49 protein-coding genes (2 of these 49 only partly in view) are annotated in these 57,671 nt (G+C 64.4%); 16 read left to right on the top strand and 33 right to left on the bottom strand.

The genetic code is table 11. The features are described 5' to 3' along the window. Positions 1–217: the 5' end (the start) of a delta-9 fatty acid desaturase DesA gene (gene desA / locus C7A17_RS12300; protein ID WP_106738299.1), read on the bottom strand. 974 nt of this gene lie to the left of the window's left edge; 217 of the gene's 1,191 nt are visible here — the first part of the coding sequence; it begins with the start codon at positions 215–217; its stop codon lies off the left edge, out of view. A gap of 168 nt (positions 218–385) precedes the next feature. On the opposite strand from desA, the gene dibA reads away from it, so the two are divergent. The 5 genes from dibA to C7A17_RS12280 all read left to right on the top strand — a co-directional run bounded on the left by dibA (position 386) and on the right by C7A17_RS12280 (position 9,111). Next, positions 386–2,683: a phosphodiesterase DibA gene (gene dibA, locus C7A17_RS12295; RefSeq protein WP_106738298.1), complete on the top strand. Its 2,298-nt coding sequence runs from the start codon at positions 386–388 to the stop codon at positions 2,681–2,683. 2 nt (positions 2,684–2,685) lie between these two features. After that, positions 2,686–2,838 carry a hypothetical protein gene (locus C7A17_RS26760; protein ID WP_158704660.1) on the top strand — a complete coding sequence of 51 codons (153 nt, stop codon included), beginning with the start codon at positions 2,686–2,688 and terminating at the stop codon, positions 2,836–2,838. Next, positions 2,835–6,986 (top strand): PAS domain S-box protein, encoded by a 4,152-nt coding sequence (locus C7A17_RS12290; RefSeq protein WP_106738297.1) that lies wholly within the window; start codon positions 2,835–2,837, stop codon positions 6,984–6,986. Before C7A17_RS26760 ends, C7A17_RS12290 begins: the two co-directional genes overlap by 4 nt. A gap of 78 nt (positions 6,987–7,064) precedes the next feature. Beyond that, positions 7,065–7,451 carry a response regulator gene (locus tag C7A17_RS12285; protein WP_106738296.1) on the top strand — a complete coding sequence of 129 codons (387 nt, stop codon included), beginning with the start codon at positions 7,065–7,067 and terminating at the stop codon, positions 7,449–7,451. Beyond that, positions 7,444–9,111 carry a diguanylate cyclase domain-containing protein gene (locus tag C7A17_RS12280; RefSeq protein WP_106738295.1) on the top strand — a complete coding sequence of 556 codons (1,668 nt, stop codon included), beginning with the start codon at positions 7,444–7,446 and terminating at the stop codon, positions 9,109–9,111. Before C7A17_RS12285 ends, C7A17_RS12280 begins: the two co-directional genes overlap by 8 nt. 96 nt (positions 9,112–9,207) lie before the next feature. On the opposite strand, the gene cysW is transcribed toward C7A17_RS12280, so the two are convergent. The 10 genes from cysW to C7A17_RS12230 all read right to left on the bottom strand — a co-directional run bounded on the left by cysW (position 9,208) and on the right by C7A17_RS12230 (position 18,075). Then, a complete protein-coding gene (gene cysW, locus C7A17_RS12275; RefSeq protein ID WP_106738294.1) occupies positions 9,208–10,035 on the bottom strand; it encodes a sulfate ABC transporter permease subunit CysW in 828 nt (275 codons plus the stop codon). Further along, positions 10,032–10,871 carry a sulfate ABC transporter permease subunit CysT gene (gene cysT, locus C7A17_RS12270; protein WP_106738293.1) on the bottom strand — a complete coding sequence of 280 codons (840 nt, stop codon included), beginning with the start codon at positions 10,869–10,871 and terminating at the stop codon, positions 10,032–10,034. Before cysT ends, cysW begins: the two co-directional genes overlap by 4 nt. Before the next feature lie 254 nt (positions 10,872–11,125). After that, positions 11,126–12,142: a thiosulfate ABC transporter substrate-binding protein CysP gene (gene cysP, locus C7A17_RS12265; protein ID WP_106738292.1), complete on the bottom strand. Its 1,017-nt coding sequence runs from the start codon at positions 12,140–12,142 to the stop codon at positions 11,126–11,128. A gap of 281 nt (positions 12,143–12,423) precedes the next feature. Further along, positions 12,424–12,639: a TOBE domain-containing protein gene (locus C7A17_RS12260; protein ID WP_003464423.1), complete on the bottom strand. Its 216-nt coding sequence runs from the start codon at positions 12,637–12,639 to the stop codon at positions 12,424–12,426. Between the two features lie 88 nt (positions 12,640–12,727). Beyond that, a complete protein-coding gene (gene ssuB / locus C7A17_RS12255) occupies positions 12,728–13,528 on the bottom strand; it encodes an aliphatic sulfonates ABC transporter ATP-binding protein (protein ID WP_106738291.1) in 801 nt (266 codons plus the stop codon). Then, positions 13,525–14,319, bottom strand: coding sequence for an aliphatic sulfonate ABC transporter permease SsuC (ssuC, locus tag C7A17_RS12250; RefSeq protein ID WP_013717673.1), 795 nt, complete (start codon positions 14,317–14,319; stop codon positions 13,525–13,527). Before ssuC ends, ssuB begins: the two co-directional genes overlap by 4 nt. Before the next feature lie 258 nt (positions 14,320–14,577). Then, positions 14,578–15,726, bottom strand: coding sequence for an FMNH2-dependent alkanesulfonate monooxygenase (gene ssuD, locus C7A17_RS12245; RefSeq protein ID WP_106738290.1), 1,149 nt, complete (start codon positions 15,724–15,726; stop codon positions 14,578–14,580). 58 nt (positions 15,727–15,784) lie between these two features. After that, complete coding sequence (locus C7A17_RS12240; protein ID WP_106738289.1) at positions 15,785–16,750, bottom strand: sulfonate ABC transporter substrate-binding protein; 966 nt, start codon at positions 16,748–16,750, stop codon at positions 15,785–15,787. Between the two features lie 83 nt (positions 16,751–16,833). Then, entirely contained in the window at positions 16,834–17,427 is a 594-nt protein-coding gene (gene ssuE / locus C7A17_RS12235; RefSeq protein WP_106738288.1) for an NADPH-dependent FMN reductase, read from the bottom strand. Between the two features lie 9 nt (positions 17,428–17,436). After that, positions 17,437–18,075, bottom strand: a complete 639-nt coding sequence (locus C7A17_RS12230) for a peroxiredoxin (protein ID WP_106738287.1) — start codon at positions 18,073–18,075, stop codon at positions 17,437–17,439. A gap of 117 nt (positions 18,076–18,192) precedes the next feature. Here C7A17_RS12230 and C7A17_RS12225 point away from each other — a divergent pair, with 117 nt between their 5' ends. Next, positions 18,193–18,648: a GNAT family N-acetyltransferase gene (locus C7A17_RS12225; RefSeq protein WP_106738286.1), complete on the top strand. Its 456-nt coding sequence runs from the start codon at positions 18,193–18,195 to the stop codon at positions 18,646–18,648. 183 nt (positions 18,649–18,831) lie between these two features. Here C7A17_RS12225 and C7A17_RS12220 read toward each other — a convergent pair whose 3' ends face one another. From C7A17_RS12220 to chrA, 7 genes are all read right to left on the bottom strand, one after another. Then, positions 18,832–19,524, bottom strand: a complete 693-nt coding sequence (locus C7A17_RS12220; protein WP_106738285.1) for a response regulator — start codon at positions 19,522–19,524, stop codon at positions 18,832–18,834. Further along, positions 19,524–22,175 carry a sensor histidine kinase gene (locus C7A17_RS12215; protein WP_106738284.1) on the bottom strand — a complete coding sequence of 884 codons (2,652 nt, stop codon included), beginning with the start codon at positions 22,173–22,175 and terminating at the stop codon, positions 19,524–19,526. The genes C7A17_RS12220 and C7A17_RS12215 overlap by 1 nt, the downstream gene beginning before the upstream one ends. A 10-nt stretch (positions 22,176–22,185) precedes the next feature. Next, positions 22,186–22,743, bottom strand: coding sequence for a potassium-transporting ATPase subunit KdpC (kdpC, locus tag C7A17_RS12210; protein ID WP_106738283.1), 558 nt, complete (start codon positions 22,741–22,743; stop codon positions 22,186–22,188). Between the two features lie 242 nt (positions 22,744–22,985). Further along, positions 22,986–25,043 carry a potassium-transporting ATPase subunit KdpB gene (gene kdpB / locus C7A17_RS12200; RefSeq protein ID WP_106738281.1) on the bottom strand — a complete coding sequence of 686 codons (2,058 nt, stop codon included), beginning with the start codon at positions 25,041–25,043 and terminating at the stop codon, positions 22,986–22,988. Between the two features lie 13 nt (positions 25,044–25,056). Continuing rightward, a complete protein-coding gene (gene kdpA, locus C7A17_RS12195; RefSeq protein WP_106738280.1) occupies positions 25,057–26,745 on the bottom strand; it encodes a potassium-transporting ATPase subunit KdpA in 1,689 nt (562 codons plus the stop codon). Positions 26,746–26,755: 10 nt separating this feature from the next. Continuing rightward, positions 26,756–26,845: a K(+)-transporting ATPase subunit F gene (kdpF, locus tag C7A17_RS12190; protein ID WP_017676012.1), complete on the bottom strand. Its 90-nt coding sequence runs from the start codon at positions 26,843–26,845 to the stop codon at positions 26,756–26,758. Between the two features lie 297 nt (positions 26,846–27,142). Then, positions 27,143–28,477 carry a chromate efflux transporter gene (gene chrA / locus C7A17_RS12185; RefSeq protein WP_106738279.1) on the bottom strand — a complete coding sequence of 445 codons (1,335 nt, stop codon included), beginning with the start codon at positions 28,475–28,477 and terminating at the stop codon, positions 27,143–27,145. Between the two features lie 687 nt (positions 28,478–29,164). Between chrA and C7A17_RS26755 the strand changes: the two genes are divergently transcribed. Continuing rightward, positions 29,165–30,979: a hypothetical protein gene (locus tag C7A17_RS26755; protein ID WP_158704659.1), complete on the top strand. Its 1,815-nt coding sequence runs from the start codon at positions 29,165–29,167 to the stop codon at positions 30,977–30,979. Between the two features lie 492 nt (positions 30,980–31,471). Here the strand turns inward: C7A17_RS26755 and C7A17_RS12175 are convergent, their stop codons facing one another. From C7A17_RS12175 to C7A17_RS12160, 4 genes are all read right to left on the bottom strand, one after another. Next, the gene (locus C7A17_RS12175) at positions 31,472–32,203 is read right to left on the bottom strand and encodes an ABC transporter ATP-binding protein (RefSeq protein ID WP_106738277.1); all 732 of its coding nucleotides are present in this window, start codon (positions 32,201–32,203) and stop codon (positions 31,472–31,474) included. Beyond that, positions 32,200–33,030, bottom strand: a complete 831-nt coding sequence (locus C7A17_RS12170) for an ABC transporter permease (RefSeq protein ID WP_106738276.1) — start codon at positions 33,028–33,030, stop codon at positions 32,200–32,202. Before C7A17_RS12170 ends, C7A17_RS12175 begins: the two co-directional genes overlap by 4 nt. Before the next feature lie 3 nt (positions 33,031–33,033). Then, positions 33,034–34,026, bottom strand: coding sequence for an aliphatic sulfonate ABC transporter substrate-binding protein (locus tag C7A17_RS12165; RefSeq protein ID WP_106738275.1), 993 nt, complete (start codon positions 34,024–34,026; stop codon positions 33,034–33,036). A gap of 237 nt (positions 34,027–34,263) precedes the next feature. Next, complete coding sequence (locus C7A17_RS12160; protein ID WP_106738274.1) at positions 34,264–35,583, bottom strand: OprD family porin; 1,320 nt, start codon at positions 35,581–35,583, stop codon at positions 34,264–34,266. A 611-nt stretch (positions 35,584–36,194) separates the two neighbouring features. Between C7A17_RS12160 and C7A17_RS12155 the strand changes: the two genes are divergently transcribed. The 4 genes from C7A17_RS12155 (at position 36,195) to C7A17_RS12140 (ending at position 40,847) form a co-directional block, all read left to right on the top strand. Then, a complete protein-coding gene (locus C7A17_RS12155) occupies positions 36,195–37,154 on the top strand; it encodes an aliphatic sulfonate ABC transporter substrate-binding protein (RefSeq protein WP_106738273.1) in 960 nt (319 codons plus the stop codon). Continuing rightward, positions 37,151–38,380, top strand: a complete 1,230-nt coding sequence (locus C7A17_RS12150; protein WP_106738272.1) for an acyl-CoA dehydrogenase family protein — start codon at positions 37,151–37,153, stop codon at positions 38,378–38,380. Before C7A17_RS12155 ends, C7A17_RS12150 begins: the two co-directional genes overlap by 4 nt. A gap of 103 nt (positions 38,381–38,483) precedes the next feature. Continuing rightward, entirely contained in the window at positions 38,484–39,410 is a 927-nt protein-coding gene (locus C7A17_RS12145; RefSeq protein WP_106738271.1) for a sulfurtransferase, read from the top strand. Between the two features lie 252 nt (positions 39,411–39,662). Then, positions 39,663–40,847 carry a YeeE/YedE thiosulfate transporter family protein gene (locus tag C7A17_RS12140; RefSeq protein WP_106738270.1) on the top strand — a complete coding sequence of 395 codons (1,185 nt, stop codon included), beginning with the start codon at positions 39,663–39,665 and terminating at the stop codon, positions 40,845–40,847. 134 nt (positions 40,848–40,981) lie between these two features. Here the strand turns inward: C7A17_RS12140 and C7A17_RS12135 are convergent, their stop codons facing one another. Together C7A17_RS12135 and C7A17_RS12130 are read right to left on the bottom strand one after the other, a co-directional pair. Further along, positions 40,982–42,217, bottom strand: a complete 1,236-nt coding sequence (locus C7A17_RS12135) for an MFS transporter (RefSeq protein WP_106738269.1) — start codon at positions 42,215–42,217, stop codon at positions 40,982–40,984. A gap of 219 nt (positions 42,218–42,436) precedes the next feature. Next, the gene (locus C7A17_RS12130; protein ID WP_106738268.1) at positions 42,437–42,721 is read right to left on the bottom strand and encodes a hypothetical protein; all 285 of its coding nucleotides are present in this window, start codon (positions 42,719–42,721) and stop codon (positions 42,437–42,439) included. A gap of 174 nt (positions 42,722–42,895) precedes the next feature. Here C7A17_RS12130 and C7A17_RS12125 point away from each other — a divergent pair, with 174 nt between their 5' ends. Beyond that, positions 42,896–43,525: a class I SAM-dependent methyltransferase gene (locus C7A17_RS12125; RefSeq protein WP_106738267.1), complete on the top strand. Its 630-nt coding sequence runs from the start codon at positions 42,896–42,898 to the stop codon at positions 43,523–43,525. Here C7A17_RS12125 and C7A17_RS12120 read toward each other — a convergent pair. Beyond that, complete coding sequence (locus C7A17_RS12120) at positions 43,522–44,739, bottom strand: MFS transporter (RefSeq protein ID WP_106738266.1); 1,218 nt, start codon at positions 44,737–44,739, stop codon at positions 43,522–43,524. The two genes, C7A17_RS12125 and C7A17_RS12120, sit on opposite strands and share 4 nt — an antisense overlap. A gap of 147 nt (positions 44,740–44,886) precedes the next feature. Between C7A17_RS12120 and C7A17_RS12115 the strand changes: the two genes are divergently transcribed. Beyond that, positions 44,887–45,126 carry a hypothetical protein gene (locus tag C7A17_RS12115; RefSeq protein WP_106738265.1) on the top strand — a complete coding sequence of 80 codons (240 nt, stop codon included), beginning with the start codon at positions 44,887–44,889 and terminating at the stop codon, positions 45,124–45,126. Positions 45,127–45,156: 30 nt separating this feature from the next. Beyond that, positions 45,157–45,930 (top strand): AraC family transcriptional regulator, encoded by a 774-nt coding sequence (locus C7A17_RS12110; protein WP_106738264.1) that lies wholly within the window; start codon positions 45,157–45,159, stop codon positions 45,928–45,930. Between the two features lie 352 nt (positions 45,931–46,282). Here C7A17_RS12110 and C7A17_RS12105 read toward each other — a convergent pair whose 3' ends face one another. Further along, positions 46,283–47,194 (bottom strand): LysR family transcriptional regulator, encoded by a 912-nt coding sequence (locus tag C7A17_RS12105; protein WP_106738263.1) that lies wholly within the window; start codon positions 47,192–47,194, stop codon positions 46,283–46,285. A 103-nt stretch (positions 47,195–47,297) separates the two neighbouring features. Here C7A17_RS12105 and C7A17_RS12100 point away from each other — a divergent pair, with 103 nt between their 5' ends. Further along, positions 47,298–48,227 (top strand): DMT family transporter, encoded by a 930-nt coding sequence (locus tag C7A17_RS12100; protein ID WP_106738262.1) that lies wholly within the window; start codon positions 47,298–47,300, stop codon positions 48,225–48,227. Between the two features lie 7 nt (positions 48,228–48,234). Here C7A17_RS12100 and C7A17_RS12095 read toward each other — a convergent pair whose 3' ends face one another. The 6 genes from C7A17_RS12095 to C7A17_RS12070 form a co-directional block, all read right to left on the bottom strand. Continuing rightward, complete coding sequence (locus C7A17_RS12095; protein WP_106738261.1) at positions 48,235–49,821, bottom strand: GMC family oxidoreductase; 1,587 nt, start codon at positions 49,819–49,821, stop codon at positions 48,235–48,237. A 1-nt stretch (position 49,822) separates the two neighbouring features. Further along, entirely contained in the window at positions 49,823–50,656 is an 834-nt protein-coding gene (locus C7A17_RS12090; RefSeq protein WP_106738260.1) for an ABC transporter ATP-binding protein, read from the bottom strand. Beyond that, positions 50,644–51,447 carry an ABC transporter permease gene (locus C7A17_RS12085; protein ID WP_036998886.1) on the bottom strand — a complete coding sequence of 268 codons (804 nt, stop codon included), beginning with the start codon at positions 51,445–51,447 and terminating at the stop codon, positions 50,644–50,646. Before C7A17_RS12085 ends, C7A17_RS12090 begins: the two co-directional genes overlap by 13 nt. 142 nt (positions 51,448–51,589) lie before the next feature. Further along, complete coding sequence (locus C7A17_RS12080; RefSeq protein WP_106738259.1) at positions 51,590–52,576, bottom strand: ABC transporter substrate-binding protein; 987 nt, start codon at positions 52,574–52,576, stop codon at positions 51,590–51,592. A 203-nt stretch (positions 52,577–52,779) separates the two neighbouring features. Next, positions 52,780–54,153 carry an aspartate aminotransferase family protein gene (locus tag C7A17_RS12075; protein ID WP_106738258.1) on the bottom strand — a complete coding sequence of 458 codons (1,374 nt, stop codon included), beginning with the start codon at positions 54,151–54,153 and terminating at the stop codon, positions 52,780–52,782. Between the two features lie 124 nt (positions 54,154–54,277). After that, positions 54,278–55,771: an aldehyde dehydrogenase gene (locus C7A17_RS12070; RefSeq protein WP_106738257.1), complete on the bottom strand. Its 1,494-nt coding sequence runs from the start codon at positions 55,769–55,771 to the stop codon at positions 54,278–54,280. Positions 55,772–56,234: 463 nt separating this feature from the next. On the opposite strand from C7A17_RS12070, the gene C7A17_RS12065 reads away from it, so the two are divergent. Continuing rightward, positions 56,235–57,158, top strand: a complete 924-nt coding sequence (locus C7A17_RS12065; protein WP_106738256.1) for a LysR family transcriptional regulator — start codon at positions 56,235–56,237, stop codon at positions 57,156–57,158. A gap of 10 nt (positions 57,159–57,168) precedes the next feature. Here C7A17_RS12065 and C7A17_RS12060 read toward each other — a convergent pair whose 3' ends face one another. Continuing rightward, positions 57,169–57,671 carry the end of a methyl-accepting chemotaxis protein gene (locus tag C7A17_RS12060; RefSeq protein ID WP_106738255.1) on the bottom strand. It continues 1,105 nt past the right edge of the window, so 503 of the gene's 1,608 nt are visible here — the last part of the coding sequence; its start codon lies off the right edge, out of view; the stop codon is at positions 57,169–57,171.

Here is a 57,671-nt window from a genome sequence, read left to right as displayed (position 1 = left end):
TACGGTGAATCGCGGTCCACTCGCGTGTGTTCTGGCCTGTGCTCAACCACAGCCAGAAACGGAAGAAATGCTTGAGCGCGGGGTGCAGTTCCAGTGCACGGTGCGCGGAGTAGCGGTGCAGATAGACGGTGACACTTACAATGGTCACGTGCGTCATCAGCAAAGTCGCAGCCACCAGCTGCCAGACCGAAAGGTCGAGTAAACCGTTGTACCACATGGACGCTGTTGCCTCTTGAAAGGAAAACGCGGCTTGTCCTACAAGGACGAACCTTGAATCATTATCCCTGACCCATAGCAGAAAACCAGTTGGTCTTTTAGATAAGAATGTTTCAGCCATGACCCATCTATACTGCCCAGCAATAACAGTGAGCGTAATTGCCTGCCCATGCGTATCGACACCGCCGCCTTGCGTCTGACCCTGGGCTACCTACTGCTTGCCGGGCTGTGGATTCTGCTCAGCGACCACCTGCTGGCGGCCCTCGGTCTGTCCGTGGCTGAGCAGGAACGCCTGCAATCACTCAAAGGGTTGGTCTTCGTCACCCTCACGGCCGCCCTGCTGTATCTGGTGCTGCGTCGGCATGCCCAGCAGTACCGTCGAGCCCGCCTGCAACTGGCCGGCAACGAGGAGCGCCTGCGCCTGGCGCTGGACGCCACCCATGACGGCCTGTGGGACTGGGATGTATCGCAACGTCGGGTGTTCTTCTCCGAAGGCTACGCCGCGCTGCTCGGCCTCACGCCTCAGGCGCTGGGCAATACCCGTGAAGACTGGGCCGAGCGCCTGCATCCGGATGATCGTGAGCGCGCCTTGCAGGCACTCGGCGCCGAAGCGGACGCCGATCACTACGAGAACATCTACCGCCTGCGCCACGCCGATGGCAGCTATCGCTGGATTCACTCGCGCGGCCGCCTGCTGCGCGACGAGATGAACCAGCCGCAGCGCTTCCTCGGCATCGCCAGCGACATCACCCAACAACGCGCCAACGATGACAGCCTGCGCCAGGCTGCGGCGGTTTTCGATGCGACCCAGGAAGGCGTGCTGGTTACCGATCCGCAGCAGCGCATCGTCCACGTCAACCCGGCGTTCAGCCGTATCACCGGCTACAGCACCGATGAAATCCTTGGCCAGCACCCCAACCTGCTCAAGTCCGGCCGTCACGATACGGCCTTCTATCAAAGTCTGTGGCACGCCCTGCAGAACCGCGGAGCCTGGAGCGGCGAGGTATGGAACCGACGCAAGAGCGGGGAGATCTACCCGCAGTGGCAGTGCATCCGCGTCATCCACGACGAACAAGGACGCGTCAGTCATTACGTCGCGGTGTTTTCCGATATCACTGCCCTCAAGCGCTCGCAACGCGAGCTGGACTACCTGGCTCACCACGACCCGCTGAGCAACCTGCCCAACCGCCTGCTGTTCACCGAGCGGATCGCGCATGCCCTGGAGCGCAGCTCGGGCGAACAGCTGCGCGGCGCGGTGCTGCTGATCGACCTCGACCACTTCAAGCACATCAACGAGAGCCTCGGCCATAACGTCGGCGATCTTCTGCTCAAGGGGGTGGGCGAGCGCCTGCAGCAGGATCTGCCCAGCGGCAGCACCCTCGCGCGCCTGGGTGGTGACGAATTCGGCCTGCTGTGCGAGAACTGCGCCGAAGCCCCGCAAGCGGCCGAACTGGCGCAGCGTCTGCTGCGCTGCCTGGAGTCACCCTTTCGCCTGGATGGGCACGAGCTGTATATCGGTGCCAGTATCGGCATCAGCCTGTTCCCCGGGGACGCCGATAGCGTAGAGCAGGTACTGCGCAATGCCGACTCGGCACTGTTCAAGGCCAAGAGCAGCGGCCGTGAAGGTTATGCCTTCTACGTCCAGGAGCTGACCGACTACGCCAGGCAACGTGTGGAACTGGCCAGCAGTCTGCGCCATGCCCTCGACAACGACGAACTGCGGGTTTACTACCAGCCACTGCACGATCTGCAAGATGGCAGTCAGGTGGGAATGGAGGCATTGGTACGCTGGCAGCATCCGCAGCGCGGCCTGGTGCCTCCGGCCGAGTTCATCCCCATCGCCGAAGACAACGGCATGATCGGCGCCATCGACAGCTGGGTGCTGGAGCAGGCGTGCCGCCAGATGGTGCGCTGGAATGCCCAGGGCGGTTCACCGCGATTCGTCGCGGTGAACATTTCCAGCCGCCTGTTCAGCCGCGGCGAACTCGATCTGAAAGTGGCCCAGGTGCTGGCCGACACGGGTCTGAACCCCTCCCAACTGGAGCTGGAGGTCACCGAAAGCGCTGTGATGGAAGATCCGGCCGCCGCCCAGTTGCTGCTGACCCGTCTGCGTGCCCTGGGCGTACGCCTGGCCATCGATGACTTCGGCACCGGCTACAGCTCGCTGGCCCGCTTGAAACGCCTGCCGGTGGATAAGCTGAAACTCGATCAGAGCTTCGTCCGTGGCCTGCCCAATGATCCCGAAGACGCCGCCATCGCCCGCGCCGTGATCGCGCTGGGCCACAGCCTGGATCTGAAGATACTCGCCGAGGGCATCGAACAACTCGAGCAGGCTGATTTCCTCCGCGAACTAGGCTGCGACTACGGCCAGGGCTACCACTTCGGCCGCCCGCAGCCGGTATCTGGCGCTGCATCGGCCAGCAGCGCGGGCAAGGCACAGGACAGCCAGGACAGCACGAGGGGCTGAACATGCACGCGCCAACCTCGCTACGCGACCCCATCGGCGCCTGCTCCGCCCTGTCATCCGGTATTACCCGCCATGAGCCGTTGGCCAGAGCCGAGGCTCAAGAGTCGGAGCGCCTGCGTCGTATCGCCAAAATGGCCGGAGCGCGGTCGCAGTGAACAGCTCGCCCCGGCCGATCCCAATCCGCTGGATCGTGATCGGCGGCAGTCTGTGTCTGGCGATCTTCTTCGCCCTGCTCGGCCGCCAAGCACTGCATGAACGTGAAGCGCTCTGGCAGCTTCAAATGAACAGACAGGCGGAGGCCCAGCGCCTGGCCTTGCAAAGCTTCCAGCATGGCCTGCGCGAGCGTGCTCAACTGCTCGCGGAAGCTATCGCCGCCGATGCCTGGGTAGCAGAGTTGGTGCGCCAGGCCCATGCTCTGCCGGCAGGTGACACAAGCGCTCTGGCCAGCATCCGCAATCAGCTCTATACGCGCCTGGCCCCACGCTGGCGCAACCTGCAGGCGCATCGCCCCTTTCGTCTTTACGTGCATCTGGCGGGCGATGCACGGGTGTTGTTGCGTGTCCACCAGCCCCAGCATTTCGCCGATACGCCAAGCGCCATGAGTACCCTGGTCATGGAAACCCTGCGTAGCAACCGCAGCCGAGCAGGGTTGACCCAGGATCACGACGGCGTCGACATGCACGCCATCGCCCCCTTGCAGGTCGACGGCCAATCCGGCCTGTGGTCGGTCGGCGCCATCGGCGTGACCATGAACGTGCTCGATGACCTGCCACAGCTCGACCAGGATCTCGGCAGCGGTATCGCCGTGCTGGTGAACACGCCTCAGGACGGCAAAGATACCGCCTCGGATCACAGCTGGCGCCTGATAAGTCAGTCCCGCCCGCAAGCGCAACGCTGGCTGGCCGCTGGCGAACTGCCCCAGCCTGAGCAGGGCAGCACCCCGAGCCTGCTGGAAGATGACGGCCGCCATTACCTGTTGAGCCAGTTGGTACTGGCACATACCGACTCGCGCCCTGCGGCAACGGCACTGACCTGGCGCGACGTCAGCGAGCTGTATGCCGTGCATGTGCACGACAAACGCTGGCTGGTGGGCAAATGGCTGCTGGCCTGGTGCGGTGCCGAAACCCTGCTGCTGATTCTGTTACGCGCCACCCGACGCAGCACCCAACGGCTGATGCAGCGCCAGCAGAGCGCCTTGCACGCGCTCAATGAAATCGCGGCCTTGCCGAACCTGAGCAGCAGGGAGCAATTACGCGAAGCATTGCGCATGGGCGCGGATTATTTCGAGCTACCGCTCGGTGTGATCGGCCTGATCGATGGCGACAGCTATCGCGTACTGGTACAGGTATCGCCCAACGGTGAACTGCAGGACGGTCAACTGTTCAACCTGGGCGAGACCTATTGCAGCCTGGCCTTCGTACAGGACGATGTCCTGAGCATCGAACGAATGGCCACCTCGCCTTATCGCGAACACCCCTGCTACCAGCGCTTCGCCCTGGAAAGCTATATCGGCATCGCCATCTGGATCGGCGGTCGACGCGTCGGCACCCTGGCCTTTTGCGACCAGCAGATGCGCGAGCGCCCGTTCGATGAAAACGAGCGCGAATTCCTCCGCCTGTTCGCCCGCTGGGTCGGTGCCATCCTTGAGCGCGATCAACAGGAACAGGCACGCCAGACCCTGCTAGAACGCCTGGCCAGCATCATCGAAGGCACCGACGTCGGCACCTGGGAGTGGAACGTGCAGAGTGGCGCGACGGTATTCAACGAGCGCTGGGCACAGATGCTCGGCTACCGACTCGACGAGTTGCAACCCACCACCGTGGAGACCTGGAAGCACTTCTGCCACCCCGATGATCGCCTGCCCAGCGAACAGCTGCTGCGTCGGCATTTCGCCGGCGAAGTGGCGTCCTACGACAGCCAGATCCGCATGCGCCACCGCGACGGTCGCTGGCTGTGGATACAGGTGCGCGGGCGCCTTTCCAGCCGTGACGAGCTGGGTCGTCCGTTGTTGATGTATGGCACCCATACCGATATCAGCGAGGCACGTAGGCGCGAGGACGCCGTGATCGAAGCACGCGCCTTCCTGCAGACATTGCTGGACTCGGCCGTCGGCGTATCGATCGTCGCCACTGACCCGGAGGGGTTGATCACCCTCTTCAACTCCGGCGCAGAACGCTTGCTGGGTTATCGCAGCGAGGAAGTCGTGGGCCTGCGAACGCCTGTCTGCTTCCACTTGCCCAGCGAGGTCGAAGCGCGCGCCAGCGAACTCAGCCGTCTCGCCGGGCGGCCGGTCGAAGGTGTCGAGGTGTTCAACCACAATATCCGTGGCGGCGAACCGGAAACCCGCCAGTGGACTTACCTGCACAAGGACGGCAGCCAGCGCCGGGTCAACCTCACCACCAACGCCATCTTCGACACCAGCGGCCAGATTACCGGTTTTCTCGGCATCGCCAGCGACATCAGCGCCCTGCAGCAGGCCACGCGTGCATTGCAGCAGAGCGAGAGCCGTTTTCGCGGCCTGGTCGCCAACCTGCCTGGCGTGGTCTATCGCTGTTCCAACGACAGCAGTTGGAGCATGCGTTACATCAGCGACGAAATTCTCAGCCTCACCGGTTACCCACCCACGGACTTCATCGACAACCGCGTGCGCAGCTTCTCCAGCATCGTGCACCCGGACGACCTGCCCATCACCTACCGGGCCAACGACAGTATCGCCCGACACGAAGTGCTCGAGCTGACCTACCGCCTACGCCATGCCGATGGACACAGCGTCTGGGTGCGCGAGAAAGGCCGCGGCGAGTACGACTCGCAGGGCCGCCTGGTGTGGATCGATGGCTTCATCTGGGACATCAGCGAGCGCAAGGTCATGGAAGACGAACTGCGCCTGAGCCAGCAACTGTTCAGCAGCGCCTTCGCCACGGCGCCACAAGGCATGGCACTGGTGGCCATCGACGGGCGCTGGCTGGAGGTCAACGACGAGCTTTGCCGCATGCTCGGTTACAGCCGGGAAGAACTGCTGGCCCTCGACTTCCAGCGCATCACCCACCCCGACGACCTCGACGCCGACCTGCGCAATGTCGACGACCTGCTGGCCGGGCGAATCAGCGCCTACCAGATGGAGAAACGCTACCTGGACAAGCACGGCCAGGTGCTCTGGGTGCTGCTCAGCACCGCCGTGGTACGTGATGGCGAAGGCCGCCCGGTGCATCTGGTCGCACAGATCCAGGACTTCAGCGACCGGGTCGCCGCCGAACGGGCGATACGCGAGCGCGAGCACTACCTGAGCACCCTGCTCGACAACGTCATCGACGCCATCGTCACACTGGATGAAAGCGGCCAGATCGAAACCTTCAACCACGCCGCCGAGCGCATATTCGGCTATCGCCAGGCTGATATCGCCGGCCAGAACATCGCCCGCTTGATACCACCCTCAGCAGATCACGGCTCACCACGCACCTGGGCCCTGGGCCAGCCGCGCGAGCTGGAAGGCTTGCGCCACAATGGCGAGCGCTTCGCCCTGGAACTGGCGGTGTCGCAGATCAGCCACCAGGGCCAGGCGCGCTTCATCGCGGTGATCCGCGACATCGCCGAGCGCAAGCGTATCGAGCAGATGAAGAACGAGTTCGTCTCCACCGTCAGTCACGAACTGCGCACGCCACTGACCGCCATCGCCGGCTCGCTCGGCCTGATCAACGGTGGCGCGCTCGGCGAAGTCCCACAGACCATGCGCCAGATGCTGAGCATCGCCCAGGCCAACAGCCAGCGCCTGAGCGAGCTGATCAACGACCTGCTGGACATGGAAAAGCTGGTGGCCGGCAAGATGCGCTTCGACCTGCTGACGCAGCCGCTAAAACCGCTGCTGGAACAGGCCGTGCTGCATAACCAGCCCTACGCCGATCAACACCAGGTGCGCCTGAACCTGCAGGTGGAGGACGATGCGCCCGTGCGCGTCGATGCCCAGCGCCTGGCCCAGGTGCTGGCCAACCTGCTGTCCAATGCCGCCAAGTTCGCCCCGGCCGGCAGTACGGTCGAAGTGCGCCTGGGCAATGCGGGGCAATACCTGCGCACCAGCGTCAGCGACCAGGGGCCGGGGATTCCGGCGGCGTTTCATTCACGCATCTTCGCCAAGTTCTCCCAGGCCGACTCCGGCGATACCCGGCGCAAAGGCGGCACCGGCCTGGGCCTGGCGATCTGCAAGGAAATCATCGAACGCATGGGCGGACGTATCGGCTTCGACTCGGTGCCGGGCCAGGGCGCGACCTTCTGGTTCGAGCTGCCGCGCGACAGCGAGCCAGCCTCATGAACATCGAAACGGCACTGGCAGCAATGGCCAGACCTGAACCACACTGCACACAGCAGACACCCGTCGGGGAGACGCTTCATGACTGAACTCAAGCGCATCCTTCACGTCGAGGATGACCCGTCGATCCAGGCCGTGGCCAAGGTCGCGCTGGAGGCCGTCGGCGGTTTTCAGGTGCTCAGCTGTGCCAGTGGCCAGGAGGCCCTCGATCAGGTGCAGGGCTTCGCCCCCGATTTCATCCTGCTGGACGTGATGATGCCCGGCATGGATGGCCCCAGGACACTGGAACTGCTGCGTCAGCTGGTCGACCTCGAACAGACGCCGGTGGCCTTCATGACCGCCAAGGTGCAACCCAGTGAAGTCGATCACTACCGTAGCCTGGGCGCGCGCGATGTGATCATCAAGCCGTTCGACCCCATGCAGCTCGCCAGCCAGGTGCGGCAGATCTGGAGCGAACGTCATGGATAAGGTTCCTCACGCCCTGCAACAGCATCTGCAACAGCTTGGCCTGCAGTTCAGTGAACGCCTGCGCCAGGAGCTGCCGCAGCTTGGGCAACAGGCCAGACAATTGCTGGAGGTGGATGAAAGCGAACGCGAACGCCTGCTGCAGAGCCTGCGTGACCAGTTGCACAGGCTGGCAGGCAGCGCCGGCACCTTCGGTTTTGCCCAGCTCGGCCAGCAAGCCCGTGAACTGGAACAACAGGCCGAACGCTGGATGGAGCGCCTGCTGCGCCAGCAGCAGAACCTCAACGAATTCATCGGCGCCCTGCAGGAACTGGGCGAACAGCCGGCAATTGCCAGTGCCTCCCAGGAACCTGGTGATCACAAGCGCAAGCAGCCGCGCAGCGAGGATGGCAGCCGCCATATCTACATCCTCGAAGGCGAAGTCGCAGTCGGCGAAAACATGCGTCAGACCCTGAACAACTTCGGCTACCACGCCGAACACTTCAACTCCATCGCTGGCCTCGACGCCGCCCTGCAGCAACGCCTGCCGGACGCTCTGATCATCGACGCCAACCTGCCCGATGAAGCCAGCTGTGGCCTGGAGTACGCCAACCAACTGCGTGCGCGCCTGGAAGAGGCTCTGCCATTGCTGGTGCTGACCGACCAGCAGGACGACTTCGCCACCCAATTGCAGGCCGTACGGGCCGGTGCGATGGGGCTGTTCAGCAAGCCGGTGGACATTCCACAACTGGAAAGCCGCCTTGAACGCTGCTTCACCCAACAAAGCGGCGAGCCCTACCGGGTGTTGATCGCCGACGACGACCAGGATCTGGCCAGCCGCTACAGCCTGGTACTACGCGACGCCGGCATGCTGGTGGAAGTGCTGCACGATCCTGCGCAGATCTTCAACCACCTGCGCGACTTCAACCCCGAAGTAATACTGCTCGACGTCAACATGCCGGACTGCACCGGTCCCGAACTGGCGCAGATCATCCGCTGCAACGACGACTGGCTACGCATCCCGATCATCTACCTGTCGGCGGAAACCGATTTCGGCAAACAGATGAATGCCCTGATCAAGGCCGGCGACGACTTCGTCAGCAAGCCGATCTCCGACAACGCGCTGGTCGCCACCGTGTTCTCCCGCGCTCAGCGCGCACGCCTGCTCTCCGATGCGCTGGCGCGTGACAGCCTCACCGGCCTGCTCAAACACGCTGACATCAAGGAGCAGGTGGCCATCGAGCTGGAGCGCGCCCTGCGCAGTGGTGACCGCGCCAGCGTGGTGATGCTCGACATCGACCACTTCAAGCGGGTCAACGACGAACACGGCCATGCCGCAGGGGACAACGTCATCCGTGCGCTGGCCAACCTGCTGCGCCAGCGCCTGCGCCGGGTCGACAGCCTGGGTCGCTATGGTGGGGAGGAGTTTCTCGCCGTGCTACCGGATTGCACGCCGCAGCAGGCCAAACTGATCGTCGACGAGATTCGCCAACGCTTCGCCGAGCTGCACTTCATCGCCGATGGCAGGGAGTTCTCCTGCACACTGAGTGCCGGTGTCGCCGGCACCGATGTGCACAGTGAAGCCGAGCAACTGCGCGAACGCGCCGACAAGGCGCTATACGCCGCCAAATACAACGGGCGCAATCAGGTGCAGATAGCGGCGTCGGAAGAACATCGCGGCTGAAGCCGCGCCTACAAGCACCACGCTCAGTAGGAGCGGCTTCAGCCGCGATAGGTCATAAAAGCTTCAGCGGACTGTCGCCCGCCAATGCCACACCGATCACGCCTCGGCGCGCTGCATCAGGCGGCGCTGACGCCACTCCATGAAGGTCTTGAGGAACAACGTGAGCAGCGCCATGCACGCCAGCAGGCCGGCTGCAGTGAAGGCCGCCGCAGGCTTGTAGTCGTTGTTGAGCTGATCGACCAGCAGCGGCAGAGTCAGGGTCTGGTTGATGATGGTGCCGGAGACCACCGACACCGCACCGAACTCGCCGACCGCACGCGCGTTGGTCACCACCACGCCGTACAGCAGCGCCCATTTGATCTTCGGCAGGCTGATGCGGCGGAAGATCTGCCAGCCGCTGGCGCCCAGGCACATGGCGGCGGTTTCCTCGTCCTGGCCCTGGGCCTGCATCACCGGAATCAGGATGCGCGCCACGTAAGGCGCAGTGACGAACACGGTGACCATGACGATGCCCGGCCAGGCGAACATCAGCTGCATACCGTTATCGTAGAACCAGCGACCGATAAAGCTTTCCAGGCCGTAGACCACCAGGTAGCAGAGACCGGCAACCACCGGCGACACCGCGTAGGGAATGTCGATCAGGGTGGTCAGCAGCTTGCGTCCACGGAAGTCGTAGTGCGTCACGCACCAGGCCAGGCAGATACCGAAGCACAGGTTCAGCGGCACGGTGATCGCTGCCACCAGCAGGGTCAGGCCGATGGCGTGGAGCATGTAGTCCTCGCCGAGGTTGCTCCACAGCAGGCCCAGACCGCCAGCCAGCGCCTTGGTGAAGATCAACGCCAACGGCACCAGCAGCATCAGTGCCACCACCGTCAGACCGAGTACTACCAGCGCCCACTGGCGCCAATCCTGAGGCTTTTTCATCGACCTTGCCGTTGCCATGCGAACAGACGCCCCTGCACGACCTGCAGGAGGAACAGAAGAGTCAGCGACGCGAGCAGGATCACCGAAGCGATGGCCGCCGCCGCCGGGTAATTGAACTCCTGCAGACGGACGAAAATCATCAGCGAGCTGACTTCCGTCTGGTAGGGAATGTTGCCGGCGATCATGATCACCGCACCGAACTCGCCGAGGCTGCGCACGAACGCCTGCGAGCCGCCGGTGACCAGCGCCGGGGTCAGGGTCGGCAAAATCACCTTGCGGAAAATCTGCAGTCGGCTTGCGCCGAGGGTGCGCGCTGCCTCTTCGTACTCCGAGCCGAGATCCTGCAGCACCGGCTGCACGGTACGCACCACGAAGGGAATGCTGGTGAACACCATCGCCACCACGATACCGGCGTAGGCGTAGGCCACCTTGAAGCCCAGCCACTGACCGATCCAGCCATTGGGCACCAGCAGCGCGGCGAGGGTCAGACCGGCCACCGAAGTCGGCAGGGCAAAGGGCAGATCGACCAACGCATCGACGATACGCCGGCCGGGGAAATCGTAACGGGTGATGATCCAGGCCAGCAGCAGGCCGATCACCAGAACCGCCAGGGTCGAGTAGAACGCCGCGGAGATGGTCACCTTGTAGGTCTGCACCACACGCGGATCGCTGATCGCGAACCAGTACTGCGCCCAGGTCATGTCGCTGACGTACAGCAACAGCGCCGACAACGGCAGCAGGATCACCAGGGAGAGATACAGCACACTGACGCCGAAGCTCAGACCGAAGCCTGGCAGCAGCGGAGTCTGCAGGAAGAACAGCGTTGGTTTGCTCACGAAAAAGCTCGGCTCTACAAATGCAGTTGGCCGCCCATTAGGCGGCCAACAGACCAATACGATGCTTACCCAGTGTCACAACACGGATCACATGTCGACATGTGGTCGCGTGCTTTGGAGTAGGGTGCACTGCGCGCACCACGAAGACCGCAGTGCGTACTCGGTGCGCAAGGCGCACCCTACGAAAAACCGCCCGACCGACAGCTGATCTGTGGCGTAACACCAGGGCGGGTTACACCCGCCCTGCGTCCCGGTCAGCGACCGGCTGCAAGAAGCTGGTCAAGAATACCACCGTTGTCGAAGTGCTTGGCGGTGATGTCATCCCAACTGCCGAGGATCTCGTTCGGGTTGATCAGGCGTACCGGAGCGAACTGCGCCTTGGTCGCCTCGACCACTTCCGGGTTATGCACACGGTAGTTGTAGCGGGTCAACAGTTGCTGGATGTCCTTGCTGTACTGGAAGTCGAGGAAGGCCTTGGCCTGCTCGCGGGTACCACGCTCGTCAGCCACCTTGTCGACGATGGCCACCGGGAATTCGGCCAGCACGCTGACCTCCGGCACCACGACTTGCAGGTTGGCGGACTTGAACTCGTCACCCTTGGCGATGTTGATCACTTCCGATTCGAAGGTCAGCAGCACGTCGCCCTGGCCGTTCTGGGCGAAGGCCACGGTGGCGCCACGGCCGCCGGTGGGGAAGTTCTCGACGTTCTTCAGCAGCTTGCCGACGAAGGCCTTGACCTTCTCCTGGTCGCCGTTGAATTTCTCGTTGGCGAACAGCCAGGCGCCCAGGTAGCTGTAGCGGGCGTTGCCAGAGGTTTTCGGGTTGGGGAATACCAGCTTCACGTCATCGCGAATCAGGTCGTCCCAGCTCTTGATGTTCTTCGGGTTGCCTTCACGTACCAGGAAGGCGGTGGTGCTGTAGTACGGCGAGGCGTTGTTTGGGAACTGCTTGGCCCAGTCTTCGCGTAGCAGGCCGCGTTTGGCCAGGATGTCCACGTCGGAGACCTGGTTGAAGGTGACCACGTCGACCTTCTTGCCCTGGATGATGTCCTGCGCCTGGCGCGAGCTGCCAGCGAAGGACTGGATGATCTTCACTTCCTTGCCGCTCTGCTGCTTCCAGTGCTCGACGAACAGCGGGTTGATCTCACCGAACAGTTCGCGGGCGATGTCGTAGGAGGCGTTGTGGAACGGGGTGTCGGCAGCAGCATGGCTCAGCGAGCCGGTAAGCAGGGTGGCGCTGGCCACACTGGCCAGGAGGATCTTCTTCAGCATGAGCGGCTTCCTTATCGTTGGCAGAGCCTGCAAGCAGGCGTTTTGATGGCGCGATTGTGGCGCAACGGTATATATCCGAAAAATACTATTTTCTTATCTACTTATAACTAGATAAAAATCAACCACGCCATCAGACGAACCCGCCGCACAGATGCGGCCAGGGAAAGACGGGAAAGCATACGGGAAGGTGCCGGAAGAGGCGAACGAGGAGCAGGCGCGGGAATGACGGGGGCGCCTCGCCCCGACCGCTCCGAGGAGCGGCCAGGGTGGAGGGGGAGCGATCAGAGCTTGGCGATGGACACTTCGGTGGATTTGACGAAGGCGATCACTTCACTGCCCACCTGCAGTTCCAGCTCACGCACGGAACGAGTGGTGATCACCGAGGTGACGATGCCGGCAGCGGTCTGCACGTCGATTTCCGACAGTACGTCGCCGATGACGATTTCCTTGATGTTGCCCTTGAACTGGTTGCGAACGTTGATGGCTTTGATGGTCATGGTGTTTCTCCTCAGGTCGTTTTACATGTAGCCCGGTGCAATCCGGGGAATTCTCGAGCCGCTCCCGGATTGCCTCCGGGCTACGGCGTCAAAGTGCCCAACGCAATTGCGTGGGCAGGGGTGATACGGGTTCCGGTGGCGTCGGCAATTCCGGTTGCGCCAGCACGCGGTCGAGCACGCGCGCTTCCAGTGCCGCCAGCAGAGGCGAGCCATGCGGGCGCGGGCGTACCAGCTGCACATCGAGGTCGAGGCCGATCTGACCGTCCTCGATCAGGATCACCCGATCCGCCACGGCCACCGCTTCGGCCACGTCGTGGGTGACCAGCAGTACGGTGAAGCCATGCTGCTGCCACAGGCGTTCGATCAGCTGCTGCATCTCGATACGGGTCAACGCGTCCAGCGCGCCCAGCGGCTCGTCGAGCAACAGCAGGCGCGGGCGATGGATCAGCGCGCGAGCCAGCGCCACGCGCTGCTTTTGCCCACCAGACAGTGCCGCCGGCCACTCGTTGGCGCGATCCGCCAGGCCGACCGCCGCCAGAGCGTCCTCAGCCTGTTTGCGCCAGTTGCCAGACAGGCCCAGGCCGACGTTGTCGATCACCCGTTTCCAGGGCAGCAGGCGCGAGTCCTGGAACATCAGGCGAATGTCTTCACGCACCGCGTTGAGCGAGCCATTGCCGGCCAGCAACTGGCCGCCAGAGGGTTGATCCAGACCGGCCAGCAGGCGCAGCAAGGTGCTCTTGCCGCAGCCACTGCGACCGACCACGGCGACGAACTGACCAGCCGGGATATGCAGGTCGATGCCTTTGAGCACCTGACGCTCGCCGAAGGATTTCTCGATTTTCTCGATCGCCAGGGGAATGCCCTGACGAATGTTATGCAGCGCTGTCATTGCCCACCTGCCTTGGCCTGATAGGCCGGATGCCAGCGCAGCCAGACACGCTCGAGACCACGGGCAGCGACGTCGGCCAGCTTGCCGAGCACCGCGTAGAGCAGGATCGCCAGCACCACCACGTCGGTCTGCAGGAACTCGCGGGCATTCATTGCCAGGTAGCCGATACCGCTGCTGGCCGAGATGGTCTCCGCGACGATCAGCGTCAGCCACATGAAACCGAGGGCGAAGCGCACGCCGACCAGGATCGACGGCAGCGCACCGGGCAGGATCACCTGGCGGAACAGGGCGAAGCCGGACAGGCCATAGCTGCGCGCCATCTCCACCAACGCCGGGTCGACGTTGCGGATACCGTGGTAGGTGTTGAGGTAGATCGGGAACAGCGTGCCGAGTGCGACCAGGAACACCTTGGCGGCCTCGTCGATGCCGAACCACAGGATCACCAGCGGGATCAGCGCCAGGTGCGGCACGTTGCGGATCATCTGCACCGAGCTGTCGAGGAAGCGCTCGCCCCATTTCGACAGGCCGGTGATAAAGCCCAGCAGCAGGCCAATCCCGCCGCCGATGGCGAAGCCGATCCCGGCGCGCTGGCCGCTGATCGCCAGGTGCTGCCAGATTTCACCGGAGGCCAGCAGCTCCCAGCCGGCGGCGAGCACGGCGCTGGGCGCCGGCAGGATGCGGCTGGACAGCCAGCCACTGGCCACCGCCAGTTGCCAGGCGGCTAGCAGCCCCAGCGGCAAGGCCCAGGGCGCAGCGCGCAGAGCCAGTTTGTGAAGGGTCGTGTTGCTCATATTTGCCTCGAAGAATCCTGTTTAGCCGTACCTGTGCCCCCGGATTTCATCCGGGCTACATCTGCCCTCTCCCCCAGCCCCTCTCCCGCAAGCGGGAGAGGGGAGCCGAGCCGCACCACAGGGCAACCCAGCGGCACCGATCAGCCCCCTCTCCCATTCATTGGGGGCACGCCTAGTGGAGAGGGCTGGGGAGAGGGCGCTTTTCAGTCCGTAGCCCGGATGCAATCCGGGGAAACCCGTACCTGCGCTACACCACTGTCAGCTCGCCGAAGCCGCCTTCGGCAGGATGTCGCTGGAGATCATTTCGCCAAACGGGCTGACATAACCGCGACTTTCCGGGCGCTGCGGCTGGGCCACGTCCAGGTGCGGGAACAGCAGTTCGGCGACCCGGTACGACTCCTCCAGATGCGGGTAGCCGGAGAAGATGAAGGTATCGATACCGAGGTCGGCGTATTCCTTGACCCGCGCCGCCACGGTCGGGCCATCGCCGACCAGCGCGGTGCCCGCACCGCCACGCACCAGGCCAACACCGGCCCAGAGGTTCGGCGACACTTCCAGGTTGTCGGTCTTGCCGCCGTGCAGAGCGGCCATGCGCTGCTGACCAACGGAGTCGAAGCGCGCCAGCGACGCCTGGGCACGGTCGATGGTGTCCTGATCCAGGTGACTGATCAGACGATCCGCCGCGGCCCAGGCCTCCTCATTGGTCTCGCGCACGATCACGTGCAGGCGAATGCCGAAGCGCACTTCGCGGCCCTGCTTGGCCGCCTTCTCACGCACTTGGGCGATCTTCTCGACCACAGCGGCCGGCGGCTCGCCCCAGGTCAGGTACAGCTCGACCTGCTCGGCGGCCAGATCCTGCGCCGCGTCGGATGAACCACCGAAATACAGCGGTGGACGCGGCTGCTGGATCGGCGGGTAGAGCAGCTTGGCGCCCTTCACCTGGATGTGCTTGCCGTCGTAGTCGACGGTTTCGCCTTCCAGCACACGGCGCCAGATACGAGTAAATTCGACGGAAGCCTCATAACGTTCGGCATGGGACAGATGCAGGCCGTCGCCGGCCAGCTCGTCCGGGTCGCCGCCGGTCACCAGGTTGAACAGCGCACGGCCGTTCGACAGACGATCCAGGGTCGCCGCCTGGCGCGCAGCCACGGTCGGCGAAATGATCCCCGGGCGCAGGGCGACGAGGAACTTCAGGTTCTGCGTGAGCGGGATCAGCGAGGCTGCCACCAGCCAGGAGTCCTCGCAGGAACGCCCGGTGGGGATCAGCACACCGCCGAAACCAAGGCGATCAGCCGCCTGAGCGACCTGGGCCAGATAGCCATGGTCGACGGCGCGCGCGCCTTCGGCGGTGCCCAGGTACTTGCCATCACCATGGGTAGGCAGGAACCAGAAGATGTTGAGGCTCATGGAGTTGTCTCCTTTTACGAAATCATCGGCATGGCCCGGACACATCCGGGCCGAGGAATTACTGGGCCTGGGCCACCTTGGCGGGGGGATTCCAGATCACATCCTTGATGCTCAGCTTCTTGGGGATCAGCTTCAACTCAGTGAAGGTGTCAGCAATTTTCTGCTGCGCTTCGACCACATCCGGGGTGATGAACTGCGCGCCATAGCCCTGGCGCTCCACAGCCTGGCGGGTGATCTCCGGGGACAGGCCGATCAGCGGCGCGACCTGGCTGGTGGCTTCGTCGAGGTTGCCCTTGACCCACTCACCGACGCCGCGGATTTCCTCGACCAGCGCGCCGACCACCTGCGGGTGCTGCTCGGCATAGGTGCGGGTCGCCAGGTAGAACTGGTGGTTGTCGACCAGGCCAGTGCCATCACGCAGGGTGCGGGCCTGCAACTGCTTCTCGGCGGCGGACTGGAACGGATCCCAGATCACCCAGGCATCGACGCTGCCACGCTCGAATGCGGCGCGGGCATCGGCCGGCGGCAGGTAGACCGGGGTGATGTCGCCGTACTTGAGACCGGCGTCTTCCAGCGCACGTACCAGCAGGTAATGCACGTTGGAGCCCTTGTTCAGGGCGACCTTCTTGCCCTTGAGTTCGGCCACCGATTTGATCGGCGAGTCCTTGGGTACGAGGATCGCCTCACCGGTTGGGGCTGGCGGCTCGTGGGCGACGTAAAGCAGGTCGGCGCCCGCCGCCTGAGCGAATACCGGCGGGGTTTCCCCGGTGACGCCAAAGTCCACGGAGCCGACGTTGAGGCCTTCGAGCAGCTGCGGGCCGCCCGGGAACTCCGTCCACTTGACCTCGACGCCCTGCTCGGCCAGGCGTTTTTCCAGGGTGCCCTTGGCCTTGAGCAACACCAGGGTGCCGTATTTCTGATAGCCGATACGAAGTGTCTCGGCTTGTGCATGAGTGATGGCGCCGAAGGAGATGGCCGCGGCAAACAGGGCGACCAGGCTTCGACGCAAAGTAATGGTGCGCATGGCGCTCTCCCTTTGCGGTGATGTCTTGGTTGGCTACCTGCTTGCCCGTTAGCGGGCGAGTAAGGCGAGGCATTACGGGTGGATCAGATGCTCCAGCGGGCGTTCACCAGCCGGTCGTTCAATACGTTCGGATCGATCGGCCTCGGCCGTCGCGCCAGGGCTGCGCCCAGTTGTTCCAGTGCCTCGTCGAGGCGTTCGCGCAACTCGTCGTCGATCTGCGCGGGCCTGTCCCCTTCCGGGTAGGCGATCTGTTTGTCCACGGCGAACACGCCGGAGAGCATTTCCTGCGCCTTCAGCGCGGCCAGCACCGGCTTGAGCGCGTAGTCCACCGCCAGCAGATGCGCCGGGCTGCCACCACTGGCCAGGGGCAGCACCACCTTGTGCGCCAGAGCGCGCTCGGGCAGCAGATCCAGCAGCACCTTCAACGCACCCGTGAACGACGCCTTGTACACCGGCGTACCGACCACCAGGCCATCGGCGCTGGCCACCACGGCCTGTAGCTGCTGGACAGCCGGGCTGTCGAAGCGAGCATGCAGCAGATCCTCAGCTGGAAAATCCCGCACCCGCAGCAGACTCACTTCCACGTGCTGCGCCTCGAGGCGTTGGCGCACGTAGTCCAGCAACACTTCGGTGCGCGAACGCGCCGCAGGGCTGCCGGACAGCAACACGACATGCATGTTCGATCCTTACTTGTTCGGTTGCGGGGTCAGGCGCAGATAGGGTTTCACCGCGCGATAACCTTTCGGGAAACGCTGGGCGATTTCGGCTTCGTCCTTCAGCGACGGCACGATTACCACCTCTTCACCGTCCTGCCAGTTGGCCGGCGTGGCCACCTTGTAGTTGTCAGTCAGTTGCAGCGAATCGACCACGCGCAGGATCTCGTTGAAGTTGCGCCCGGTGCTGGCCGGATAGGTGATGGTCAGGCGCACCTTCTTGTTCGGGTCGATGATGAACAGCGAACGCACGGTCAGGGTGTCGTTGGCGTTCGGATGGATCAGGTCGTAGAGATCGGACACCTTGCGGTCGGCATCGGCGATGATCGGGAAGTTGACTGCGGTGTTCTGCGTCTCGTTGATGTCGTCAATCCACTTCAGGTGCGAATCCACCGGGTCGACGGACAGGGCGATGGCCTTGACGTCGCGCTTGGCGAACTCGTCCTTGAGCTTGGCGGTAAAGCCCAGCTCGGTGGTGCACACCGGGGTGAAGTCGGCCGGGTGGGAGAAGAGGATGCCCCAGCTGTCGCCCAGCCATTCGTGGAAACGAATGCGGCCTTCGCTGGAGTCCTGTTCGAAGTCAGGGGCGATATCGCCCAGGCGGATGGTCATGATCGTGCTCCTTGGCAGTAGCTTGCGTGGTGCTCACTATGCTCAGGAACAAAGAGAAACAAAAAGAATAAATAATGATTTATTTATAACTAAAAAATCATTCAGGAACGATTCGTCATGACCACCCCGAGCCTGCACAAGGTTCCCAGCGAACAGGCACCGATGGCGCTGCTGCTGGAAGCCGACCCCAGCCCCGCCGCCATCGCCCGCTACCTGCAGGAGGGCCATTGCGTGATCGCGCGCCTGGACGACGTGATCGTCGGCGTCTACGTGATCAAGGCCCTGACCGTCAGCACCTGGGAACTGATGAACATCGCCGTGGCGCCCGAACACCAGGGTCAGGGCATCGGCGCCCTGCTGCTGCGCCACGCCATCGACCAGGCCCGACAGCTCGGGGCCAGGCGCCTGGAACTGGGCACCGGCAGCTTCGGCCACCAACTGACGTTCTACCAGCGCGCTGGCTTTCGCGTGGTGGCGGTGGAGCCGGATTACTTCCTGCAGCACTACCCCGAGCCGCTGTTCGAGAATGGCCTGCAGCATCGGGATCGTTTGCGTCTGGCCCTGGAGCTTTAAGAGCCTGTTCAAAGTCTCGCGAGCTAGAGCCAGGCAATACCGATGGCGGCCCCGCGAATCGAGCGAAGAACGCTCGGAGTCGCGTTCGACTTTACGAGCTGTAAATGAGCATTCTGACCGGGCTGGCGTTCCAGCTTGATTTCAACGCTGCATGGACGACGCGCAGCAGACTTTGAACACGCTCTAAGAAGGCTCGCGCAGGCGATAACCCACACCTGCCTCGGTGATCAGGTAACGCGGCGCAGCCGGGTCGTCGCCGATCTTCTGCCGCAGGTGGCCGACCACCACGCGCAGGTAATGGCTGTCGCCGACGTGGCTGGGGCCCCAGATATCGCGCAGCAGTTGCTGCTGGGTCACCACCCGCCCGAGGTGCTGGGCGAGCAGCGCCAGCACCGCGTATTCCTTGGGCGTCAGGGCGATTTCGGCGCCGTCGAGGCTGACCCGGCGATAGGCCAGGTCGATGCTCAGCGCGCCGCAGGCGATGCTCGCCGGCAGCGTTTCGCGGCCCTGGCCCTGGCGCAGCAGCACGCGCACACGGGCGAGGAATTCCTGGATGCCGAATGGCTTGGTCACGTAGTCATTGGCGCCGCCGTCCAGCGCCAGCACCTTCTCGCCCTCGCTGGCACGTACCGAGAGCACCAGCACCGGCACCTGGCTCCATTCACGCAGGCCGCGTAGCACCTGCTGGCCGTCGAGGTCGGGCAGGCCGAGGTCGAGCACGACGAGATCGGGGTTGTGCAGCGCCGCCTGGGCCAGGCCGTCTTCGCCGTTGGCCGCCTCCAGCACCCGGTAGCCCTGGGCACTGAGGGCAATGCGCAGGAACTTGCGAATCTGCGCTTCGTCGTCGATCAGCAGAATGCTCGGCCCCTGGCTCATCAGTCTTCCTCGGCGGCTTGCGGTGGCATGGTTAGCGGCAGGTGCAGGGTCAGGCTGGCGCCACGGCCATCGAGGCCATCGCCAACCGTGACGCGACCGCCGTGGGCGCCGACCATGCCCTGGCAGATCGCCAGGCCCAGGCCGGTGCCCTGGCCGCCGCGATCCCCGCGCGCTGCGGTATAGAACATGTCGAAGATCTTCGCCCGTTCCGCCTCGGGAATGCCAGGGCCCTGGTCGGCGACGATAAAGCGCAGCTCCTGTTCGTCGTATTCCAGCGCCACGCGCAAGCGCCCGGCTGGTGGCGAGAAGCGCGCGGCGTTCTCCAGCACGTTGACCAGCGCCTGCTCGATCAGCGCCGCATGCACACGCAGCAGCGGTGGCTCCGGCGGCAGCACGCACTCGACCTGCAGCGGCGCGAGCACCACATGCAGGCGTTGCAGCGCGCTGGCGACGATGTCGCTGGGCGCCACCCAGTCACGTGCCAGCTTGAGCTCGCCGTGGCCGAGGCGGGTCATGTCGAGCAGGTTCTGGATATAGCGGTCGAGGCGCTCGGCCTCGTCGCGGGTGCCTTCGAGCAGTTCACGACGATCCGCCACTGGGATCGCCTCGCCCAGTGCCAGCAGGCTGTCGATGGAACCGCGCATGGCGGTCAGCGGCGTGCGCAGATCGTGCGACACCGAAGCCAGCAGCGCGCTGCGCAGCTCCTCGGTCTGTCCATGCAGGCGCGCTGCCTCCAGTTCCTCGGCCAGTTGCGCGCGGGCCAGGGCCTGCGCCAGCGGCTGGCCCAGGGCAGCGATCAGGCGCCGGCGTGTATCTACCAGCGGCGTACCATCGACGCGCTGCAGGCCGATCAGCAGCAGCGGCCCTTCCTCGCCGCACAACGGCCACCACCACCAGCGACTACTGGGCAGAGTATCGGTGCCGAGGCCGGCAGGTTGCTCGTGCTGCCAGGCCCAGTCGGCGGCGGCGCGCTCGGCATCGGGAAGTTCGACCTGCAGGCCGCCCTGATGCTGCCACTGCCCCTCCGCACCGCGCGACAGCAGGGTCAGTTGCATCTCGGCCCAGCCGCCCAGCTGTTGCTCGGCCACGGCCAGCACAGCCTGGCGGTCGGCGGCTGCGGTGAGCTTGCGCGACAGTTCCAGCAGCGCCGTGGTCTCGCCCTGCACCTCGCGCAGTGCCTGCACCTGACGCCGCTGGCTGCTGGCCAGGTTGCCGGTCAGCGCCGCCATCAGCAGGAAGAAAAGCAGGGTCAACACGTCCTCGTGGCGATGAATCTCCAGCGTCCAGGTCGGCGCGATGAACAAAAAGTCGTAGCTGAGGAACGACAGTCCGGCACACAGCAACGCCGGGCCGAGACTGCTGCGCACCGCCACCAGCAGCACGGCAGCGAGGAACACCAGGGAGATATTCGGCAACTCCAGCACCTGAGCCAGGCCAAAGCACAGCAGCGAGGCCACCATACTGGCCAGCACGGCCAGCAGGTAGTCGCCCCAACGCGGGGCCAGGCGCGGGCGACGCCCCGCAGTGGCCTGGCTGCCCTTGGCATCCAGCACGCTCACCTCCAGCCCGGCGCCAGCGGCCAGCAGGCGTTCGCCAAGGCCACGCCCCAACCAGCGCCGACGCAAGCGCCGCGTGCTGCTGCCGACCAGGATCAGGCTGGCGCGGCGCTCGCGGGCGTGGTCGAGCAACGTGTGCGCCACCGAGTCACCGTGCAGCGTCACCACCTCGCCGCCGAGGCGCTCGGCCAGGCGCAGCGCCGCTTGCAGACGCCCGCGTTGCTCCTCGTCCATGGCCCGGCGGCTGTCCACGTGCACCACCGACCAGGGCAGATGACGGCGCTCGGCCACCCGACAAGCGTGGCGCACCAGGCGCTCGGCCTCGCCATCGCCGTCCACCCCCACCAGCAGGCGCCCGAGCACGCTGGGCGCCGCCTGGCCGAGCTGGCGGTAGCGTTGGTCGAGGTCAGCATCGACCCTCGCGGCGGCGGTCTGCATGGCCAGTTCGCGCAGCGCGGTGAGGTTGGTCGGCGAGAAGAAGGCGTCGATGGCCGCACGGGCCTGCTCGGGCATGTACACCTTGCCATCGCGCAGGCGTTCGAGCAGCTCGCGCGGCGGCAGGTCGACCAGCTGGATCTCGTCGGCTTCCTGCAGCACCCAGTCGGGCACCGTCTCGCGCACCTGCACGCCGGTGATATCGCGCACGCGATCGTTGAGGCTTTCCAGGTGCTGGACGTTGACCGTGGTGTAGACGTCGATGCCGGCGGTGAGCAGTTCCTGCACGTCCTGCCAGCGCTTGGCGTGGCGGCTGCCGGGGGCGTTGCTGTGCGCCAGCTCGTCCACCAGCGCCAGCTTGGGCGGATCGGCGAGCAGGCCGTCGAGATCCATCTCGCTCAGTTCCAGGCCGCGATAAGGCAGGCGCAATGGCGGTTGTTGCGGCAACCCTACCAGCAGCGCCTCGGTTTCGCTGCGGCCGTGGCTTTCCACCACCCCGGCGCGCAACGCCACGCCCTGGCGCAGTTGCGCGTGGGCGGCCTGGAGCATGGCGTAGGTCTTGCCGACACCCGGCGCAGCGCCGAGGAATACCTTGAGCCGGCCACGGCCTTCGCGGGGCAGGTCGGCGAGCAGCGCTTCGGCGCGCAGGCTGTCGTTCATGACGCACTCGTCACTGGGAAGAAGTGGAGGGATTGTCGGCCAGCGCCAGGTTCAGAGCCAGCACATTGACCACCGCCGGGCCGAATAGCGGGCGCTCGGTATGCGCCTCGACCAGGCGCAGCAGCTCAGCTTCCTCCAGGCCTCGGTTTTGAGCGATGCGCGGAATCTGCCAGGCAGCAGCCTCGGGCGACAGGTGCGGGTCGAGGCCGCTGCCCGAGGTGGTCAGCAGTTGCATCGGCAGCGGCGCCTGGCCGCCCAGTTTGGCGCTGCTCTGCTCGATGCGTTCGCGCAGCTTCGGATTACTCGGCGCCAGGTTGCTGGCGGCGCTGGCCACGGTGGCGTAATCCACTGCAGAGGGACGAGGCTGGAACCACTGATCGCCGTCGAAGGCCTGGGCGATCAGGCGGCTGCCGCGCACCTGGCCGGCGTCGTCACGCACCAGGCTGCCAGCGGCCTGATCGGGGAAAGCCAGGTGCGCCACGCCGGTGACGGCCAGCGGGTAAGCCACGCCGGTGAACAGCGTCATCAGCGCCAGGGTGGCGATGGCGGGGCGGATATGGTTGAGCATGATGAGTCTCCAATATCGATTCGTTGCTTGTCTCCCCTCTCCCGCTTGCGGGGCTTGAGCGGAAATAGCGAAGTATCGCTTCGCCCGCTCAAGCGCCCTGAGCTCTGCGAGGGGCTGGGGCGCAGAGCGGGGGCCGGGGGAGAGGGTCTATCCGGTAATACCGAGTGGCCTGCCCTACCCTCTCCCCAGCCCTCTCCCATTAATGGGAGAGGGAGCAGACCGCGAGTGAACGAAACAACGCGCTACACCCAGCCCAACCCCACCAGCAGCAGGTCGAGCAGCTTGATCCCGACGAAGGGTGCGACCAGCCCGCCGAGGCCGTAGATCAGCAGGTTGCGCCGCAGCAACTGGCCGGCGTCCAGCGCCTGGACGCGCACACCGCGCAGCGCCAGCGGAATCAGCGCGACGATGATCAGGGCGTTGAATACGATGGCCGAGAGGATCGCGCTCTGCGGGCTGTGCAACTGCATCAGGTTGAGCGTGCCGAGCTGCGGGTAGATGCCGGCGAACAGCGCCGGGAGGATGGCGAAGTACTTGGCCACATCGTTGGCCACCGAGAAGGTAGTCAGCGCGCCTCGGGTCACCAGCAGCTCCTTGCCCACCTGCACCACGTCGATCAGCTTGGTCGGGTCGCTGTCCAGATCCACCAGGTTGGCGGCCTCGCGGGCGGCCTGGGTGCCGTCGTTCATGGCCAGGCCAACGTCGGCCTGGGCCAGCGCCGGGGCGTCATTGGCGCCATCGCCGCACATCGCCACCAGCTTGCCTTCGGCCTGCTCGGCGCGGATGCGCGACAGTTTCTTCTCCGGCGTGGCCTCGGCGATCACGTCATCGACACCGGCCTCGGCGGCGATGGCGGCGGCGGTCAGCGAGTTGTCACCGGTCACCATCACGGTGCGGATGCCCATGGCGCGCAGCTCGGCGAAACGCTCGCGAATGCCCGGCTTGACCACGTCCTTGAGGTGGATGGCGCCGAGCAGGCGCCCGGCCCCGGCCACCAGCAACGGCGTGCCGCCACTCTGGGCGATTTTCTCCACCTCACGGGCCAGCGGCGCCGGCAAATCACTACGGCCCAGGCCGAGGTAGGCCAGCACGGCGTCCACCGCGCCCTTGCGGTAGGCCACACCGTTCACGTCGGCACCGGACAGGCGCGTCTCGGCGCTGAAGGCGATCAGCGTCATGCCGCTGCGCTCGGGCGCTTCCATCGGGTGCAACGAGGCCAGGTATTCGACGATCGACTTGCCCTCCGGCGTGTCGTCGCCCTGCGAGGCCAGCAGCGCCGCCTCGGCCAGCTCCGGCGTGGCCACGCCCGGCGCCTTGACCATGGCGCTGCAACGGCGGTTGCCGAAGGTGATGGTGCCGGTCTTGTCCAACAGCAGGGTGTGCACATCGCCGGCTGCCTCCACGGCGCGGCCGGACTTGGCGATGACGTTCAGGCGCACCAGGCGATCCATGCCGGCGATGCCGATGGCCGAGAGCAGGCCGCCGATGGTGGTGGGGATCAGCGTCACCAGCAGCGCCGCCAGGTAGATCAACGGCAGGTCGCCACCGGCAAAGCGGGCGAACGGCTGCAGCGTGGCCACCACCAGCAGGAAGATCAGGGTCAGGCCGATCAGCAGGATATCCAGCGCCACCTCGTTGGGCGTCTTCTGCCGGCGCGCGCCTTCGACCAGAGCGATCATGCGGTCGAGGGTGGACTCGCCGGGGTTGGCGCTGATGCGCACCAGCAGCCAGTCCGAGACCAGGCGGGTGTTGCCGGTGACTGCCGAACGATCGCCGCCGGACTCGCGGATCACCGGCGCGGACTCGCCGGTAATCGCCGCTTCGTTGACCGCCGCCACACCTTCGATCACCTCGCCGTCGCCGGGGATCAATTCACCGGCCTCGACCCGCACCACATCGCCCTTGCGCAGGCTGCTGGCCGGTACGGACTGAAACTGCGCGCCGACCTGTTTGTTCGCCATCAAGCCCTGACTGCCGGACTTCAGGCTGTCGGCGCGAGCCTTGCCACGCCCCTCAGCCAAGGCCTCGGCGAAGTTGGCGAAGAGCACGGTGAACCACAGCCACAGCGCGATCTGCACGCCCAGGGCGGTGCTCACCGCAGGGTTGGGGACGAAGCACAGCACGCTGGTGACCAGCGCTGTCAGCTCCACCACCAGCATCACTGGCGAGCGCACCAGTTGCCGTGGGTCGAGTTTGACGAAGGCCTGCTTGAGGGCCGGGCGCCACAGCGCGCCGAGGCCGGTCTGTGGCTGGCTGCTGGACGACTTGGCGCTGCGTTGCGCCGTTACGGGGGCATTCATCACGGTTTCTCCTTCAGAACGCCAGGTGTTCGGCCAGCGGGCCCAGGGCCAGCGCCGGCATGAAGGTCAGGCCACCCACCAGGAGGATGGTCAACGTCAGCAGCACGACGAACAGCGGCCCATGGGTGGGGAAGCTGTTCTGCCCCTGCGGCGCGGCGCGCTTGGCCGCCAGGCTGCCGGCAATCGCCAGCACCGGCAGGATGTAGCCGAAGCGCCCGAGCAGCATGGCCAGGCCGAGCATCAGGTTGTGGTAGGGGGTGTCGGCGGTGAAGCCGGCGAAGGCCGAACCATTGTTGCCGGTGGCCGAACCGTAGGCATACAGCGCCTGGCTGAAGCCGTGCGGGCCGGGGTTGCCGATGGATGCCGCCGGCCCGGCGAAACTCACCGCCAGGGCGCCGAACACCAGCACGCCGACCGGCATCACCAGCAACGTGGCAACCATCAGCCGTACCTCGCGCGCCTCCAGTTTCTTGCCCAGGTAGGCTGGGGTGCGGCCGATCATCAGCCCGGCGAGGAACACCGCGATCAACACGAACAGCAGCATGCCGTAGAGGCCCGCGCCAATGCCGCCGAAGATGATCTCGCCGAGCAGCATGTTGACCAGCGGCACCAGCCCGCCGAGGGCGCTGAAGCTGTCGTGCATGGCGTTCACCGAACCGTTGGACGCTGCCGTGGTGGTAGCCGCCCAGAGCGCCGAAGCGAAGCTGCCGAAGCGCGCCTCCTTACCCTCCAGCGAGCCCACCTGCTCGATGGGCAGCCCCGCCAGCGCCGGGTTCGGCTGCAACTCCGCCCAGGCGCACACGCCAAGGCCGATGACGAACAGCAGCAGCATGCTGGCCAGGATCGCCCGGCTCTGACGCAGGTCACGCACGTAATGGCCGAAGGTGAACACCAGTGCCGCCGGGATCAGCAGGATCGACACCAGCTCCAGCAGGTTGCTCAGCGCCGTGGGGTTCTCGAACGGGTGCGCCGAGTTGACGCCGAAGAAGCCGCCGCCGTTGGTGCCCAGTTGCTTGATGGCGATCTGGCTGGCCGCCGGCCCCATCGGCAAGGTCTGCTGACTGCCCTGCAGGGTGGTGGCGGAGATGTAATCGCTGAAATTCTGCGGTACGCCCTGCCACACCAGCAGCACGGCCAGCACCAGGCACAGCGGCAACAGGCCGTAGAGCACGGCGCGGGTGATATCGACCCAGAAATTGCCCAGGCGGTCGCTGGACTGTCGCGCCAACCCCCGGCACAGCACCACCAACACTGCCAGGCCCACTGCCGGGCTAACGAAGTTCTGCACCCCGAGGCCGAGCATCTGGCTGAAATAGCTCAGCTGCGCCTCACCGCTGTAGGCCTGCCAGTTGGTGTTGGTAACGAAGCTCACCGCCGTGTTGAACGCCAGCGGCAGGCTCAGCCCGGCGAGCTGCTGCGGGTTGAGCGGCAAGCCGCCCTGCAGCAACAGAATGCTCATCAGCGCCAGCAGGCAGATAAGGGTGAAGGCCAGCAGCGCTAAGGCGTAGCCGCGCCAACTCTGCTCCTGCTCCGAGTCGACGCCGGCCACGCGGTAGCACAGGCGCTCCACCGGCAGCAGCACGGGGCTGAGCCAAGTACGCTGGCCCTCCATCACGCGGTAGAAGTAGCGCCCGAGAAAAGGGGCCGGTGCCAGCACCAGCACAGAGAAAGCCGCCAGCAGCAGCCAGTCGTAGTCATACATGGCCGTCTCCTCAACCACGCCCTGCGGTGAGCAGCGCCACCAGCAGGTAGGCGAAGAGGCCGACCACCAGGATCAGCGACACACCATCGATTGCGTTCATGTGCAAAGCTCCACGATGCGGGGAATCCGCTCGCGAGCATTGTCGAAAGGCTGGCCGTAAAGATTCGATTGCCGCCCCGCCGCCGGGGCGTAAAGAAATCGTATTGATGCAGTGGGATCAGCCCTGTGGGAGGCGCTTCAGCGGCGACTTATTCATGCGTCGCGGCTAAAGCCCCTCCCACAAAGCCCTGGCAGCGCGCTCCCGTAGGGTGGGTTAGCGGCGCAAAACACCGCTCAAACAGCCGCGCACCCACCTCAAGCGCCGCGTAACCCACCAAGCGCTCGCAAGCCCAACCACTCAACCCAACAACCGAACCACCAACCCCACCAACGCACAGGCCATCAACGTCTCGATCACCCCACGCTTGAAAGCGAACAGGGCCAACGCCGCACCGAGGGTAATTAACGCCGACACCCAATCGAACGCACCGGCAAAGCCCTGCGGCCAGAGCACGTGATAACCAAAGAACAACGCCAGATTGAGGATCACCCCGACCACCGCAGCGGTGATGCCGGTCAGCGGCGCGGTGAACGTCAACTTCCCATGGGTCGACTCCACCAGCGGCCCGCCAGCAAGGATGAACAGAAACGACGGCAGGAAGGTGAACCAGGTAACCAGCACCGCCGCCAGCGCACCGCTGGCGAAGGCCGAATCGCCACCGAACACTGGCTGGCCGTAAGCGCCGACGAACGCGACAAACGCCACCACCATGATCAACGGCCCCGGCGTGGTCTCGCCCAGCGCCAGGCCATCGATCATCTGCCGGGGCGTCAGCCAGCCGTAGTGCTCGATGGCGCCCTGGTACACATAGGGCAGCACCGCGTAGGCGCCGCCGAAGGTGAGCAGCGCCGCCTTGGTGAAGAACCAACCCATCTGCGTCAACGTGCCCTGCCAGCCAAACGCCAGGGTCAGCAGGCCCATGGGCAGCAGCCAGAGCACTGCACCAGCCAGTAGAATCAACGCCAGCCGGCTGGAACGAAAATGCGTGTGCGCCAGCCGCGTCTCATCATCGATCAACGCCGGCGCGTGCGCCCCGCCCGCCTCGCCATGTCCAGCCCCAACCGCAAAGTGCTGCGGCGCCAGTCGCCCGCCGATATACCCCACCAGCGCCGCACCGAGCACAATCAGCGGGAACGGCAACTGCAACGCGAAAATGGCGACGAAAGCCGCCGCCGCGATGGCCCACAGCCAGGCGTTCTTCAACACCCGCCCGCCGATGCGCCAGGCCGCCTGCAGCACGATGGCCGTCACCGCCGGCTTGATGCCATAGAAGATCCCCGCCACCAGCGGCACATCGCCGAACACCAGGTAGACCCAGGACAATACGATCAGGATCAGCAGCGACGGCAACACGAACAGCGCCCCGGCGATCACCCCACCCCAGGTGCGGTGCATCAACCAGCCGATAGAGGTGGCCAACTGCTGCGCCTCCGGCCCAGGCAGCAACATGCAGTAGTTCAGCGCATGCAGAAAGCGACGCTCGGACAGCCAGCGGCGCTTCTCCACCAACTCCTGATGCATGATCGAAATCTGCCCGGCCGGCCCGCCAAAACTGATCAACCCCAGCTTCAACCAGAACCAGAAGGCCTGCAGCAAACTGACCGGCGCGGGACGTTCAGGCGAGTCGGACATCTAGAGGCTCCAGCGGCTGCAAATCGACCGGTCACTATAGCCATGAAACATGACAGCCGCGCGACACCGCACGAAAAATCACCAGCCAGGCGCAGCCCTTGACCCGCCTGGTCTGGACGCGTTTTCCCGCATCTTATCCACAGCGCTTTCCCCAGATTCTGTGCACGACATCCGGCAACAGGCCTCTGTCCTGCCCCGCTGTTGAAAACATGAGCCAAGTGATTGATTAAAAGTGATATTCCGCCTGGCGATAACGACGGTGCAGCGTCATTGGACAAAAGTTGAGCGGCCTGCCGAGGCCCGCTTGAATGCTAGGCGCGAAGCGCTTTTGCAAAGGTTATCCACAGCGCTGTTAACAGAATTTGTGGGTGGGTTTGGGAAGGTCTGGACTGCCGCCTCTGGCGCGAGAAAACAACCGCGATGGCATTTTGCCCATGAAGCGTGGACAGGGTAGCGGTGGATGGAATAGGTTTCTGGCTTGGTTCTGCTGATGCAGTAATCCAGCAGATTGGGCTTGCCGTTATCTCTGTCGTGTTTCGCCCCAGAGGTTGTCGCGTTTCATGCGACTGCCCTCAAGCGAAACAAGGACTTGTAGGACGACAAGGAAGGTTATGCGACAGGTTTCGCGTGGAAACGCGACATGAATGTCGAGTAGTTAATAGTTAGTTTCCATTTCGGGATGGTTAAGTGAAATACCTATCGCAAGCAACTTGGGCAAAACTTCCTATTGTGGATTTCAGGCCGAGATTTTTCGTAGAGACGTACTTAGAAAAACTAAGCATGTACACACCACACTTCTTTCAGTCACGACTAATGAACGTAATCAGCAGCTCTCGGGAAGCGGCAGATCTTATATCGATGTATCGAGTCAATGAAAAGAATGCCGCTAATCTAAGGGCTGCAATTGAAGAAGTACAAAGCACATTTGACCACGATGAAATTGCGCGAGAGGTGTTCTCCCCTTACTACTCCATACTGCAGAAGTTTTTTGCGACTATGGGAGATACCCCCCTAGGTGAAAAATGGCTACAAAAGCTGACGGTAATTTGCCGGGCCATCTATTCACGAGAGAGTGAATATGAAGCCAAGCTAGTCGCTGAATTAAGAGAGTCTATTGTTGGCGAGGTCGATCTCACACACAAAAAGAGAATCACTGATAGGATCTACGCTTTAACCGGACTATATACTACGCAGCTATTGAATAGAGGCTACTCACCCACATACCTGTTCAATAGGGCGGAGTATTTCACACGCATCCAAAACTACGGCCAACGAAATTTTTCTGAGCAGTTCGATGAAATCACAGAAAAGCTAAAAAGTAGAACGTCCAACTACGATGTCTATTACGGTCTTCGGGTGGTAAGCCCCCAAGGGTTTCTGGAAACCACAGATGACCCGGACTTTCAGTTCGCAGAAGAATTACCAGACTTCATCAAAGACGGCGACCTCGATAAATTCAGAAAGAATGACACACCAAATGTAATCGCAAAAGCTTCCGTAGAAGCTACCGACTATGTAAGCGCTGCTTGGCGAGTTAAGGAGCGTCTAGATAAATTCATAGATGCATATAGCGCACTTGATCTGAACCCAAGAATACATGTTCTACATAGTTGCATTGCAGCATCGCGAAATGGCCCGCTAACTCATGTAAAAGTCATAAATATCGAGCGCCTCGTGGGTTTCCTTGCATCCGAAGGTGGAACGTATTTCAAAGGAACGAATACGTCAATTCGACGAGCCATGCTCGCACTAAATGATGAGGGCAGAGATAGGCTAGGGAGATCGCTAAGATATTTGAGGCTTGCGAGAGAGTCAATCTCGATAGAGCAAAAATTGCTAAATCTGTGGATATCTCTTGAGTCTCTGTTTGATGCCAGAGGGGGTGGAATACTTACTCCAGTAATGAACTACGTACCTCTGATATATGCAGTCTCTTCAATTCGTCGCCGCGCTTTCTATCTTCGCGATATTTTGTCGGCAAATGATATTGCAACAACGCCACAAGTGAAGGCATGTATGCTTTCACCGACGGACAGGTTTGCGTCGACGACCTCCGAGCTAGATATATATTCAATACTTGGCAGTGAGCAAGCCGCAATAGAACTATTCAATAGCCTGGGTGATCTAGAACACCTCAAATATAAGATATCCTCTATTCACGAAGAGTTGAAAATAAACGCCTTGGTTGTTAAGCGTATAGAGAAGGCGCAGACTGACGTCTCGAGGCAGCTCAGGCGCATATATCTTTTAAGAAACCGCATTGCTCATACTGGCCACTATGAAAAAATACGTCCGCAGCTTGTAACGCACCTCTTGGATTATATTGCTGTCTGCTACATGGCTATATGCGCGAGCGCTGAAAGTGCAAAAGACGGCCCTGTGTGTACAGTTGGAGATCTGCTTCTCTCATACAAGATGGGCGTTGATGTTGTATTGGATTTTTATCAGGCATCACCTGAGCAATCCAATTTACCCACAATCATGACCAAACCAGTTATTTAGAGAACATAGAAAAGGGACAGATTTATTTACTGTCCTCGCAACCTACAGAGCATCAACAGCAAGCAGCCCGGACAACCTCGCCCAGCGGTGGATGAAAAAAGCGCCATCCACCCTACGCTGAAATACCCACCGCGTAGGGTGGACAACGCGAAGCTTGTCCACCATGCCAAGGGTAGGAACAGCGCGTAGGGCGTACCGGGACGCCGGCCGCTCGGAAGCAGTACGCCGATGATGTGTCGGTCGCAGGATCTAATCTCAGCACGGTCTGGCGGGCTGCTCGCTTCGCGAGCAAGGCCGCCCTACGTCAGCATGTAGCCTGGGTAGAGCGCCTTCAGCCAAATGAAACGTTCGGTTTCATACCCGTAATAACCTCTGAGCCTCACCCTGACAAAGCCCGCGGATTTCATCCGGGCTACAAAAGCCTGCGCGTGCGGCGCGGGAAAAAAATCGGGCCTGACGGCCCGAAAAAGTACTCCACCTTGAAGAGTTCGTTTACAGCACGTGCGACTGGTACAGCTCGGTCAGCGCCTCGCCGCGCAGGTAGGCCAGTTCGGCCGAGCGGCGGTCGCGGGGGCGGGTCAGGGGCACGGCCAGTTCGCGTTGCAGGCGGCTTGGCGTGCCGCCGAGGATCAGCACGCGATCGCTGAGGTAGAAGGCTTCGTCGAGGTCGTGGGTGACCAGCAGCACGGCGATCTCGTAGCGGGCGGCCAGTTCCACCACCAGATCCTGCAGTTTCATGCGGGTGAAGGCGTCCACCGCGCTGAAGGGTTCGTCGAGCAGCAGCACCTGCGGTTTGCCGTACAGCGCGCGAGCGATGGCCACGCGCTGGGCCTGGCCGCCGGAGAGGTGCTTGGGCAACGCCTCGCCACGCCCGTGCAAGCCGACGTCACGGAGCAATTGTTCCACCCACTGGTCGTCGGCTACCCAGCCATCGGCGAAACCGACGTTCTGCGCCACGCTGAGCCAAGGCATCAGCCGGGGTTCCTGGAACACCACGCCGATACCGCTGCCACGACCGAAGTTGAGCAGCGGGTTGAGTTCCAGCCCGCCCTGATAATCCTGATCCAGCCCGGCGGCGATACGCAGCAGGGTGCTCTTGCCGCAGCCGGAGGGGCCGAGCAGGCTGACCACTTCGCCAGCGGCCAGGCTCAGGCTGACGTCTTCGAGCACACGCACGTCAGCGAAGGCCTTGTGGATATTCTGCAATTTCAGCAGCGCACTCATGCTCCGCCCTCCCCGCCCTGGAAGCTGTCGCGCCAACGCAGGGCGCGGGTTTCCCAGGCCTTGAGCAGGCTGTCGCTGAGTTTGCCGAGCAGCGCCAGCAGCAGGATCGCGGCGATCACCAGATCCGGCCGCGAGGTTTCCCGACCATCGCTGAGCAGGTAGCCAAGACCACGGGTGGCGGCGATCAATTCGGCGGCGACGAGGAACATCCAGCTCAGGCTGAGCGCGCCGCGCAGGCCGGTGAACAGGCTCGGCAGCGCTGCGGGCAGCAGAATGCGGCGCACCAGCGCCAGCGGCGACAGGCCGTAAAGCCGGCCCACTTCCACCAACTTGCGGTCGATATTGCGGATGCCGGCGAGCAGCGCCAGGTACACCGGGAAGAAGGCACCGAGGGCGATCAGCACGATCTTCGGCGTTTCATCGATGCCCAGCCAGAGCAGCAGCAACGGTACCCAGGCCAGACTGGGAATCGCCCGCAGAGCCTGGAAGGTAGGCTCCAGATAGGCTTCGGCGCGGCGGCTGAGGCCCACCCAGGTGCCAATGACGATGGCAAGCGCGGCGCCGATGGCAAAGCCGGCGCCGACGCGCAGCAGGCTGGCGTTCAGATGCCGCAACAGCTCACCACTTTGTGCCAACAGGTACAAGGTTTGCGCCACCTGGCTCGGCGCAGGCATCTGGTGCGCGGGCAATACGCCGCTGCGCACCAGGGTTTCCAGCAGGGCCAGAATCAGCAGGGGCACCACCCAACCACGCAGGTCGGTCAGTGCCGGCCGCCAGCCTGGAAGCCGTTCGGCCCAGCGACCGATGACGAGGTTGAGCGCGCCCATCGGTCAGTTCCCCGCCTTGGCCACGTTGCTGCCGATCATCTGAGCGGCCAGTTGCGGCTGGATCAGTTGGTCGACCACCTGAGCGACGTCGGTACCCGGACGCACCAGTTGCTCGTCGAGCAGGATGGGTGCGGCGGCTTTCAGCGCCTTGATGTGTTCGGCGCCCGGCTGCGGGTTGCTGAAGTCGGTGCGCGACAGTTGCAGCTTGGCCACTTCCAGCGGCAGCTTGGCTTCGTCGGCGAGCAACTGGGCCAGGGCATCGGGGTTGGCGATGGCCCACTGGCGCGCCTGCTCGTAGGCCGCGATCACCTGCTTGATCAGTTCGGGCTGCTGCTTGGCGAAGGTCTCGGTGACACTGAGCACGCTGTAGCTGTTGAAGTCGCGATTGCGGTACAGCAGGCGCGAACCGGCCTGCAGCTCGCTGGCCGCCATCAGCGGATCGAGCCCGGCCCAGGCCTGCACGTCGCCGCGCTCCAGGGCGACGCGACCGTCGGGGTGTTGCAGGTGGACGATTTCCACGTCGTTCTTGTCCAGCCCGGCCTTCTGCAGGCTTTGCAGGAGGAACAGGAAAGGGTCGGTGCCCTTGGTGGCGGCGACCTTCTTGCCCTTGAGGTCGGCCAGCGACTGGATGGGCGAGTCCTTGGGCACCACCAGCGCTGTCCACTCCGGGCGGCTGGCGACGTAGACGGTGTTGATCGGCGCGCCGTTGGCGCGGCTGAGCACGGCGGCCAGGCCAGCGGTGGAGGCGAAATCGGTGCTGCCGCCGTTGAGGTATTCCAGCGAGCGGTTGCTGCCCTGGCTGAATACCCATTTGACGGTGATGCCCTGCGGCGCGAGGGCTTTTTCCAGCAGGCCCTGCTGCTTGAGCACCAGGCTGGTGGGGGCGTAGTAGGCGTAGTCCAGGCGGACTTCTTTCGGTGGTGCGGCATGTACGGCGGCTGGCAACCAGGCGGCGAACAGGGCCGCCAGGCCAACGCGCAAAGCATTCTTCTTCATGGTCATCTCCTCGTGGAAGAACAGCCTTCCGGCCCGTTGGCGGGCCGGTCAGGAGATGTCACTGCGGTTAGCACCTGCCCAAAGGATCGCGGGCCTGGGGATACCCTGAGGTCACTCCCGCGAAGGCGGGAGCCCGAGCGTTTCGTGGTCTCTGGATGATCCCCTTCGGATCGGCACAAGCGGCTTTCCGCGCCTGCCTTTAGCCGACGCGCAGCAGACTTTGGGCTGGTTCGTGGGTTACAGCAGGGTCAGGGTGTAGCTCAGGATCAGGCGGTTCTCGTCGGCATCAGTGGTGACGTTGCCGCGCTGGGTCGCATTGCGCCAGGACACGCCGAGGCCTTTCAGCGGGCCGTCCTGCAGGGTGTAGTCGAGACGGAAATCGCGCTCCCACTCCTTCAGATCGCCAGTGGCGGAATCGACGTTGTCGCCCTTGAGGTAAGCGACGCTGGCCTTCAGGCCCGGTACGCCGAGCTTGGTGAAGTCATAGCCGTACTCGGCCAGCCAGGTGCGCTCGCCGGCGTTCTGGAACTTGCCGATCTGGCGGTCGGTGATCAGGTAGGACGAGGAGCCGCCGCCCTGGTTGAGGAACGGGAAGGCGCTGTCGCCTTCGACCTGCTGGTAGCCCAGGCTGGCGAAGTGGCTGCCCAGGGTATAGGTGAACAGCGCGCTCCAGGTCTGGTTGTCGACCTCGCCGGTGCTGCTGTCGCCGGCACGCCAGTAACCGGCGCTGCGGTAGCCATCGGCACGGCCGGAGGCACTGCCATTCTTGCCGTCGGAGTTGCTGTCGAAGTAACGCAGGTCGGTCTTCAGCGAGCCCGGGCCGATTGCCCAGTTGTGCACCAGGCCGAGGAAGTGCTGTTTGTAGAAATCTTCCAGGTTGCCGTAGTAGTACTGCAGCGTCAGATCCTTGGTCAGCTTGTAGTCACCACCGGCGAAGTAGAACTTGTTGGTGTCGGCGTCACCGGTAGCGCCGGCGATACGCAGAGCGATGTCGTCGGTGGAGCTGCGGGTCTTGGTGCTTTCCAGTTGACCGGCGGTCAGGGTCAGGCCATCGATCTCGTTGGAGGTGATCTGCCCACCCTCGAAGGTCTGCGGCAGCAGGCGGCCGTCGTTGAAGGTCACCACCGGCAGCTTCGGCAGCAGGGTGCCGATACGCGCCTCGGTCTTGGACAGACGCACCTTGGCGGTCACGCCGGCCTTGCTGTAGTCGTCCACGGCGCTGCCGTCGCGCTCCAGCGGGAAGAGTTGGCCGGGGGTGCGGTCACGACCGGTCTTGCCGGCGGTGCCGCCGGAGTCCAGCTTGACGCCCAGCAGGCCGATGGCGTCGAGGCCGAAGCCGACGGTGCCTTCGGTGAAACCGGAGCTGTAGTTGAAGATGAAGCCCTGCCCCCATTCCTGAGCCTCACCGTTGTTGTTGGCGGTGTTCTTGGTGTTCAGGTCGTAATAGAAATTGCGCAGGCCGAGGCTGGCCTTGCTGTCTTCGATGAAACCGGCGGCGGTCGCTTCGGTGGCCAGAGCGGCCAGGGCGACGGCCAGCGCCAGATTGGACTTGTTCATGCTCGATGCTCCAGGTGCTGTATGTGCTATTCGGGTTTGGCACTGCACAGGGGCTCGGCAGGACAGCGTACGTGGCGCTGGTCTCGGCGGATTGGCATAAGAGCCCCTGATTCGGGCCCGATGCGGTGGTCCGCTGTCGGCTGGTGGCTAATCTACGAAATACGCACTAATCCCTAAAAAGAATTATTTTTCACTTTGTAGTAACAAAAAAGAATATGCGGAAATAGATTGAGGTTCGTCGGGCGTACCGGGCGGCGATCCCTTACTCGAAGCAGTATGCCGTCAGATATGCGCGGCACCGCAAAGCGGCGGACTGTTCGCTTCGCTCCTGAGTCCGCCCTACCGCGCCAACGCCTGGCACAGTGCGTGGCCTGTAGAGCGTTCCGATCCGCCCACAATGCCGATGCGCAGGGAGACTCATAGAGCGTACCGAGCAGCCGATGTTTCGGGCCGATATGCGCCTAAGCTAATTCCTAAAAATTATTTAACAACACGTTTTTATATCGACTAGCTTCTCTCCACCGGATCACCGGACTTCTTTCCCTCAACACTGAAGTACGCGTGATCCGCCGCAACCCCATGGCCGGCACGTGTTCGTATCGAGAGCCGCCATGTCCAAGATCCATTCCAAGCGCAGCACACTGATCGCCGCCTCGCTGGCCATCGGTCTGCTCGTCGCCCCGCTCACCGAAGCCGCCGAGCAACTGCGCATCGGCTACCAGAAGTCCTCCACGCTGATCAGCCTGCTGAAGAGCCAGGGCACCCTGGAGAAGGCACTGGCCGATCAGGACATCACTGTCAGTTGGCACGAATTCCCCAACGGCCAGCCGCTGCTGGAGGCACTCAACGTCGGCAATATCGACCTGTCCGCCGATGTCGCCGACACCGTGCCGGTGTTCGCCCAGGCCGCCGGCGCCGACCTCGCCTATTTCGCCCAGGAAGCGCCCTCCCCCAGCGCCCAGGCGATCATCGTGCGCGAGGATTCGCCGATCAAAACGCTGGCCGACCTCAAGGGCAAGAAGATCGCCGTGACCAAGGCAGCCGGCGTGCACTACCTGCTGATCGCCGCACTGAACAAGGCTGGTCTGAAGTTCAGCGACATCGAACCCGCCTACCTGACCCCGGCCGACGGCCGCGCCGCCTTCGAAAACCGCAAGGTGGACGCCTGGGTCACCTGGGAGCCCTTCCTCAGCGGCGCCCAGCAACAGTTGCCGACCCGCATCCTTGCCGACGGCAAGGGCCTGGCCGACTACCAGCGTTACTACCTGACCAGCGCCACCTTCGCCAAGAGCCACCCGCAAGTGCTGCAGACCGTGTTCGCCGAGTTGGTGAAGACCGGCGACTGGCTGCGCGCCAACCCGCGCCAGGCCGCTGAAATCCTCGGCCCGCTGTGGGGCAATCTCGACCCGGCCATCGTCGAGAAGGCCAACGCCAAACGCAGCTATCAGGTGCGCCTGGTACAGCCGGACAGCCTCGCCGAGCAGCAGAAGATCGCCGATGCCTTTTACGGCGCCAGCCTGCTGCCAACCTCGGTGGATGCACGCGAAGTGAGCATCTGGAGCCCGCAATGAGCCTTGAGGCCCGCCTGCATCCCAGCCTGCGCGACGAACCGCTGTTCGCCGCGCACCTGTTCCCCGTGGACTTCGGCAGCCGCACGGCCAAGGTCGAGCGCCTGGCCAGGCGCCTGGCGGCCAGCGCGGTGGAACGGGACAGGGCAGGCGGCAGCCCGCAGGCCGAGCGCGAATTGGTGCGCGACAGCGGCCTGCTGACCCTGGCCGTGCCGCAGCAGTACGGTGGCCAGGGCGTAGCCTGGCCGGAGATCTACCGCATCACCCGCTACCTGGCGGCGGTGGACAGCTCACTGGCCCACCTTTTCGCCTTCCAGCACCTGCAAGTGGCCACCCTCCTGCTGTTCGGCAACCCCGATCAGCAGCGCCACTGGCTGACGCGCACGGTGCAGGAGCGCTGGTTCTGGGGCAACGCCACCAACGGTCGCGACAACGGCCTGACGCTCGCCCCGCGCGAGGAACATTACGAGCTCAACGGCAGCAAATCGTTCTGCTCCGGCGCACTCGGCGCCGACGCACTGGTGATCGGCGTGCAACGCAGCAAGAAGCCGGAGGACCGTGTATTCATCGTCCTGCCCAGCCAACGCGAAGGGCTGGCGGTGAACAGCGACTGGGACGGTTTCGGCCAACGCCAGACCGACAGCGGCACGGTGCAGTTCGAGCAGGTATTCGTCGACGCCAGCGAGCTGCTCGGCCCGGTCGGCCCCAGCCCGCGCACCACCCTGCGTGCCTGCCTGTCGCAGCTGATCCTCACCCAGCTCTACCTGGGCAACGCCCAGGGTGCGCTGGACGCAGCGCTGCGTTACACCCGCGAACAGAGCCGCGCCTGGCCAGCATCGGGCGTGGCCAATGCCAGCGACGATCCATTCATCCAGCAGCGCTACGGCGAGCTGTGGCTGCGTTATCGCAGCGCCCTGCCCCTGGCCGAACACGCCGCCCAGCGCCTGCAAGCAGCCTGGGAAAAACCGGCACTGACCGCCGCCGAACGCGCCGAAGTGGCGCTGGCCATCAGCGAGGCCAAGGTGGTGGCGGTACGCGCCGCCCTCGATATCACCAGCCAGATCTTCGAAGCCATGGGCGCCCGCGCCACCAGCTCGCGCTACGGCTTCGACCGTTTCTGGCGCAACGTGCGCGTGCACAGCCTGCACGATCCCATCGACTACAAGGTGCGCGACCTCGGGCACTGGCTGCTCAGCGGCCAGGGCCCGCAACCGTCGCTCTACAACTGACAAGGAGGTTAACGCCACAGGAACCATGCAAGGACATCACGACGTTCCACAGCGATGAAGGCGGCTCCGCCGCACAACTGCCAACTCTCAAGAGGTCGCAACCATGACGATCAAGACCCTTCTCGGCGCCAGCCTGCTGGCCGCCGCCACTCTGCTGCAAACGGTCACGGCGCATGCCGCCAGCGAATACCTGGTCAGCACCGACTGGCTGGAAAAGAACCTGAATGACCCCAAGGTACGCATCATCGAAGTCAGTGTGGTGCCCGGCGTCTATGAACGCGGGCATATCCCCGGTGCGGTGAATTTCGCCTGGCACAGCGATCTGGTCGACCCGGTACGCCGTGACATCGCCAGCCAGGAAGCCTTCCAGCAACTGCTGCGCAAGGCCGGGGTGAATGACGACAGCACCACCATTCTCTACGGCGACAACAACAACTGGTTCGCCGCCTGGGGCGCCTGGGTGTTCGATGTGTACGGTGTCGACAACGTCAAGCTGCTCGATGGCGGTCGCGCCAAGTGGGAAGCCGAAGGCCGCACCCTGGACAGTCGCGCCAGCACGCCGAAAACCGGCAACGTCACGGTGCAGGCCGCCAACAAGGATCTGCGCGCCTTCCTCCCGGACGTACTCGCCGCTGCCGAGAAGCGCAGCGACGTGCAGTTGGTGGATATCCGTTCGCCGGACGAATACAACGGCAAAGTCTTCGCCCCGCAGGGCGTGCAGGAGCTGGCCGTGCGTGCCGGCCACGTGCCCGGCGCGGTGAACGTGCCCTGGGGCCAGGCGGTAGCCGCCGACGGCACCTTCAAATCGGCTGAAGAGCTGAAGAAGGTCTACGGCGCAGTAGGTATCGATGGCAGCAAGCCGATCATCACCTATTGCCGCATCGGCGAGCGCTCCAGCCACACCTGGTTCGCCCTGAAGAAAATCCTCGGTTACGACGTGCGCAACTACGACGGCTCCTGGACCGAGTACGGCAATGCCGTGGGCGTGCCGGTGGTGAACGTGGCCGGTACCGTCTGGGGCGGCAAGTAAGCCCTCTAAGACTGCCGTCTTGCACGGATGGCTTTTGTAGGGTGTCGCGGGGCTGCCTAGGCCGCGCGCACCAATGACGGCAGCGCTGGCGCTGCGGTGCGCACGGCGCACCCTACCTTGAGGCTGTTCTGTAGGAGCGGATTTATCCGCGAATTTCGCGGCTGAAGCCGCTCCTACCGAGCAAGCGTCAGTCACGCAAAACACGGCCCTGGCCTGACGCCCAGGGCCGCTTTCGTCGGGCAAGGACAACCCATGACAGCCAATACACTCTCCCCTCGCGCCACGCTGCCTAGCGCCTGCGCCGGCCTGCTGACCGTCGCCCTGCTCGCCGTCATCTGGCAACTTTCCGATGGCAGCAACCAGGGCCGCGCCTTCAGCTATTCGCTGGCCAGTGGCGCGCTGTTCGGCCTGTTGTTGCAACGCTCACGTTTCTGCTTCTTCTGCATCACCCGCGACTTCGTCGAACGCCGCGTACCGGACGGCCTGCTCGGTCTGCTCGCCGCCCTGGCGGTAGGCACCATTGGTTATCACGCGGTGTTCGGTGCCTTTCTGCCCGATCCCAGCGGTGGGCGCCTGCCACCGGACGCCCATATCGGCCCACTGAGCTGGGTGTTGGCGCTGGCCGCCACGGTGTTCGGCCTCGGCATGGCGATCTCCGGCTCGTGTATCAGCGCGCACCTGTATCGCCTAGGCGAAGGCCACTTCGCCTCACTGGCAACGCTGGCCGGTGCACTGCTCGGTTTCGCCCTCGGTTTTCTCAGCTGGAACCCGCTGTACCTGGCCGCCCTGCAGGAAGCTCCCGTGCTCTGGCTGCCGGGCACGTTCGGTTACGGCGGTTCGCTGCTCTTGCAACTGATCCTGCTCGGCGCGCTGGCCGCCTGGCTGCTGCGTTATCGCCAGGCGGGCACAGCAGCCGAGCCCAAGGGACTGTGGCCGCTGCTGTTTGGCGCGCGTTGGCCGACCTGGGTCGGCGGCGTGCTGATCGGCGGGTTGGCGGTGCTGGCCTATTTTCGCGTCGCGCCGCTGGGGGTGACAGCCGAGCTGGGCAGCCTGGCGCGCACCAGCGCCGATAGCCTGGGCTGGCTACCCGAACGCCTGGAAGGACTCGACGGTTTTTCCGGCTGTGCCACGGTGGTCAAGGAAACCCTGCTGTCGAACAACGGATTGTTCGTGATTGGCCTGGTAATAGCGGCCTGGGCCAGCGCCCTGGCCGCAGGCGATTTCCGCCCCAGCGGCGGTGCGCCATGTGACTGGCTACGCGGCCTGCTCGGCGGCGTGCTGCTGGGCTGGGGCAGCCTGCTGGCCCTAGGCTGCACCGTGGGCACGCTGCTGTCCGGGGTGATGGCCGGCGCAGCGTCGGGCTGGGTGTTCGGCCTGTTCTGCCTGGTCGGCACCGTGCTTGGCTTGAAGCTCAGGCCGCTGTTGCGGTTGGGGTAGTCAGGATCATCACCCGGCGCGGTGCGCACGGCGCACCCTACGGAACAAGGCAGGTTCCGTAGGAGCGGCTTCAGCCGCGAAACCTGACACCCGCGTTAGTGACCAAACCACTCCTGCCCCGGTGCCTACTCTCGCTAGCCCACCTTGCCCGGCGAAGCATCCTCGAAGCGGTCGACCTTGCGCAGGCTCTTGAAGCCGAGCATCCAGCCGCCGGTCACCAGCAGCGTACAGGCGCAGCCCAGCAACGCCGCCGGCACCACGCCGAACCAGGCGGCGCTGGTGCCGGCGCGGAATTCGCCCAGCTCGTTGGAAGAGCCGATGAACAGCATGTTCACCGCGTTGACCCGGCCACGCATGGCGTCCGGCGTGGAGAATTGCACCAAGGATGAGCGGATGTACATGCTCACCATGTCCGCGCCGCCCGCCACCATCAGTGCAGCGAACGACAGCCAGAACAGGCTGGACAGGGCGAACACCAGGTTGGCCACACCAAACAGCGCCACCGCGCCGAACATCACCAGGCCGACATGGCGGTTGAACGGTTTCATGCTCAGGTACAGGCCGACCGATACCTCGCCGATGGCCATGGCACTGCGCAACAGGCCGAGGCCAGTCGGCCCGACTTCCAGCACTTCCTGGGCGTAGATCGGCAACAGCGCCACCACGCCGCCAAGCAGCACGGCGAACAGATCCAGCGAGATGGTGCCCAGGATGATCGGGCGCGAACGAATGAAGCTGATCCCAGCGGTAAAGCGTGCCCAGGCGGTGGACTCCAGCGCCTGCATTTTCTCGGCGTAGCGCACCGGCACCAGCGGCAGCAGCGCAGCCCCGGCGAGGAAGCCGAACAGGCAGGCCGAGTAGGTCAGTCCGCCACCACCGATGGCATACAGGCCGCCACCAATCACCGGGCCGGAAATGGTCGCGCCGCGCATGATCATGCTGTTGGCGGCGATGGCCGCGGCCAGGCGCTCGCGCGGCACGATCTGCGGTAGCAGGCTCGACAGCGCCGGTCCGGTGAAGGCCCGTGCACTGCCGTAAAGAACCAGCACGCCGTAGTACCAGGTCACAGGCGCCTCGCTCAGCGACAGCCACAGCAAGGCCCCGGCACAGACAGCCTCCACCAGCCAGCTGAGCATCAGGATCAGCTTGCGGTCGAAGCGGTCGATCAAGTCGCCGGCCGGCATCAGCAGCACCAGCATCGGGATGAACTGGGCCAGGCCGACATAGGCCAGCGACAGCGGATCGCGGGTAATGTCGTAGACCTGCCAGGCGACGACGATGGCCTGGATCTGCATGGCGAACACCGCCATCAGACGTGCAGCGAGAAACGGCAGGAAACCAGGAAGGCGGTAGACGGAAACAGCGGACACGGCAGAAACCTCGAGGCATGACCGGCCAGTGCCGGTCGAGGTGAGCCGGCCAATCTACGTCAAGGTACCGCTGCGGGGCAAACGTCTGAACAGCCTGTTGCGCAGATCGAACCCCAGGAGGCGTGGAGAAATCGTAGAGGCGAATCGCGGGAGGCGCCTCAGTGGCAACCAGAGCGACTTGGGGTCGCGACTGATGTACCTCCCACGATCATCACCCAGCTAGACGAATGCCTGGTCGCCGAAACCACGCGGCAATCGCTGACGGCCCGGCAAGGCGGTCAGGCGCGCTTCCCAGGAGGTACGCCAGTCGTTGACAGCACGGGCGGCCTTCTCGCGGCGGGCGGCACGGCGTGCGGCGTTACGGGCATTGCGGCGGGCTTCGGTGAAGGCTTCGGTCTTGCGGCAGTTGCGGCATTTGACCTTGCCCAGCTCGGTGGTGGACGGCAGTTTTTCACCGTGCGAGCCACAGGCGAGGTGGCCAGAGACTTTGTAGTGCGTAACCATCGCGTTATCTCCTTGATTGTGGGCGCCCGGCTGCTGCCAGCCGGTTTACACCCCTCAGGAAATGGGACTGTGCAAGCGGTACGCGGTTCATTGCCGGCGACAAGGGGCATACCGCCCCTGGCCGCATGCATCGCCAAGCGGGTTTAATGCACTCTCTTTTTCCGGAACGCCACCATGCCCCTGAGCCCCGACGAACTCGCGCAGATCAGTGCCCTCACCCTGGCCCACTACCAGAGCAGTGCCGAGGACTTTCGCGAGGGCACCCGCGACCATGACGTGAGCCAGAACATCGCCGCGCTGTTGCGCCACATCGAGGGCGAAAAGCCCTGGCGCATCCTCGATCTTGGCTGCGGGCCGGGGCGCGACCTGCGCACCTTCAGCGGCCTCGGCCATACCGCCATCGGCCTGGATGGCTGCGCCGAGTTCGTCACCATGGCGCGCGCCGACAGCGGCTGCGAGGTATGGCAACAGGGCTTTCTCGAACTGGAGCTGCCGGCCGGACATTTCGACGGCATCTTCGCCAACGCCAGCCTGTTCCATGTGCCGGACCAGGAGCTGCCGCGCGTGCTCGGCCAGTTGCACGCGGCGCTCAAGCCCGGCGGCGTGCTGTTCAGCTCCAACCCGCGTGGCGAGAATCAGGAAGGCTGGAACGGCCCGCGCTACGGCAGCTACCACGACCTGGAACGCTGGCGCACGCGGCTCACGGCGGCCGGTTTCGTCGAGCTGGAACACTACTACCGCCCCGCCGGCCTGCCACGCGACCAGCAGCCCTGGCTGGCCAGCGTGTGGCGGCGTGTCGATTAACGGGATTTCAGCGACGGCAACAGCGCGGTGAGGATGCCCAGCAGCGGCAGGAAGGAGCAGATCAGGAACACCTCCTCGATGCCGTGGATATCTGCCAGGTAACCCAGCAGCGCGCCGCCGATGCCGCCGAAGCCGAACATCAGGCCGAAGAACAGCCCGGCGATCATGCCGACGTTGCCCGGCATCAGCTCCTGGGCGAAGACCACGATGGCGGAGAATGCCGAGGCCAAGATGAAGCCGATCAGCATGCTCAGCACGCCCGTCCAGAACAGGTCGACGTGCGGCAGCAGCAGGGAGAACGGCGCCACGCCGAGGATGGAGAACCAGATCACCTGCTTGCGCCCAATGCGGTCGCCAATCGGCCCACCGAAGAAAGTGCCGGCCGCCACCGCGCCGAGGAACAGGAACAGATAGAGCTGCGAGCTGGCTACCGACAGGTCGAACTTCTCGATCAGGAAGAAGGTGAAGTAGCTGGTGAAGCTGGCCATGTAGAAGTACTTGGAGAACACCAGCAGCGCCAGGATCAGCAGGGCGAACTTCACCCGTCCGGCTGACAGACCGTGGGTTGCCACGCCGCCCTGCTTGAGCTTGAACAACGTCAGGTGGTGGCGATACCAGCGGCTCAGGCCGTACAGCACGACAATGGCGAAGGCGGCGAACAGGCCGAACCAGGCGACGTTGCCCTGGCCGTAGGGAATGATGATGGCCGCCGCCAGCAGCGGGCCGAAGGCGGTGCCTGCGTTGCCGCCGACCTGGAAGGTGGACTGCGCCAGGCCGTAGCGACCGCCCGAGGCCAGACGGGCGATGCGCGACGCCTCGGGGTGGAAGGTCGAGGAGCCGATGCCCACCAGCGCCGAAGCCAGGAGGATCGCCGGGAAGCTGCCGACGAAGGCCAGCATGAGGATGCCGACCAGGGTGCACAGCGAGCCGGCCGGCAGCAGCCAGGGCTTGGGATGGCGGTCGGTGTGGTAGCCCACCCAGGGCTGCAGCAGCGAGGCGGTGAGCTGGAAGGTCAGGGTGATCAGGCCGATCTGGGCGAAGCTCAGGCCGTAGTTGAGCTTGAGCATCGGGTAGATGGCAGGCAACACGGCCTGGATCAGGTCGTTGATCAGGTGCGCCAGGGCGCAGGCGCCGATCACGCGCATCACCAGAGGGCTGGCCTGGCTGACGGGCGAGGCACCGGCCAGGGAGGGAGCGGCAGGACTGCTGGACATGCTTGAAGCTTCCGGACGATGTGAGGAACGACGCTATGCTAGGCTGCGCCCAATCGCCTGTCTCACGAAGATCGGGAAGCAACCCTCGCAAAAAAGGCACTCTTCAGGGAAAACGTAGCCGGCGACTGCATGGATGCAGGAGGTTGCGTGAAGCAAAAAGCCCGAACAGAGGCAGGCAAGACAAGGCCAAACAACCTGAGAACGCTCGGCGTCGCGTTCGCCTTCACGGCGGTAAATGAGCATTTCCAGGGAGGTTGTGAAAAGTCATTCATCGTCACTCCCGCGAAGGCGGGAGCCCAGGGCGTTCGCAGGTTCCGGATGATTCCCCGGCGGGCCGGCGCGGCGAGTAAAGACGGCTTCTTCAGCGTTTTCCCAGGTCGTTTTTAACGCGGTATTGCCAACGTAGGTAGTTTTTCAATGCGTTTACCTGACAAGTTGCTGGCCGAGATCGACGCCTCCCCCTGGCTGGTCAGCAGCAGCGCCACCGATTACCCGGTCAATGCCGTCATCGAGCCGCACTCGCACCGCAACAAGCACCAGCTGATCTATGCCATTTCCGGGGTGATGGTGGTGACCTCGGCGTTGAACCAGTGGACGGTGCCGCCGAGCCGCGGCATCTGGATGCCCTGCGGTCAGGTGCACGCGATCCGTTGCGTTGGCAGCGTGAAGATGCGCAGCATGTTCGTACGTCCCGACAGCCTGCCGGACATGCCCGCCGAGTGCCGCGCGGTGGCCATTTCGCCGCTGCTGAGCGAGCTGATCCGCGCCGCCGTGGGCATCACCCAACCCTACGCCGAGGACTCACGCGAGGCGCGGGTGATGCGCCTGATCCTCGATGAACTGCGCATCCTACCGACCCTGCCGCTGCACCTGCCGCAGCCGGCCGACCCGCGCCTGCAACCGATCTGCACGACGCTGCAGGATGATCCCGGCGACGCCTCCACGCTGGCCGACTGGAGCACTCGCCTGGGCCTGGACGAGAAAACCATCCAGCGCCTGTTCCAGAAAGGCACCGGCATGACCTTCGGCCAATGGCGCCAGCAGGCGCGCCTGTTGCTGGCGCTGGAACGCATCGCCCTGGGCGAGAAGATCATCGACATCGCCGGGGAGTTGGGCTACGAAAGCCCCAGCGCCTTCACCACCATGTTCAAGAAGCAGTTTGGCCTGACGCCTAGCCAGTTCTTCAAGTGATGCGCGGTGGGAGGTTCTGGAGCAGCGATTGTCGCGGCTAAAGCCCCTCCCACACTGCATGCATCAACACCGGAGCGCAGCCGTTCAACCACGCACCGTAGGAGCCGCTTCAGCGGCGAGCGGCTAAAGCCCCTCCCACATTGCACGCGTCAACACCGGAGCACAGCCGGTCAGGCAATACACCGTGGGAGGCGCTTTAGCGGCGATCCTTTGTCGATTGCTGCAGGATGCCCGAGCCGAAAGCCCCTCCAACACTGCACGCCTCAACACCGAAGCGCAGCCGCTCAAGCCACACACCGTGGGAGGCGCTTTAGCGGCGAGCTGTTTCATCGCGGCTGAAGCCGCTCCTACGTCACGCACTCAGGTTGTCGCCGGCTGGCCGTTCCGGCGAGAGGTAGCTGACCAGTTGCCGTGCATGGGAGGACAGCGCGTCCCAGCTGCGCATGCACAGGCGCAATTCGCGGGTGGCCCAGACATCCTCCAGCATCACCACCGTCGCCGGCAGTTCCTGGGCGAAGCGGGTCGCGGCCACCTCAGGCAGCATCGCCACGCCGACACCCTGCGCCACCAACTGAGCGATGGCATCGAAGCTCGGTGCGCGCACGCGCACCTTGAGCGGCAAGGCGTTACGCACCGCCATGTACTCGATGAAACGCTGCATCGCCCGTTCCGCCGGCAGGCAGACGAAGGGGTAGCTCAGCGCGTTGCGCAGCGAGGCCGGGCGCTGCTCGCTCAGCGCATGCCCATGGGGCACCAGCAACACCATGCGGTCGTGGCGAAACGGCAACGACAGCAGGTCATCGGTGGCCAGGTTGCCGTCGTACACGCCGATGTCGATGCTGCCTTCCCGCGCCGCCTGCAACACGTCCCGGCTGTTGAGCTCGGCCAGTTGCAGGTCCACCTCAGGGTAATCGGCAAGGAAGGGCCCGAGCGCTGCCGGCAGGAAGGTGCTGTTGGCCACCGTGGAGGCCGCCAGGCGCAGGGTGATGCGTCGCTCGCCATTGAGTTCCTGCAGGGTGTCACTGAGCTGGCGGGCTTCTCTCAACACACCCTGACAGGCCTCCAGCACCAGGCGCCCGGCGGGGGTCGGGCTCATACCGTCGCTGCTGCGCACGAACAGCGTCAGCCCGCAGCGCTCCTCGAACAGGCGCAGGCGGGTGCTGGCCGCCGACACCGCGACGGGAAAGGTCGCCGCCGCCTTGCTCAGGCTCCCGGTGGCGGCAATCGCCGCGATCAGGCGCAGGTCGGGCAGGTCGAAATGCATAGAGCCTTCTCCAAATCAGAACGCCATCTTCGTGAATTTGCGATTCTAGCCAATTTGTTTTCCATCCAGAATAACAGCTCACTCCCCTGTCGTAGCCTTGCTCATGAATGCCATGACCGCCTCGTACCGCCGCAGCCTGGACAACGGCGTGCTGTTCGCCGTGCTCTCGGCCACCGGTTTCAGCCTGAAAGCCATCTTCGTCAAACTCAGCTATGCCGCCGCGCCGGTAGACGCCATCACCGTGCTGAGCCTGCGCATGGGCCTGGCGCTGCCGCTGTTCGCCTGGCTGCTGTGGCTGAGCCGGGGCACCGGGCAAGCGCGCTTGTCAGCGAAGGACTGGGCGCACGTTCTGCTGCTGGGGATGCTCGGCTACTACCTGTCGAGCCTGTTCGACTTCTACGGCCTGCAGTACATCAGCGCCGGGCTGGAGCGGCTGATCCTGTTCACCTACCCGACGCTGGTGCTGCTGTTGCAGATGCTGGCGATGGGCGAGCGACCCGGCCCGCGCACCTTCCTCGCCCTGGGTCTGTGTTACCTGGGCCTGAGCATCGCCCTGGTGCATGACATCCGCGTGGAAGGCGACAGCGAGCAGATCCTGCTGGGCGCCGCCTGGGTGTTCGCCAGCGCAGTGACCTATGCCCTGTACTACCTGGGCACCGGCGTGGTGATCCGCCGGGTCGGCTCGATGCGCCTGGCGGGGCTGGCTGGCGGTTCCTCGGCGATCATGGTGCTGATCCACTACGCCATCAGCGGTGACCCGACGCAACTGGCGAGCCTGCCGAGCGAGGTATGGCTGTACGGCACGCTGATGGCGCTGCTGTCGACGGTACTGCCGATCTACTGGCTGGCCCTGGCCGTGCAGCGCATGGGCGCCAGCCATGCCGCCATGTTCGGCAACCTGGGCCCGGTGCTGACGCTGTTCGCCGCCTGGGTGCTGCTCGGCGAGGCCATCACCCTCTACCAGATCGCCGGCCTGGCGCTGGTGCTGCTGGGTGTCTCGCGCCTGTCGGCGAGCAAGCGCAAGACGGGCTGAGCCAAGCTCAGACCTGGCGGATCAGATCGGCAGCCTTCTCGCCGATCATGATGCACGGCGCGTTGGTGTTACCGCTGATCAGCGTCGGCATGATCGAGGCGTCGGCCACGCGCAGGTTGGCCACGCCACGCACCTTCAGCTCGGGCGTGACCACTGCCGCGTCGTCGCTGCCCATCTTGCAGGTGCCCACCGGGTGGAACACGGTGGCGGCCTTCTCGCGCAGGTGCGCCAGCAGTTCCTCATCGCTCTGCACCTGCGGGCCGGGCAGCATCTCCTCGCCACGAATGTCGGCGAACTGCGGCTGCGCCAGGATGCGCCGCGCCAGCTTGACCCCTTCGACCAGCTCGCGGCCATCGGACTCGTCGCTGAGGAAGTTGAAGTCGATGCTCAGGCTGCGGCCTTCACCCAAACGCACTTCGCCGATGCTCTTCGGCCGCAGCACGCAGGTGTGGATGGCGTAGCCGTGGCCCCACTCGAACAGGCGGCCGCGATGGCTGCGATAACCCGGCACGAAGTGCATCTGTACGTCGGGCAGGTCGCCCGCCAACGGCGTGCGAGCGAAGCCGCCAGCCTCGACGTAGTTGGTGGTCAGCCAGCCCATCTTCTGCGCCAGGTACTTGAACGGCGAGGCGATGATCTTCGGCAGCGCGCCGATGGAGAAGCCCAGCGACAGCGGGCTTTTCGAACGCACGGTGAGGGTGCCGTCGATATGATCCTGCAGGTTCTTGCCGACGCCGGGCAGGTCGACCTTGCAGGCCACGCCGGCCGCCTCCAGCTCGGCCTTCGGGCCGATGCCGGATTTCAGCAGGATATGCGGCGAGCCCAGCGCACCGGCGCAGAGGATGGTTTCGCGGCTGCACTGCAGGGTGCGCCACTGGCCGTTCTGGCGCAGCTCCAGACCCGTGACGCGCTCGCCATCGAGCAGCAGGCGCTCCACTTCGCAGCCGGTGAGCACGACGAGGTTGTCGCGTTTACGCACCGGGGCGACGAAGGCGCGGTAGCTGGACAGGCGCCGGGCGTTCTTCTGGGTGACGTTATAGAGGCCAACGCCTTCCAGGCTGCCGCCGTTGAAGTCGTCGTTGCGCTTCAGACCAATCTGTTCGGCGGCGCGGATGTAGCGCTCGGACAGCGGGTTGGGATCGCGCGGCTTGTCCACCAGCAACTCGCCCTGGGTGCCGTGATACTGCAGCGATTGGCCCAGGCAGTTGCCTTCGGATTTCTTGAAATACGGCAGCACGTCGTTCCAGCCCCAGCCGGGGCAGCCGGCGGCCTCCCAGCGGTCATAGTCGCTGGCGTCACCGCGGATGTAGATCATGCTGTTCATCGAGCTGGAGCCGCCAAGGGCCTTGCCGCGCGGAGTGTGCAGGCGGCGCCCGGCGAGGTGCTTCTGCGGCGCGGAGAAGTAGTTCCAGCTGAACACCTTGCTCTTGTACAGGGTGATGGTGCCGGCTGGTATCTGCACACGCGGGCTGGCGTCGCTGCCGCCGGCCTCGATCAGGCACACGCGCACGGCCGGGTCGGCACTCAGTCGGTTGGCCAGCACGCAGCCGGCGGAACCGGCGCCGACGATGAGGTAGTCGAAGCTGCCTTCCATCTCAATGCACCTCTTCCATGTCGTCATGCAGCAGGCCGAGGATGTGCCGCTTCATGCGGATGAACTCGGGCTCCATGACCACGTCGAGGGTGCGCGGGCGCTCGATGGGCACGTCGAGGATTTCCTTGATCCGCCCCGGGCGCGCGCCCATCACGTAGATGCGGTCGGCGAGCAGGATGGCTTCGTCGATGTCGTGGGTGACGAACACCACGGTCTTCTTGCTGTTGCCCCACACCTGCAGCAGCAGTTGCTGCATCTGCAGGCGGGTCTGGCTGTCGAGGGCGCCGAAAGGTTCGTCCATCAGCAGAATCTGCGGGTCGTTGGCCAGCGCACGGGCGATGGCCACGCGCTGCATCATGCCGCCGGAAAGCTGCTTGGGGTAATGCTCGGCGAACTTGGCCAGGCCCACTTCGTTGAGGTAGAACTCGACGATGGTGCGGATCTCGCTGGCCGGCAGCTTGCGCCGCTTGAGGCCGAATTCGATGTTCTGGCGCACGGTCAGCCAGGGGAACAGGGTGTAACCCTGGAACACCATGCCACGGTCGGCGCCGGGGCCATCGACCTTCTGCCCGCCGACGTAGATCTCGCCCTCGGTAGGCTCGTTGAGACCGGCAGTGAGGTAGAGCAGGCTCGACTTGCCACAGCCGGACGGGCCGACGATCACCGCGAACTGCTGATCCGGCACCTCGAAGGAGACGCGATCCAGCGCGGTGAAGGTGTCGCCCTTGGGCGACTGGTAGCGCAGGCTGACGTCGTCCACCTTGAGCCGCGCGGCGACCTCGGCGTACTCGCTGAGCGGCGGCATGATGTAGGGTTTCTTGGCTACTGCGCCCATGCGGCAATCCTCAGTCGAAGCAGACGGAACAGTTGGTCGGTGATCAGCCCGAGCAGGCCGATGATGGCGATGGCGAGGAAGATCACGTCCACCTGGAAGCCGCGCATGGCCTTCAGACTGATGTAGCCGAGGCCGCTGCTGGCGGCGACCAGTTCCGCCACTACCAGGTAGGTCCAGGCCCAGCCCATGGTCACCCGCAGGGTGTCGAGGATGCCGGGCAGCGAGGCTGGGCCGAGCACGTGCAGCACCACATCGCGGCGGCTGGCGCCGAGGGTGTAGCTGGCGTTGAGCAGATCACGCGAGACGCCCTTGGAGACGTCGGCGACCATCACCAGTTGCTGGAAGAACACGCCGAAGATGATCACCGCCACGCGCTGTTCCAGGCCGATGCCGATCCACAGGATGAACAACGGCACGAAGCTGGTCACCGGCAGGTAGCGGATGAAGTTCACCAGTGGTTCGAGAAAGGCCTGGACGATGCGAAAGCTGCCCATCAACAGGCCCAGCGGCACCGACACCAGCGACGACACGACGAAGCCGATCAGCACCACTTCCAGGCTGGCCAGCACGTGCTTGCTCAGGGTGCCATCACCGGCGAGGCGCACGCCGGCGGCGATCACATCGCCCGGCGTCGGCAGGAACATCGACGGCACTACGCCGCCGTAAGAAAGGATGGCCCACAGGCCCAGCACCAGCAGCCAGCACAGGCTACTGGCGCCCAGTACCAAACGACCAGGCAGGTCGACTTTCGGGGTCAGGCAGCGCTGCACCCAGGATTTTTGCGTGGCCATTAACCACCTCGTGTTGCGGGTATTGAAGAAGCTGAACGCGCAGTCGGCCCCTCTGCCGCTGGGGCGGGCACCGTGGGAGGCGCTTCAGCGGCGACGGTCGCGGCTGAAGCCCCTCCCACAGAGCCCGTTCTGCGCAGAAGGGTTACGGCGTGACGAAGGCGGTATCCACCAGATCCTCGTAGCTCACCGCGTAGGGCTTGCCCTGCAGGGTGCTCCAGGTCTCGTTGGCCAGCTTGATGATCTCGGCGATGTCGCCGGCCTTGCCGGGGGTGCCGAGCAGCTTCTCGCTCATGGCCTGGTCGTAGAACTTCACGCCCTTGGCCGCTTCGGCCAGATCCTTGGGATTGGACAGGTAGCCGCCAACGCCCTTGGCCATGATTTCGTAGGCCTTCTCCGGGTTCTGCTTGGTGTACTCGACCGCCTTGTACAGGCCCGCGACCAGCGCCTTGACGTCTTCCGGCTGCTTCTCGATGACGCCGCAGTCCAGTGCCACCACGTCGACGATCACGCCGGGCGTGGCGCTGCTGTCGACCAGCACCTTGCCGCTGCCCTTCTGCTTGACCATGGTCAGGTTCGGCTCCCAGGTCACTGCGGCCGGTACGTGGCCGGCGATGAAGGCCGAGGCGGCGTCGTCGGCGGTCATGTTCTGCACCTCGATATCGCTCATGCTCATGCCGGCATTCTTCAGCAGGTAGCTGAGCCAGAACTGCGACACCGAGCCCTCGTTGACCGCCACGGCCTTGCCCTTGAGGCCCTGCATGTCGGCGATGTCGTTCTGCACCACGATGCCATCGCCGCCGTGGGATTCGTCCAGCGCCGCCACGGCCTTGAAGCAGAAATCCTTGGAGCGGTACTTGAGGATCTCGTCGATGGTCGAGGCCGAGCCGGAGAGCTTGCCCGAGGCCTGCGCGGCCATGTACATCGAGGCTTCTTCGATGGTGGTCAGTTGCAGGTCGAGGCCGGCTTCCTTGAAGTAGCCGAGGTCACGGGCCAGGTACAGGGTGCCGTAACCGACCCAGGTGGTGTGGCCGATGGACAGGGTGCCGGCCTGGGCGGTGGCGGCCATGCCGGCAGCCAGTGCGGTGCACGCGAAGGAACGGACGATACGGTGGTGCAAGGACGATTTCATGTAGCACTCCCACAGCCTGTTGGCTCGTTATTGGTTTACGTGGGGCAGGGATTGGCCAGTGGCCGAATTACACGTTTACGGGCCGACTTCGTTGGATCGGCGCCTGATTCTTCGCCGCCCTCTGTGGGGCGGTTTCGGGGGCTTTTCGTGGGAGCGGCTTTAGCCGCGATATCGCGGATGAATCCGCTCCTACAGCCTTCGGCTCACATCAGGTTCAGCTCACGCCCAGTGCGATCCACCGCGCGTTTGGTCTTCTCCACCAGTTCGTCCAGCTCGGCATGCGTGGCCACCAGGGCCGGCGCCATGATCATGCGGCCGAGGGTGGAGCGAATGATCAGGCCCTCGTCGAAGCCGACGGTGCGGCAGTGCCAGGCGATGTCGTTCTCGTTGGCGAAGCGCTTGCGCTTGGCCTTGTCCTCGGCAAACTGCAATGCGGCGACCAGGCCGGTGCCCTGGATATCGCCGATCAGCGGGTGACCTTCGAAGGTCTCGCGCAGCAGTTTCTGCAGGTACGGGCCGGTATCGGTCTTGACCGTCTCGACGATCTTCTCGTCGCGCAGCGCGGTGAGATTGGCGATGGCCACGGCGGCGGCCACCGGGTGGCCGGCGTAGGTCAGGCCGTGGGCGAACACGCCGCCTTCCTGCACCAGGGCGTCGGCGATGCGACCGCTGAGCACCAGGCCACCCATGGGGATGTAACCGCTGGTCAGGCCCTTGGCGATGGTCAGGGTGTCGGGCTGGAAGCCGAAATGCTGGTGGGCGAACCACTCACCGGTACGGCCAAAGCCACCGATCACCTCGTCGGCGCAGAGCAGCACGTCGTACTGGCGGCAGATACGCTGCACCTCGGCCCAGTAGCTGGCCGGCGGGAAGATCATGCCGCCGGCGCCCTGGAAGGGTTCGGCGACGAAGGCAGCGACGTTCTCGGCGCCCAGTTCGAGGATCTTCGCTTCCAGCTCGCGGGCGGCCTTGAGGCCGAAGGCTTCTTCGGACAAGTCGCCACCCTCGGCAAAGTAGTAGGGCTCACCGATATGGGCGAAGCCCGGCAGCATGCCGCCCATCTCGTGCATGAAACCCATACCGCCAAGCGCGGTGCTGCCCAGGGTAGAGCCGTGATAGCCGTTCCAGCGGCCGATCATCACGGTCTTGCTCGGCTTGCCGACCACCTGCCAGTAGCGGCGCACGGTGCGGATCAGCACCTCGTTGGCCTCGGAGCCGGAGTTGGTGTAGATGGCGTGGCTGTAGTGCTTGGGCAGCAGGCTGAAGAGCAGCTCGGACAGCTCCACCACGCGCGGATGCGTGGTGTGGAAGAACAAGTTGTAGTACGGCAGCTCTTCGAGCTGGCGCGTTGCGGCGGCATTCAGGTCGGCGCGGCCATAGCCCAGCGCGGTGCACCACAAGCCGGACATGCCATCCAGATAGCGCTTGCCGTCCGTGTCCCAGAGGTTCAGGCCCTGGCCCTTGGCGATGACCAGCGCGCCCTTCTCGTTGAGCGCCCTCTGGTCGAGGAAGGCATGGATATGGTGCGCCGCATCCAGTGCCTGGTATTCGGATGTGCTGTGCTTCGGGGCAGTCATCGCAAGGTCTCCGCCAGTGGCGTGTAGAGTGCGCCGTGCGCACCGTTAATAATCTGATCAACTCCACCTGGTGCGCACAGCGCACCCTACAAACCGGGGAGCCATCCGGTGTGCGCGGCGCACCCTAGGGACGCAGTTGGAACCAGGTGGTTTTCAGTTGGGTGTACTTGTCGAACGAATGCAGCGACAGGTCGCGGCCAAAGCCGGACTGCTTGCCGCCACCGAACGGCGTGCTGACGTCCAGCGCATCGACGGTGTTGACCGACACGGTGCCGGCCTTGAGGCGACGGGCGACACGGTGGGCGCGGTTGAGGTCGTCGCTCCACAGCGAGGCGGCCAGGCCGTAGACGCTGTCGTTGGCCAGGGCCACGGCTTCGTCCTCGGAATCGAACGGCAGCACCGCCAGCACCGGGCCGAAGACTTCCTCGCGGGCCAGGCGGCTGCTCGGCGTTACGCTGGTGAAAATGGTCGGCGCGATAAAGTTGTCCGAGCGGCCTACAGTCAGTTGCTCGCCGCCGCAGACCAGGCGTGCGCCGTCGGCCTGGGCGTCCTTGATGAAGTCCATGATCCGTGCGGTCTGCCGCGCTTCGACGATGGCACCGGCACGGCTGGCCGGGTCGAGTGGATCGCCGGGCAGCCAGTCGCGTGCCTTGGCCTGCAGGCGCTCGACGAATTCGTCATGGATCGAACGCTGCACCAGCAGGCGCGAGTTGGCCGAGCACACCTCGCCCTGGTTGAAGAAGATGCCGAAGGCGGCCTTCTCGGCGGCCAGGTCGAGATCCTGGCTGTCGGCGAACACCAGATTGGCGCTCTTGCCACCGCACTCCAGCCACACCTGCTTGAGGTTGGACTGCGCCGAGTAGCCCATGAAGTATTTGCCCACCTCGGTGGAGCCGGTAAAGGCCAGGCAGTCGACGTCCATATGCAGACCAAGGGCCTTGCCGGCGCTCTCGCCTAGCCCCGGCACCACGTTCAGCACGCCTTCCGGCAGGCCGGCCTGCAGCGCCAGCTCGGCCAGGCGCAGGGCGGAGAACGGCGACTGCTCGGCGGGCTTGAGCACCACCGAGTTGCCGGCAGCCAGGGCTGGCGCCAGCTTCCAGGCGGCCATGTCCAGCGGGAAATTCCACGGCACCACGGCGGCGACCACGCCCAGCGCTTCACGGGTGATGGTGGCGAGCACGTTGCGCGCACTGGGCGCGACTTCGTCGTAGAGCTTGTCGAGGCTCTCGGCGTACCAGCGGAACACGCCGGCGGCACCGGGCACGTCGATATTCCAGGCATCCATCACCGGCTTGCCCATGTTCAGCGAATCGAGCAGTGCCAGTTCGTCGCGATGGGCCAGGATCAGCTCGGCCAGGCGCAGCAGCACCTGCTTGCGCTCGCTCGGGGAGCGCTGCGACCAGACGCCAGCGTCGAAGGCCTGGCGGGCGCTGCGCACGGCCAGCTCGACCTCGGCCTCGCCACAGGCGGCGACCTGCGCCAGCACCTGGCCGGTGGCCGGGTTGATGGCCGCGAAGGTAGCGCCGGACTGCGCCGCCACACGGCGACCACCGATGATGGCCTGTTCGATGAAGGCTTGCTGCCGGGCGCGTTGCTGCCAGTCGCTGAGTTCGTACACCACAGTCCCCTTGTACCGTTTGGCGGTTGCGGAACTGATGGTGGCGCAAGCCCGAAGATAGGAAAAATATTAAAAATGTCGCCGGGACATACGAAAAAGATGGTCACACCCGCACCAAGGTAGTGCAGCCCGCCAACTCCTTGTGCAAATACCCAATGACGCGCCGCAAGGCCGCGCCACGCCTGACGCGAAGCACACCAGACAGTCCAACGCCACGCACCATTTCAGCCCGCACTACACCTTGCAGGGTGGGCCGGGCGGCGATCCGTTTCAGCGCGTAGGGTGGGCTTCAGTCCACCACCACATGCAGACGCTCGCCATCAGCACCGAGTACGACTCTTGCAAGGCATCCCCCGCCCAGGGCCATAAAAAATATGGCCACTGGCAAACAAGATGCTCGCCTACCGCCCCCTGATCTGCGGGTATGGTGAGAACCAGAAGAAGATCGACCGAGGTTCCTTGCGTGGCTGCCTACACCCTGCGTCAACTCAAGTATTTCGTCACCACCGTCGAATGCGGTAGCGTCGCCGAGGCGTCGCGCAAGCTGTACATCGCCCAGCCCTCCATCTCCACAGCAATCAAGGGCCTGGAAGAAAGCTTCGGCGTGCAGCTGTTCATCCGCCACCACGCCCAGGGCGTCTCACTCACCCCCAGTGGTGCGCGCTTCTACCGCAAGGCGCAGGAGCTGCTGCGCATGGCGCACGAGTTCGAACAGAACGCCCTGGCCGACAACGACGTGGTGGCCGGGCAGATCGACATCGGCTGCTTCGAGACGGTCGCCCCGCTCTACCTGCCACGCCTGATCGCCGGCTTTCGCCAGCGCTACCCCGGCGTGGAAATCCGTCTGCACGACGGCGAGCAGCACGAGCTGGTGCAGGGCCTGACCGCCGGCCGCTTCGACCTGGCGATCTTCTACGAGCACGACCTGGACGGCACCATCGAGACCGAACCGCTGATGCCGCCGCAACGTCCCTACGCGTTGCTGCCCGAAGGCCACCGCTACGCCGCCCAGGCACAAGTGTCGCTGCGCGACCTGGTGCTCGACCCGATGATCCTGCTCGACGTGCTGCCGAGCCGGGGCTACTTCGTGAGCATCTTCGAGGAGCTGGGCCTGTCACCGAACATCGTGTTCAGCTCGCCCTCCATCGAGATGGTGCGCGGCATGGTCGGCCAGGGCTTCGGCTTCTCGGTGCTGGTCACCCGCCCCCACTGCAACACCACCTACGACGGCAAGCAGGTGGTGTGCGTGAACATCACCGAGGACGTCACCGGTTCCGGCCTGGTCGCAGCCTGGCTGAAGCGCGCACAACTGACCAAACCGGCGCAGTTGTTCGTCGACTACTGCAAGGCGGAGCTGGGCGAGAAGCGCGTGGCGCAGCCCGCCTGAATCCGGCGACTCAGACCTGGAACTGCATGACGGCGTTGCGCATGCCCTGCGCCACCCGTTCCAGTTCCTCGGCCGAGTGCGCCAGCTCGTTCACCGCCTGGGCGTTGTGCTGAGCCATCTGCGCGATCTGCTCGACACGCTGCGCCACCTCGCTGCTGGCATTGCTCTGCTCGCCGATGGTTTGGGAAATCTCCTCCACCACCTGGGCGGCGCGTTGCGCGCCATCACGTATTTCATTGATTGAATCGCCGGCCTGGTGCGCCAGGGTCACGCCATCGTTCACCCGGGTCACACCGGCCTGCATGCTGTCCACCGCCAGGTGGGTATTGCTGCGAATGCGCCCGATCATGTCGGTGATTTCCTGGGTCGAGTGCGCGGTGCGGGCGGCCAGGTTGCGCACCTCATCGGCGACCACGGCGAAACCACGCCCGGCCTCCCCCGCGCGTGCAGCCTCGATCGCGGCATTGAGGGCGAGCAGGTTGGTCTGCTCGGCGATGCTCTTGATGACCTGAA

Source organism: Pseudomonas mendocina, from assembly GCF_003008615.1.
GTDB classification, from domain to species: Bacteria; Pseudomonadota; Gammaproteobacteria; order Pseudomonadales; family Pseudomonadaceae; genus Aquipseudomonas; species Aquipseudomonas mendocina_C.
This window is presented reverse-complemented; position numbering and strand designations above follow the sequence as displayed.

Excerpts from the sequence above, each read along its gene's own strand:
- dibA (WP_106738298.1), top strand. The coding sequence starts at position 386 with ATGCGTATCGACACCGCCGCCTTGCGTCTGACCCTGGGCTACCTACTG.
- C7A17_RS26760 (WP_158704660.1), top strand. The coding sequence starts at position 2,686 with ATGCACGCGCCAACCTCGCTACGCGACCCCATCGGCGCCTGCTCCGCC.
- C7A17_RS12285 (WP_106738296.1), top strand. The coding sequence starts at position 7,065 with ATGACTGAACTCAAGCGCATCCTTCACGTCGAGGATGACCCGTCGATC.
- C7A17_RS12280 (WP_106738295.1), top strand. The coding sequence starts at position 7,444 with ATGGATAAGGTTCCTCACGCCCTGCAACAGCATCTGCAACAGCTTGGC.
- cysW (WP_106738294.1), bottom strand. The coding sequence starts at position 10,035 with ATGAAAAAGCCTCAGGATTGGCGCCAGTGGGCGCTGGTAGTACTCGGT.
- cysP (WP_106738292.1), bottom strand. The coding sequence starts at position 12,142 with ATGCTGAAGAAGATCCTCCTGGCCAGTGTGGCCAGCGCCACCCTGCTT.
- C7A17_RS12260 (WP_003464423.1), bottom strand. The coding sequence starts at position 12,639 with ATGACCATCAAAGCCATCAACGTTCGCAACCAGTTCAAGGGCAACATC.
- ssuB (WP_106738291.1), bottom strand. The coding sequence starts at position 13,528 with ATGACAGCGCTGCATAACATTCGTCAGGGCATTCCCCTGGCGATCGAG.
- ssuC (WP_013717673.1), bottom strand. The coding sequence starts at position 14,319 with ATGAGCAACACGACCCTTCACAAACTGGCTCTGCGCGCTGCGCCCTGG.
- ssuD (WP_106738290.1), bottom strand. The coding sequence starts at position 15,726 with ATGAGCCTCAACATCTTCTGGTTCCTGCCTACCCATGGTGATGGCAAG.
- C7A17_RS12240 (WP_106738289.1), bottom strand. The coding sequence starts at position 16,750 with ATGCGCACCATTACTTTGCGTCGAAGCCTGGTCGCCCTGTTTGCCGCG.
- ssuE (WP_106738288.1), bottom strand. The coding sequence starts at position 17,427 with ATGCATGTCGTGTTGCTGTCCGGCAGCCCTGCGGCGCGTTCGCGCACC.
- C7A17_RS12230 (WP_106738287.1), bottom strand. The coding sequence starts at position 18,075 with ATGACCATCCGCCTGGGCGATATCGCCCCTGACTTCGAACAGGACTCC.
- C7A17_RS12225 (WP_106738286.1), top strand. The coding sequence starts at position 18,193 with ATGACCACCCCGAGCCTGCACAAGGTTCCCAGCGAACAGGCACCGATG.
- C7A17_RS12220 (WP_106738285.1), bottom strand. The coding sequence starts at position 19,524 with ATGAGCCAGGGGCCGAGCATTCTGCTGATCGACGACGAAGCGCAGATT.
- C7A17_RS12215 (WP_106738284.1), bottom strand. The coding sequence starts at position 22,175 with ATGAACGACAGCCTGCGCGCCGAAGCGCTGCTCGCCGACCTGCCCCGC.
- kdpC (WP_106738283.1), bottom strand. The coding sequence starts at position 22,743 with ATGCTCAACCATATCCGCCCCGCCATCGCCACCCTGGCGCTGATGACG.
- kdpB (WP_106738281.1), bottom strand. The coding sequence starts at position 25,043 with ATGAATGCCCCCGTAACGGCGCAACGCAGCGCCAAGTCGTCCAGCAGC.
- kdpA (WP_106738280.1), bottom strand. The coding sequence starts at position 26,745 with ATGTATGACTACGACTGGCTGCTGCTGGCGGCTTTCTCTGTGCTGGTG.
- kdpF (WP_017676012.1), bottom strand. The coding sequence starts at position 26,845 with ATGAACGCAATCGATGGTGTGTCGCTGATCCTGGTGGTCGGCCTCTTC.
- chrA (WP_106738279.1), bottom strand. The coding sequence starts at position 28,477 with ATGTCCGACTCGCCTGAACGTCCCGCGCCGGTCAGTTTGCTGCAGGCC.
- C7A17_RS12175 (WP_106738277.1), bottom strand. The coding sequence starts at position 32,203 with ATGAGTGCGCTGCTGAAATTGCAGAATATCCACAAGGCCTTCGCTGAC.
- C7A17_RS12170 (WP_106738276.1), bottom strand. The coding sequence starts at position 33,030 with ATGGGCGCGCTCAACCTCGTCATCGGTCGCTGGGCCGAACGGCTTCCA.
- C7A17_RS12165 (WP_106738275.1), bottom strand. The coding sequence starts at position 34,026 with ATGAAGAAGAATGCTTTGCGCGTTGGCCTGGCGGCCCTGTTCGCCGCC.
- C7A17_RS12160 (WP_106738274.1), bottom strand. The coding sequence starts at position 35,583 with ATGAACAAGTCCAATCTGGCGCTGGCCGTCGCCCTGGCCGCTCTGGCC.
- C7A17_RS12155 (WP_106738273.1), top strand. The coding sequence starts at position 36,195 with ATGTCCAAGATCCATTCCAAGCGCAGCACACTGATCGCCGCCTCGCTG.
- C7A17_RS12150 (WP_106738272.1), top strand. The coding sequence starts at position 37,151 with ATGAGCCTTGAGGCCCGCCTGCATCCCAGCCTGCGCGACGAACCGCTG.
- C7A17_RS12145 (WP_106738271.1), top strand. The coding sequence starts at position 38,484 with ATGACGATCAAGACCCTTCTCGGCGCCAGCCTGCTGGCCGCCGCCACT.
- C7A17_RS12140 (WP_106738270.1), top strand. The coding sequence starts at position 39,663 with ATGACAGCCAATACACTCTCCCCTCGCGCCACGCTGCCTAGCGCCTGC.
- C7A17_RS12130 (WP_106738268.1), bottom strand. The coding sequence starts at position 42,721 with ATGGTTACGCACTACAAAGTCTCTGGCCACCTCGCCTGTGGCTCGCAC.
- C7A17_RS12125 (WP_106738267.1), top strand. The coding sequence starts at position 42,896 with ATGCCCCTGAGCCCCGACGAACTCGCGCAGATCAGTGCCCTCACCCTG.
- C7A17_RS12120 (WP_106738266.1), bottom strand. The coding sequence starts at position 44,739 with ATGTCCAGCAGTCCTGCCGCTCCCTCCCTGGCCGGTGCCTCGCCCGTC.
- C7A17_RS12110 (WP_106738264.1), top strand. The coding sequence starts at position 45,157 with ATGCGTTTACCTGACAAGTTGCTGGCCGAGATCGACGCCTCCCCCTGG.
- C7A17_RS12105 (WP_106738263.1), bottom strand. The coding sequence starts at position 47,194 with ATGCATTTCGACCTGCCCGACCTGCGCCTGATCGCGGCGATTGCCGCC.
- C7A17_RS12100 (WP_106738262.1), top strand. The coding sequence starts at position 47,298 with ATGAATGCCATGACCGCCTCGTACCGCCGCAGCCTGGACAACGGCGTG.
- C7A17_RS12095 (WP_106738261.1), bottom strand. The coding sequence starts at position 49,821 with ATGGAAGGCAGCTTCGACTACCTCATCGTCGGCGCCGGTTCCGCCGGC.
- C7A17_RS12090 (WP_106738260.1), bottom strand. The coding sequence starts at position 50,656 with ATGGGCGCAGTAGCCAAGAAACCCTACATCATGCCGCCGCTCAGCGAG.
- C7A17_RS12085 (WP_036998886.1), bottom strand. The coding sequence starts at position 51,447 with ATGGCCACGCAAAAATCCTGGGTGCAGCGCTGCCTGACCCCGAAAGTC.
- C7A17_RS12080 (WP_106738259.1), bottom strand. The coding sequence starts at position 52,576 with ATGAAATCGTCCTTGCACCACCGTATCGTCCGTTCCTTCGCGTGCACC.
- C7A17_RS12075 (WP_106738258.1), bottom strand. The coding sequence starts at position 54,153 with ATGACTGCCCCGAAGCACAGCACATCCGAATACCAGGCACTGGATGCG.